General features: G+C 71.1%; 44 protein-coding genes and 1 pseudogene (2 of these 45 only partly in view). 23 read left to right on the forward strand and 22 right to left on the reverse strand.

Annotation, left to right across the window (positions count from 1 at the left end):
• From G401_RS55515 to G401_RS0101065, 4 genes and pseudogenes are all read right to left on the reverse strand, one after another.
• A protein-coding gene (locus tag G401_RS55515) for a LamG-like jellyroll fold domain-containing protein (protein WP_157545167.1) crosses the window boundary here: on the reverse strand, nucleotides 1-9063 show its 5' portion. It extends 1908 nt beyond the left edge of the window; the window shows 9063 of its 10971 coding nt (coding positions 1-9063); its start codon is at nucleotides 9061-9063; its stop codon lies off the left edge, out of view.
• A 163-nt stretch (nucleotides 9064-9226) separates the two neighbouring features.
• Nucleotides 9227-10531: pseudogene (locus G401_RS0101055) on the reverse strand (M14 family metallopeptidase); the annotation flags it as partial.
• A 227-nt stretch (nucleotides 10532-10758) separates the two neighbouring features.
• On the reverse strand, nucleotides 10759-13581 hold the full coding sequence (locus tag G401_RS42640) for a cellulose binding domain-containing protein (RefSeq protein WP_051365977.1): 2823 nt from the start codon (nucleotides 13579-13581) through the stop codon (nucleotides 10759-10761).
• Nucleotides 13582-13724: 143 nt separating this feature from the next.
• Nucleotides 13725-14471 carry a tyrosine-protein phosphatase gene (locus G401_RS0101065; protein ID WP_027341039.1) on the reverse strand — a complete coding sequence of 249 codons (747 nt, stop codon included), beginning with the start codon at nucleotides 14469-14471 and terminating at the stop codon, nucleotides 13725-13727.
• 55 nt (nucleotides 14472-14526) lie between these two features.
• On the opposite strand from G401_RS0101065, the gene G401_RS0101070 reads away from it, so the two are divergent.
• Entirely contained in the window at nucleotides 14527-15249 is a 723-nt protein-coding gene (locus G401_RS0101070) for a GNAT family N-acetyltransferase (RefSeq protein WP_027341040.1), read from the forward strand.
• Here the strand turns inward: G401_RS0101070 and G401_RS0101075 are convergent.
• On the reverse strand, nucleotides 15236-15862 hold the full coding sequence (locus tag G401_RS0101075; protein ID WP_027341041.1) for a GTP cyclohydrolase II: 627 nt from the start codon (nucleotides 15860-15862) through the stop codon (nucleotides 15236-15238). The genes G401_RS0101070 and G401_RS0101075 overlap by 14 nt on opposite strands.
• 58 nt (nucleotides 15863-15920) lie before the next feature.
• Between G401_RS0101075 and G401_RS0101080 the strand changes: the two genes are divergently transcribed.
• Both G401_RS0101080 and G401_RS0101085 read left to right on the forward strand, forming a co-directional pair.
• Nucleotides 15921-16448 carry a MarR family winged helix-turn-helix transcriptional regulator gene (locus tag G401_RS0101080; protein ID WP_084556671.1) on the forward strand — a complete coding sequence of 176 codons (528 nt, stop codon included), beginning with the start codon at nucleotides 15921-15923 and terminating at the stop codon, nucleotides 16446-16448.
• A gap of 113 nt (nucleotides 16449-16561) precedes the next feature.
• The gene (locus tag G401_RS0101085) at nucleotides 16562-17989 is read left to right on the forward strand and encodes an SDR family NAD(P)-dependent oxidoreductase (RefSeq protein WP_051366037.1); all 1428 of its coding nucleotides are present in this window, start codon (nucleotides 16562-16564) and stop codon (nucleotides 17987-17989) included.
• A 135-nt stretch (nucleotides 17990-18124) separates the two neighbouring features.
• Here G401_RS0101085 and G401_RS0101090 read toward each other — a convergent pair whose 3' ends face one another.
• Together G401_RS0101090 and G401_RS0101095 are read right to left on the reverse strand one after the other, a co-directional pair.
• Entirely contained in the window at nucleotides 18125-18940 is an 816-nt protein-coding gene (locus tag G401_RS0101090; RefSeq protein ID WP_027341044.1) for a bifunctional 5,10-methylenetetrahydrofolate dehydrogenase/5,10-methenyltetrahydrofolate cyclohydrolase, read from the reverse strand.
• Nucleotides 18937-19542, reverse strand: coding sequence for a cyclodeaminase/cyclohydrolase family protein (locus tag G401_RS0101095; protein WP_034590375.1), 606 nt, complete (start codon nucleotides 19540-19542; stop codon nucleotides 18937-18939). The genes G401_RS0101090 and G401_RS0101095 overlap by 4 nt, the downstream gene beginning before the upstream one ends.
• 75 nt (nucleotides 19543-19617) lie before the next feature.
• Between G401_RS0101095 and G401_RS0101100 the strand changes: the two genes are divergently transcribed.
• The 3 genes from G401_RS0101100 (at nucleotide 19618) to G401_RS0101110 (ending at nucleotide 23325) form a co-directional block, all read left to right on the forward strand.
• Nucleotides 19618-20601: an asparaginase gene (locus G401_RS0101100; protein WP_027341045.1), complete on the forward strand. Its 984-nt coding sequence runs from the start codon at nucleotides 19618-19620 to the stop codon at nucleotides 20599-20601.
• The gene (locus G401_RS0101105; RefSeq protein ID WP_027341046.1) at nucleotides 20601-21761 is read left to right on the forward strand and encodes a threonine synthase; all 1161 of its coding nucleotides are present in this window, start codon (nucleotides 20601-20603) and stop codon (nucleotides 21759-21761) included. Before G401_RS0101100 ends, G401_RS0101105 begins: the two co-directional genes overlap by 1 nt.
• 595 nt (nucleotides 21762-22356) lie before the next feature.
• Nucleotides 22357-23325, forward strand: a complete 969-nt coding sequence (locus G401_RS0101110; protein WP_027341047.1) for a pirin family protein — start codon at nucleotides 22357-22359, stop codon at nucleotides 23323-23325.
• Here the strand turns inward: G401_RS0101110 and G401_RS42645 are convergent.
• Nucleotides 23253-23663, reverse strand: coding sequence for a ribosomal maturation YjgA family protein (locus G401_RS42645; protein ID WP_064741648.1), 411 nt, complete (start codon nucleotides 23661-23663; stop codon nucleotides 23253-23255). The two genes, G401_RS0101110 and G401_RS42645, sit on opposite strands and share 73 nt — an antisense overlap.
• A gap of 120 nt (nucleotides 23664-23783) precedes the next feature.
• Between G401_RS42645 and G401_RS42650 the strand changes: the two genes are divergently transcribed.
• Entirely contained in the window at nucleotides 23784-24770 is a 987-nt protein-coding gene (locus tag G401_RS42650; protein WP_051365979.1) for a phosphotransferase enzyme family protein, read from the forward strand.
• A gap of 26 nt (nucleotides 24771-24796) precedes the next feature.
• On the opposite strand, the gene G401_RS0101125 is transcribed toward G401_RS42650, so the two are convergent.
• The 3 genes from G401_RS0101125 to G401_RS0101135 all read right to left on the reverse strand — a co-directional run bounded on the left by G401_RS0101125 (nucleotide 24797) and on the right by G401_RS0101135 (nucleotide 27237).
• Complete coding sequence (locus tag G401_RS0101125) at nucleotides 24797-25612, reverse strand: hypothetical protein (RefSeq protein ID WP_157545170.1); 816 nt, start codon at nucleotides 25610-25612, stop codon at nucleotides 24797-24799.
• The gene (locus G401_RS0101130) at nucleotides 25609-26130 is read right to left on the reverse strand and encodes a SigE family RNA polymerase sigma factor (RefSeq protein WP_027341049.1); all 522 of its coding nucleotides are present in this window, start codon (nucleotides 26128-26130) and stop codon (nucleotides 25609-25611) included. Before G401_RS0101130 ends, G401_RS0101125 begins: the two co-directional genes overlap by 4 nt.
• Nucleotides 26131-26253: 123 nt before the next feature.
• Nucleotides 26254-27237, reverse strand: a complete 984-nt coding sequence (locus G401_RS0101135; RefSeq protein ID WP_027341050.1) for a response regulator transcription factor — start codon at nucleotides 27235-27237, stop codon at nucleotides 26254-26256.
• 408 nt (nucleotides 27238-27645) lie between these two features.
• Here G401_RS0101135 and G401_RS0101140 point away from each other — a divergent pair, with 408 nt between their 5' ends.
• Nucleotides 27646-28365 (forward strand): PP2C family protein-serine/threonine phosphatase, encoded by a 720-nt coding sequence (locus G401_RS0101140; protein ID WP_027341051.1) that lies wholly within the window; start codon nucleotides 27646-27648, stop codon nucleotides 28363-28365.
• A 66-nt stretch (nucleotides 28366-28431) separates the two neighbouring features.
• On the opposite strand, the gene G401_RS0101145 is transcribed toward G401_RS0101140, so the two are convergent.
• Nucleotides 28432-29061, reverse strand: coding sequence for a maleylpyruvate isomerase N-terminal domain-containing protein (locus G401_RS0101145; protein WP_027341052.1), 630 nt, complete (start codon nucleotides 29059-29061; stop codon nucleotides 28432-28434).
• Between the two features lie 305 nt (nucleotides 29062-29366).
• Between G401_RS0101145 and G401_RS0101150 the strand changes: the two genes are divergently transcribed.
• Nucleotides 29367-30791: a DHA2 family efflux MFS transporter permease subunit gene (locus G401_RS0101150; protein ID WP_084556733.1), complete on the forward strand. Its 1425-nt coding sequence runs from the start codon at nucleotides 29367-29369 to the stop codon at nucleotides 30789-30791.
• A gap of 120 nt (nucleotides 30792-30911) precedes the next feature.
• Here the strand turns inward: G401_RS0101150 and G401_RS0101155 are convergent, their stop codons facing one another.
• The 3 genes from G401_RS0101155 to G401_RS0101165 are packed head-to-tail and all read right to left on the reverse strand — an operon-like array spanning nucleotide 30912 to nucleotide 33090.
• Nucleotides 30912-32051: an S-adenosylmethionine:tRNA ribosyltransferase-isomerase gene (locus G401_RS0101155; RefSeq protein WP_027341054.1), complete on the reverse strand. Its 1140-nt coding sequence runs from the start codon at nucleotides 32049-32051 to the stop codon at nucleotides 30912-30914.
• Complete coding sequence (locus G401_RS0101160) at nucleotides 32048-32395, reverse strand: VOC family protein (protein ID WP_027341055.1); 348 nt, start codon at nucleotides 32393-32395, stop codon at nucleotides 32048-32050. The genes G401_RS0101155 and G401_RS0101160 overlap by 4 nt, the downstream gene beginning before the upstream one ends.
• Nucleotides 32392-33090 carry an SDR family NAD(P)-dependent oxidoreductase gene (locus G401_RS0101165; RefSeq protein ID WP_027341056.1) on the reverse strand — a complete coding sequence of 233 codons (699 nt, stop codon included), beginning with the start codon at nucleotides 33088-33090 and terminating at the stop codon, nucleotides 32392-32394. Before G401_RS0101165 ends, G401_RS0101160 begins: the two co-directional genes overlap by 4 nt.
• 122 nt (nucleotides 33091-33212) lie before the next feature.
• On the opposite strand from G401_RS0101165, the gene G401_RS0101170 reads away from it, so the two are divergent.
• Together G401_RS0101170 and G401_RS0101175 are read left to right on the forward strand one after the other, a co-directional pair.
• Nucleotides 33213-34316 carry a GAF domain-containing sensor histidine kinase gene (locus tag G401_RS0101170; protein ID WP_027341057.1) on the forward strand — a complete coding sequence of 368 codons (1104 nt, stop codon included), beginning with the start codon at nucleotides 33213-33215 and terminating at the stop codon, nucleotides 34314-34316.
• A complete protein-coding gene (locus G401_RS0101175; RefSeq protein ID WP_027341058.1) occupies nucleotides 34313-34930 on the forward strand; it encodes a response regulator in 618 nt (205 codons plus the stop codon). Before G401_RS0101170 ends, G401_RS0101175 begins: the two co-directional genes overlap by 4 nt.
• 623 nt (nucleotides 34931-35553) lie before the next feature.
• Here G401_RS0101175 and G401_RS0101180 read toward each other — a convergent pair.
• Nucleotides 35554-36579 carry a hypothetical protein gene (locus G401_RS0101180; protein ID WP_027341059.1) on the reverse strand — a complete coding sequence of 342 codons (1026 nt, stop codon included), beginning with the start codon at nucleotides 36577-36579 and terminating at the stop codon, nucleotides 35554-35556.
• Nucleotides 36580-36667: 88 nt separating this feature from the next.
• Nucleotides 36668-37120: a MarR family winged helix-turn-helix transcriptional regulator gene (locus G401_RS0101185; RefSeq protein ID WP_027341060.1), complete on the reverse strand. Its 453-nt coding sequence runs from the start codon at nucleotides 37118-37120 to the stop codon at nucleotides 36668-36670.
• A gap of 64 nt (nucleotides 37121-37184) precedes the next feature.
• On the opposite strand from G401_RS0101185, the gene G401_RS0101190 reads away from it, so the two are divergent.
• On the forward strand, nucleotides 37185-38423 hold the full coding sequence (locus G401_RS0101190) for an MFS transporter (protein ID WP_027341061.1): 1239 nt from the start codon (nucleotides 37185-37187) through the stop codon (nucleotides 38421-38423).
• Between the two features lie 35 nt (nucleotides 38424-38458).
• Here G401_RS0101190 and G401_RS0101195 read toward each other — a convergent pair whose 3' ends face one another.
• Together G401_RS0101195 and G401_RS0101200 are read right to left on the reverse strand one after the other, a co-directional pair.
• Entirely contained in the window at nucleotides 38459-39076 is a 618-nt protein-coding gene (locus G401_RS0101195; protein ID WP_084556675.1) for a DUF4232 domain-containing protein, read from the reverse strand.
• A 48-nt stretch (nucleotides 39077-39124) separates the two neighbouring features.
• Complete coding sequence (locus tag G401_RS0101200) at nucleotides 39125-41092, reverse strand: beta-galactosidase (RefSeq protein ID WP_027341063.1); 1968 nt, start codon at nucleotides 41090-41092, stop codon at nucleotides 39125-39127.
• Nucleotides 41093-41228: 136 nt separating this feature from the next.
• Between G401_RS0101200 and G401_RS0101205 the strand changes: the two genes are divergently transcribed.
• Nucleotides 41229-41897 carry a FadR/GntR family transcriptional regulator gene (locus G401_RS0101205; RefSeq protein WP_034590489.1) on the forward strand — a complete coding sequence of 223 codons (669 nt, stop codon included), beginning with the start codon at nucleotides 41229-41231 and terminating at the stop codon, nucleotides 41895-41897.
• 93 nt (nucleotides 41898-41990) lie between these two features.
• Here G401_RS0101205 and G401_RS0101210 read toward each other — a convergent pair whose 3' ends face one another.
• Nucleotides 41991-43844: a sialidase family protein gene (locus G401_RS0101210; RefSeq protein ID WP_027341065.1), complete on the reverse strand. Its 1854-nt coding sequence runs from the start codon at nucleotides 43842-43844 to the stop codon at nucleotides 41991-41993.
• 121 nt (nucleotides 43845-43965) lie between these two features.
• Here G401_RS0101210 and G401_RS0101215 point away from each other — a divergent pair, with 121 nt between their 5' ends.
• Nucleotides 43966-45174, forward strand: coding sequence for a sialidase family protein (locus G401_RS0101215; RefSeq protein WP_027341066.1), 1209 nt, complete (start codon nucleotides 43966-43968; stop codon nucleotides 45172-45174).
• A gap of 294 nt (nucleotides 45175-45468) precedes the next feature.
• Here G401_RS0101215 and G401_RS0101220 read toward each other — a convergent pair whose 3' ends face one another.
• Nucleotides 45469-46212, reverse strand: a complete 744-nt coding sequence (locus G401_RS0101220; protein ID WP_169734123.1) for a FadR/GntR family transcriptional regulator — start codon at nucleotides 46210-46212, stop codon at nucleotides 45469-45471.
• A 159-nt stretch (nucleotides 46213-46371) separates the two neighbouring features.
• On the opposite strand from G401_RS0101220, the gene G401_RS0101225 reads away from it, so the two are divergent.
• From G401_RS0101225 to G401_RS0101245, 5 genes are read left to right on the forward strand one after another with little or no spacing between them, the layout of a single operon-like run.
• A complete protein-coding gene (locus G401_RS0101225) occupies nucleotides 46372-47988 on the forward strand; it encodes an ABC transporter substrate-binding protein (protein WP_051365980.1) in 1617 nt (538 codons plus the stop codon).
• Nucleotides 47989-48031: 43 nt separating this feature from the next.
• On the forward strand, nucleotides 48032-48991 hold the full coding sequence (locus tag G401_RS0101230; RefSeq protein ID WP_027341069.1) for an ABC transporter permease: 960 nt from the start codon (nucleotides 48032-48034) through the stop codon (nucleotides 48989-48991).
• The gene (locus G401_RS0101235) at nucleotides 48988-50925 is read left to right on the forward strand and encodes a dipeptide/oligopeptide/nickel ABC transporter permease/ATP-binding protein (protein ID WP_027341070.1); all 1938 of its coding nucleotides are present in this window, start codon (nucleotides 48988-48990) and stop codon (nucleotides 50923-50925) included. Before G401_RS0101230 ends, G401_RS0101235 begins: the two co-directional genes overlap by 4 nt.
• The gene (locus G401_RS0101240) at nucleotides 50922-51947 is read left to right on the forward strand and encodes an ABC transporter ATP-binding protein (protein WP_027341071.1); all 1026 of its coding nucleotides are present in this window, start codon (nucleotides 50922-50924) and stop codon (nucleotides 51945-51947) included. The genes G401_RS0101235 and G401_RS0101240 overlap by 4 nt, the downstream gene beginning before the upstream one ends.
• Nucleotides 51944-52870, forward strand: coding sequence for a dihydrodipicolinate synthase family protein (locus G401_RS0101245; RefSeq protein ID WP_027341072.1), 927 nt, complete (start codon nucleotides 51944-51946; stop codon nucleotides 52868-52870). Before G401_RS0101240 ends, G401_RS0101245 begins: the two co-directional genes overlap by 4 nt.
• Nucleotides 52871-53051: 181 nt before the next feature.
• On the opposite strand, the gene G401_RS0101250 is transcribed toward G401_RS0101245, so the two are convergent.
• Entirely contained in the window at nucleotides 53052-53663 is a 612-nt protein-coding gene (locus tag G401_RS0101250) for a TetR/AcrR family transcriptional regulator (protein ID WP_027341073.1), read from the reverse strand.
• Nucleotides 53664-53733: 70 nt separating this feature from the next.
• Here G401_RS0101250 and G401_RS42655 point away from each other — a divergent pair, with 70 nt between their 5' ends.
• From G401_RS42655 to G401_RS42660, 4 genes are all read left to right on the forward strand, one after another.
• Nucleotides 53734-54354, forward strand: coding sequence for a peroxiredoxin-like family protein (locus G401_RS42655; RefSeq protein WP_051365981.1), 621 nt, complete (start codon nucleotides 53734-53736; stop codon nucleotides 54352-54354).
• A gap of 94 nt (nucleotides 54355-54448) precedes the next feature.
• A complete protein-coding gene (locus tag G401_RS0101260; RefSeq protein ID WP_027341074.1) occupies nucleotides 54449-55690 on the forward strand; it encodes an FAD-binding protein in 1242 nt (413 codons plus the stop codon).
• 42 nt (nucleotides 55691-55732) lie between these two features.
• The gene (locus tag G401_RS0101265) at nucleotides 55733-56959 is read left to right on the forward strand and encodes a serine/threonine-protein kinase (protein WP_027341075.1); all 1227 of its coding nucleotides are present in this window, start codon (nucleotides 55733-55735) and stop codon (nucleotides 56957-56959) included.
• Between the two features lie 217 nt (nucleotides 56960-57176).
• Nucleotides 57177-57671 carry the 5' portion of an ATP-binding cassette domain-containing protein gene (locus G401_RS42660; RefSeq protein WP_051365982.1) on the forward strand. Its footprint extends 477 nt past the window's final position, so 495 of the gene's 972 nt are visible here — the first part of the coding sequence; its start codon is at nucleotides 57177-57179; its stop codon lies beyond the right edge, outside the window.

Here is a 57671-nt window from a genome sequence, read left to right on the forward strand (position 1 = left end):
GAGCATCCCGGTGGTGGCGGTGACCCGGCCGAGCGGGTCGTAGGTGGTGGACGCGTCCAGCGCGGTCGAGGACGCGGTGAACTGGCCGACCACGTCGTCGTGCAGGTCGGTCCAGGCCAGCCGGGTGACGCCGCCGGACTGCTCGCCGAGGACGCCGCCGCCGGGGTCGCGTACGTAGGTGGCGGTGGAGTCGGCGGCGAGGTCGTTGTCCAGGCCGGTGTACGCGAATCCGGTCCGCAGGCCTCGGCCGAGGGCGTCGTACGCGTACGTCTGGGTGCCGCCGGCGTACTGCTGCGCGGTCACCTGGTCGAACGCGTCGTCGGTGCTCGTGAGGACGGTGGTTCCGGTCTGCGTCGAGGCGAGGGTGCCCCGGGCCGTGTACGCGTACGTCGTCGCGCCGTCGCCGACGAGCCGGTTCTGGTCGTCGTAGACGAAGGTCCGGTTGCCGTTGACCGTGCGGTTGCCGGCCTTGTCGTACGCGTACGGGGTGGTGACCGTGCCCGCCGTCCACGACGTGAGCCGGTTCGCCAGGTCGTAGGTGTAGGTGTTGGCGGTCGTGGTCCCGTTGAAGTTGGTGGTCTTCTTCGAGATCTCGTTGCCGCCGGCGTCCCAGCCGTAGTCGATCTTGGCGATCGAGGTGCCGTCGGACTTCGTCAGGTTCTCCGACAGCACCTGATGCAGATCGTCGTAGGCGAAGACCCGCCGGTTCTGCGTACCCCCGTAGGTGATCTGGGAGAGCGCGGACCGGGAGTTGTACGCGAAGCTCGCGTCGACGGCGGTGCCGTTCTTGGCGGTGGCGAGGCGGCCGGCGCTGTCGTAGGTGAAGTCGGTCGTGCCCGCCGCGTCGACGCGGTGGACGAGCCGGCCGTCCTTGTCGTAGGCGAAGGTCGCGTCGCCGGACGGGCCCGTGATGCTGGTGGGCAGGCCGCGGTCGTCGTAGGCGACGGTGTTGGTGCCCGTCGGCGCGCTGAACGAGGTCATCCGGCCGGCGAGGTCGTAGCCGAAGGTGCGGCCGGTCGTGGCCGCCTCGGCGCCGCTGCCGTTCTGGCCGGTGAGCCGGCCCGCGGCGTCGTAGGTGTAGGTCTGCGAGACGCCGCCCGGCTCGTTCTTGGCGGCGACGCGGCCGGCGGCGTCGTAGACGGTGGTGTAGGTGCGGTCGGCGAGTGCCGTGTACGCGGAGCCCGCCGGCTCGATCGTGGACTCGGGCTGGTTCCAGGGGGTGAACGTCGTCCAGAAGTCGACGTTGCGGCCGTTGGTGAACCGGGTCCGGTTGCCGGCGAGGTCGTAGCCGAACGACGTGCTGACCGAGGTGGTGGCGTCGATCGGCTGGTTCTCGGTGAGGACCATGCCGGTCGGGTCGTAGGTGAGCGTGGTGGTCGTGCCGCGGGCGTCCTTCGCCCACGACAGGTTGCCGTTGGCGTCGAAGCCGGCGGAGGTCGTCCGCAGCGTCGTGCCGGTGCTGGACAGGTCCGCCGTGCCGACCGGGCGGCCGAGCATGTCGTACGCGGTCGTCGACGACGTGTTGTCCGGGCTCTTCGTGGACACCGGCCGGCCGAGGCCGTCGTAGGTGACCGTGGTCGTCTGGCCCGCGCCGTCGGTGCTGGTGAGGGTCTCCCCCGCGGCGTTGTAGGTGTACGACTGCGTCACGTTGCCGGGTGACTTGACCGACTGGAGGCGCCCGTCCGCGTCGTACGCGTACGTGGTGACGTACGGGCCGTCGGCGGCCTGGCGTACCTCCTGGGTGCTGGTGATCTTGCGACCGAGGTAGTCGTAGGTGGAGCGGCTCACCGCACCGGTCGCGTCGGTCGCCGAGAGCAGCTGGCCGGCCATGTCGTAGGCGGCCCGGGTGACCGCGCCCGTCGGGCCGGTGACCTTCGTGACCCGGCCGAGCTGGTCATAGGTGTACGCGGTGGTGTGGTTCAGCGCGTCCGTCGTCGAGACCGGCTGGCCGAGCGTGTCGAAGACGGACGAGGTGACCGGCGTGATCGGCGTGGCCGAGCCCGGCGGCGTGTACGCCGGCAGGTGCGTCTCGTACTCGCGGCCGGCCCGGTCGAAGACGTGCGTGGTGATGTTGCCGTTGCCGTCCTGCGTCTCGGTCCGGTCGCCGAACGTGTCGTAGCCGACGAACGTGGCCGGCCGCGCCGAACCCGACGACCCGTACTTCTGCCAGTTGACGGCGGGGCCGGTGGAGACGGTGGGGCGGCCGGCGGCGTCGTACTCGATGTTGGTGACGTTGCCGAGCGCGTCGGCGCTCGCCGTCGTCAGGCCTTCCTCGTCGGCCTGGCTGTAGGTCCGCGTGACGCTCGCGGCAGCGACCGGTGCGGTACCGCCCTTGACCGCCGCCACCTGCGGATCGGTCAGCGCCGACTGGTACGCCTGGACGTCCTTGATGGTGCCGGCGAAGAACTCGCCCTGGCCGTACTGCCCGATGTAGAAGGTGCCGCGGACGTCCTGCCGGTTCACCACGCCGGTCACCGTGCCGTCGAGCACGCCGTTGACGTACAGCTTGAACGTGTGCGCGGCGGCGTCGTACACGGCCGCGAGGTGGGTCGCCACACCGGTCTGGGCGGCGGCCGACGAGCGTACCGCCTTCCAGGTCGGGCTCCACGAGAAGGTCGCGGTCGTGATCGTCCACCGGTCGCTGGACTTCTCGTAGTACATCTCGAACGGTGTCGAGGCGAACGACTTCCACACCACGGGGTGGTTGGCGTTCTTGTCCGCGAGCGTCACCCACGCCGACACCGTGTACGACTGCGAAGTGTCGATCACGGGGTTCGGCGCGGCCAGCCAGCCGGAGGTGCCGTTGAAGACCGCGCCGTTCGCGGTCGGCGTCACCGCCCCGCTCGCCGTCGCCGGCGCGAGACCGCCGGACGTGTCGGCCGCCGTCGTGCCCGAGGTCTCGTTGAGCCGCCAGCGGGCGACCGGCGTCGTCTGCGGATCGCTGTTGTACGCGGTGGTCAGCATCGGCCCGCCGGACGGCGCGTACGCGGTCCGGCCGGCGGACAGGACCGTGCCTGCGGTGCCGACGCGGGACACGACCGAGGTGCTCTGCCCGTCGGCGGCCAGGCCGACCTGCGTGACACGGTTGAGCCCGGCCGGGTCCAGTGTGGACTGGATCATCCGGCCCGCCGCGTCGTAGGCGAAGTCGGACGTGGTGTCGCCGTTGGCGGTCACCTTGCGCGTGACGTTGCCGGCCTTGTCGTAGGTGTTCTGCTCCGTGACGAACTGGGCACCCGCGCCGTCCTCCCGGACGACCTTCGCGGTCAGGCCGTTGTCGGTGTAGGTGTAGCGCGTCGTCCAGCCCATGGCGTCGGTCGAGGTCGCGAGCCGCCCGGCCGGGTCGTACTGCGCCGAGCTGAGCAGCTTGTCGGTCGGCGTACCGGGGTTGTCCGGGTCGCCGACGAAACCGACCATCCAGGTCTTGAGGATGTGGCCCTCGGCGTCGACGTCGTACCGGGTGGCGCCGCCGTCCGGGTCGGTCTCGCGGATCACGTGCCCGTAGACGTCGTACGCGAACGAACGGGTCTTGCCCAACGCGTCCGTCTGGGAGTCCTTCTGCCCCAGCGCGTTGAACGTCACCGACTCGGTACGCGCCACGTCCCCGCCGGTGAGGTCGGCGGTCGTCTGCGTCGTCATGTTGCCGTCGGCGTCGTACACGTTGGTCGTCCGGGCGGTGTGCGTGGCGCCGCTGACCCGGTTGACCGTCGCCGGGTTGGTCTGGGTCAGGACCCGGCCGAGCCCGTCGTAGGTGAAGGTCTCCGTCCGGCCGGCCGGGAACGTCGACGTCACCGTGGTGTCGCTCAGTTTGCGGCCGAGCTTGTCGTAGGTGAACGTCGTCGTGGCCCCGCCCGCCGTGGTCACCTTCGCGATGTCGCCGTTGGCGTAGTAGACGATCTTCTGCTGGTTGCCGTTCTGGTCCGTGACGACCGACGGCAGGCCGGGCGGGGCGTACCCGGCGTCGAAGGCGGCGACCGTCGTCCCGTCCGTGTACGCCGTCGAGGTCGTGTTGCCCAGCGGATCGGTGACCGTCGTCGGATTGCCGAAGGCGTCGTACGCGTTCGTCGTCTTGAACAGGTCCCAGGTGCTGTCGCCGGCCTTCCCCGACCGCGGATCGCGGGTGGTGACCAGCAGGTCGTTACGCGGATCGGTCGCGCTCGCCGTGTTCAGGTAGTACTCGTAGTACGTGCTCGAACAGTCCTGCGCGGCCTGGTCCTGGCAGGTGATCTGCTGGATCGAGTTGCCCCGGGCGTCCTGGACGGTCTGCGTCAGGCTGCCGTTGGGGTCGTAGACGAGGTTCGTGAAACCGCCGGTGTCGTAGCCGAACCGGGTGACGTTGCCGAGCGCGTCGGACTGGGCCACGACCCGGTTGCCGTTCACCATGTCGTAGCTGTAGGACAGCGTGTTGCCGCCCGGGTCGGTCACGGTGACGACCTTCACCGGCATCGGGATGGTCTTCACCGTGGTGTCCACAGTGGTCAGCACGACCGGCAGCGTCTGCTTGCTCGCCGCGTACTGGGCCTGGACGTCGGCCGTGCTCAGCTGGCCGCCGTAGAACGCCGCCTCGGCGATGCTCCCGTTGAAGTACGCCGTGGTGTTCGCGGCCAGGTGCGACCAGCCCGTCCCGGTGAACCCGGCGCCGAGGTACGCGTACGGCTGGGCGCCCGGGGCGAACGTGACGGCACCCGTGCTGGACCCGACGGCGTTGCCGTCCAGGTAGAGCGTCTGGGTGTTGTTCGACGCCGCGATCACCGCGTGGTGCCACTTGCCGTCGGTGACCGCCGCCGGGCTCAGCAGCTCCTGCGTCCAGGCCTGCGCGGCCGTGTTGTTGCAGACGTAGATCTGCAGTTGCGTGCCGTTGGTCGTGCTGCTGCTCGGGTCGTCGATGCACTTGCCCGAGTTCGGATTGCGCAGGCCGTTGCCGAACGGCTCCCACCGCTGGGCCACACCGGCGTTGCAGTCGTAGAGCTGCAGCTTCGTCCCGCTGGCCGTGGCGCCGCCGGGCACGTCGAGGCACTTGCCGACCGCGCGCAGCGTGCCGTCGGCCATGAACGTCCAGTTCTGCGGGGCCGTGCCGTTGCAGGTGTAGAGCTGGATGTGCGTACCGTTGGCCGTGCCGCCCTGTTCGACGTCCACGCACTTGCCGGCGATGCCGTCGGAGGTCAGCGGACCCGTGGGGGTGCTCGACGGGGCGAGGCCGCGCAGCTTGCCGTCCGTGCCGATCCACAGGCTCGGCTCGCAGGGGCACATCGTGTCGCCGAGCGCGCCGGCCTGGCCGGTGGCCAGGATCCCGCCGCCGTGCGTGGTGTTGAACCAGAGGTCGACCGAGTTGCCCGCGGCCGGGCTGAGGCCGGCCGGCAGGGCGACCGACGACGTGGTGCCGTTGAAGGCCCCCGCGGTCGCGTCGCTGAACGGGCCGGTCGCGCCGAGCGTCACGTCGGTGTACGTGGCCACGTCGCCGTTGACCTCGTTCACCGCGTCGGTCGTCCCGGTCTCCGCGAGCCGCCAGTAGCCCAGCGGCTTGCCGCCGAGCACGGACGCCTCGTAGACGTCGCTGTCGCCGACGATGCTCGGCGGGTTCAGCGTCCAGCTGCCGCCGTCGTCGTCGACCACCTTGGTCACGTTCGCGGTCGCGCTGTCGTAGGTGACCGCGGCGGACACCCGGCCCGACGGCCGCGTGATCTTGCTGAGCTCGGTCGAGGACCAGCGCCCGGCGTCCCACATCGCCTGCACCTCGGCCGAGGTCACGGCCTTCGTGAAGTACGCGACGTCCGAGATCTGCCCGGTGAAGTAGGTGGCGACGGCCGGCGAGGCACCGGTACGCGCGTGGTCGGGCCAGCCGTGGCCGACGAAGCCGGCGCCGATCACGTCGTTCATGGAGCCGGTCGCGTCGACCATGGCGATCGTGCCGGCGAGCGAGCCCTGCGCGACGCCGTCGACGTAGAGCGTCTGGGTGCTGCCCGCTCCGGCCAGGACCGCGTAGTGCCAGGTGCCGTCCGTGACGGTACTGCCCGACTTGATCGGCGTGGGCGTACCGGTCCACAGCTCGCCGCGCAGGAAGCCGTTCTGGTCGATGTAGAGCGCCGGCGTGTAGTTGCCCGCCGTGGTCCCGCTCGTCACCGGGTCGTGGTTGTAGCTGAACAGCACGCCGCCGGCGGTCGTGGTCTTGAACCACAGGCCGATCGACTGGTACGCGCCGTCCGTGACCAGCTTGCCGGGCAGCTGGACGAAGGACGAGGTGCCGTTGAAGCCGGACGACGCCGAGGTGGTCCCGTACAGCGACGGGCCGCCGAGGCCGACGTTCTTGTAGAGCGCGTTGTCCACGCCGGCGTTCGCCAGCACGCCGCTGCGGGCGATGTCGCCGGACGCCTCGTTCAGCCGCCAGAACGCGTACGGGCCGGTGTTGAGGACGGCGTTGGCGCCCTGCGAGTACCACTGGTACTCGTAGTTCGTGCAACCCCCGCCCGCGGCCGGTCCGCAGACGCCCATGAGCTGGACGTAGTTCATGTTGTAGGTCCAGCTGAGCGCGGTCGAGGAGTCGCCCGCGACGGCCGGGTCGGTCGTGATCTTCGAGACGTACTTCCGGTTCGCCCCGGCCGGCGTCGACCATTCGACGTGCAGCGCCCGGCCCGAAGCGCCGGTGACGGTGGTCAGCAGGTTGCTCGCGTCATACGTGAACGTCTCGGTACGCCCGTTCGCGTCGGTCACCGAGGTGACCTTCCACGCGGTCCCGGTGCCGTCCGGCTGGCCGAACTTGTAGACCGTGGCGTCCTTGTCCGTCAGCGTGTACCCGATGACGGTCGTCCCCGACAGCAGGGGCGAGAACAGCGCGTACCGGCCGCTGGGCGGGGTGAAGGTGCCGTCGGAGTTGCGGCCGAAGGCCACCTCCTGGCCGGACGGATAGCGTACCGAGACGGTCTTGACGGCCCCCGAGACGTCGAGGTTCTGCCGGGCGCGCATGTCCAACATGGACGACCAGCCCATGCCGAACGCGGTGTCGGTGGCCCGGCTGAGGCTGTTGTAGGAGCGGGTGACGTCCAGCGCCGGGCCGGGGCCGGGCAGCGAGGCGTCGGTCGCCGTCGTGGTGTAGTTGCCGCTGCCCGGGTCGTAGCCCTTGCCCGGGTTCTGGGCGAGCGTCGAGGTCAGCACCGGTTGCGGGACCGGTGTCGTGAACGCCATGTACGGCGTCCACGTCCCCATCGTCACGTAGTCGCTGGGCACGACCCGCCAGACGTACGTGCCGTTCCACTTGAGCTTGCCGGCGGGCACCGTCCAGGTGGTCGAGTTGACCCAGCCCGAGGTCGCGACGGCGGTGGTCAGGTTGTCCGGCGTGTAGACCGCGAAGCTGTAGGCGAGCGGCTTGTTCGGGTACTTGTCCGGGTCGTGCGCGCGGACGACGAGCTGCGGCGTGAGCGATTCCATGATCGTGTTGTTGGCCGGGTAGGTGGTGTCCACCTGCGGCGCCACGTTCGTCGTATAGGTCATGTCGAGCGTCGCCTTGTACGCCCCGGCCGAGTAGTTCGCGGCGGTGAACCGCTTCCAGCCGTTGGAGTCCGTCTCCGAGGCGGTCAGGCCGATGCCGTAGTTCGGGCCGCCCGACTGCCAGTCGATCAGCGGCGCGATGTTCGTGATCGGGACGTGGATCCACGGCCCGACGCTGCGGTCGGCACCGGTGTTGGTGCACGCCAGACCCGGGTCGGTGACGGTGTAGCTCGCCATCTGCGCGCCCTGCGCCGGGCCGTACAGGCCGCTGGTGCTGAGGTTCGCCACGCTCCACGAGGCGGCGTTGGCCCAGACGGTGAAGGCCCGGTCGACCGTGCAGGAGTAGGTCCAGGTCAGATGCAGGTTCAGGGTCGCGGCGGTGATGCGCTTGCCGGTGACGTCGCCGCCGAAGTCGCCCAGCGCGATGAAGGACCGGGCCTTGACCGTGCCGCCGTTGTAGGTGCCGACCGGCAGGTTGTCGCCGTTCTGGTCGCTCGCGTCGGTGCCGGAGTCGTTGTCGACGTACACGTCACCGGTGGTGCCGGTGGTCACCGTCGGGTCGACCCGGACGGGGTAGACGCGCGCGGGATCGGCGAGCCACGCGGCGTCCGCGGTCACGCGTACCGCCGTGCCGCCGTCCACCAGCTCGTAGACCACGTCCGGCGAGTGGGTCATGTCGCCCGACTCCCGGTCGAAGTGCGAGTCGCGCATGCTGCCCTTCGGCAGCTGCCCCGCGACCTTCCCGCTCGCGTCGACCAGCTCGATCGAGCCGTCCGCCGCCATCCGGGCCGTCAGCCCGCGCAGCGCCAGCGGGAACACCCACGAGTTGCCCGCGGCCGGCGAATCCAGGACCAGAGTCTCCTGTACGCCGTCGGCCGACCCCTCCAGCTCCAGGTTCGTGTGCGGGAACACCGCGGCGTACGTGGCCTTCGCGCCGGCGACGGACGGCGTACCGAGCTTCGCGTCCTTCAGGTCGTACGCGAACACCTCGCCGGACGGCAGCGTCATCGAGACCAGATGGCCGGCCGCCGCATCGGCTGTCGTTCCGGCCGTCGCTTCGGTTGTCGTTCCGGTGAAGGACACCCGCAGCGAGTTCGCCTTGGTGGCCCAGCGGCCGTTCACGCGTACCAGATCGGTGGAGATGGGCTGCCAGGTGCCGTCGGCGGCCCGGTAGTTGACCGGCCCGCCGTAGACGCGGCGGGTGACCGAGCCGTCGGCGTTGGTGAACTGGTCCATGGTGGACCGTGAGTTGCGGGCGTCCCGCCTGCTCGTCTTGGCGTCGAAACCGCGCACCGACGGCGCGGCCGTCGCGGGCGGGCTCGTGTAGGGCTGGTAGCCGTCGAGGCCGCCGGCCGCCTTGTGCTGCGGGTTCTTGTGGCCGCCCCCGGCGCGCGTGGCCGACGCGGGCACCTGGCCGGCGAGGCCGAGGTTGCGCCCGGTGGGCTGAGCCGGGGCCGGGCCGCCGGAGAAGGCGGCCCAGGCCCGGCCATTCGTGATCCATGATGCCGCCCAGCCGAGCGGGAAATGCCCGCCGGCTGGGATCGCGTCCGTCGGTACGCCGACCGACAGACCCAAGAATGCCACCGCCGCTACCGCGATTCGGCGCGCAGAAACGGACACAGCCGTCACCCCCGTGATTCGACCGATGCTAGTGGTGTGGAGTCTCGGGGTCCGGGAACGCTTACAGCAATCGTCCAGGGAGCGTCGACAAATCCATACGTTCAGATCTGGACACAGCTGCGATTCAGCAGTATGTGGCCTGCTTGCCGATGATCCGGTATGGACAGTCGGCGTACGACATCAGCAGCAGCACCGCGCTCTTGTTGATGCTGGTCTGTGCCGTGATCACCGATGCCGGCGGGTAGAAGCCGCCGCCGCTGCCGGACGCCCCCGGGTACATCTCGAACGTGTACGAGAAGATGTGATGGGCGTTCCACAGCCAGTCGATGATGATGCCGTCGGCGATGTACAGGTCGCTCGCCTGCTCGGGGGTGTAGCCGTTGGAGGCGGCCATCTGCTGGCCGAGGGTGGCGAAGGTGTTGCGGACGTCCGCCGTGACGGTGTTGGCCGTGTCGGCGGTCGTGTAGCCGTAGGGCCACAGCACCAGCTTCGAGTAGGTGTGGAAGTCGATGTTCACCTTGATCTGCTGTACGCCGCCGACGACCCGGCTGTTGACGAAGTTGCGCAGGTTCGCGGTCTCCGGCGCGGAGAAGGCCGACGCGCCGCGGTAGGTCTCGGAGGACTTGGTGCCCGACGAACCGCCGCAGCAGCCCCACTGGTAGGCCCAGTTGCGGTTGAGGTCGGTGCCGACCGCCGAGGAGCCGCTGTTGGGCTGGCGGTTCTTGCGCCAGGACCGGTAGGAGCCGGTCGCGATGTCGTACTCGCCGCCGTCGGGGTTCATGTCCGGCACGATCCAGATCTCACGGTTGTTCACCAGGTCGGTGATCGTCGTGTCGGTGCCGTAGTTGTCGAGGAACAGGTGCAGCAGGTACAGCGCCATCTCGACGGTGAGGTGCTCACGCGCGTGCTGGTGGGCGTCGAAGAGCACCTCGGGCTCGTTCTCGTCGGTCGCCACGTTGTCGCTGATCTTGATGATCGGCATGTCGCGGCCCTCGTACGAGGTGCCGATGCTGCTCTTCAGCGCGATCGCGGGATGCGCCGCGACCAGCGAGTTGACCTCCGAGACCATCTCGGAATAGTTGTGGTACGCGGAGTCCGACGACGGGAAGTCGTCGACCGTCGCGTCCGTGCCGGTGCCGGGCGTGGCCACGAGTTCGGCGGTGACCGTGAAGCCGAGTGCCCGGGCCGCGGCGGCCTCGGAGCGGGTGGCCGTGATGTAGACCTTCCCGTCCTCGACGCCGTTGATCGCCGCGCCGGTGGCCGCGATCTTGTTGACGTCCTCGAACGTACGCGGTCCGACGACGCGGTACTCGGCGCTCTCCCGGGCCGCCGCGCCTGGTGACGGGACGGCGGGCGCGGGTGCCGGCAGCGCCAGTACGCCGACGGCGACCGCCGTGGACGCGGCGAGCAGCCGGAGAAGCCTGCGGCTCATCTCTTCCTCCTGGGATTGTGGGTAGGGAGGCTCAACGAAGGGATGGCCATCACTTATGCAGTCGGGGAACGTCAAGTCAATAGAAGACGATCACTCTATGACTTTCCGTAGGCGTTACGGCACACGAAAAGCGGGCAGCCGGCCGGGGTGCTCCCACCACCCCGGCCAACTGCCCGCCGTCTCATCGGGTTGCGCGGACGGCCCGCGCTACCTCATCGGAATGTGTCTCAGCTCGCCGTGCACGTGGGCGTCGGCGCCGTGTTCGCGGTCGACCAGGATCCGTTGAACCCGAAGTTCGTGGTCTGCCCGGCCGTCAGCGCGCCGTTGTAGCTCATGTTCGTCACCGTCACGTTCGCGCCGGACTGGGTCAGGTTGCCGCTCCACAGCGAGGTGACCGTCTGGCCGTTGGCGAACGTCCACTTCACCGTCCAGCCCGTGATGGCGCCCGTACCGGTGTTCTTGACGTCGACGCTCGCGCCGAAGCCGCCCGGCCACTGGTTGGTGATGGTGTAGGTCGCCGAACAGGACTTCGCGCCGCCGGAACTGGCCGAGGGCGAGACCGACGGGGAGGCCGACGCCGACCGCGAGGCGGACGGAGAGGCCGACGGGGACGCCGAAGCGGACGCCGACGGCGACGCCGAGGCGGACCGCGACACCGACGGCGACGGCGAGGCGCTGGCCGAGGCGGACGCCGACGGTCCCACCGACGGCGAGGCCGTGCTCACCCGGTCCGCGACGATGATGCCGCGGCCGTTGGTGCCGATGTAGACCCGGCCGAACACCCGCGGGTCGCCGGTGAGCGCGCCGCCGATGTTGCCGTACTGGTGCTGGTCGTCGTTGATGCGCAGCCACGTGGTACCCGCGTCGTACGAGGCGAAGACGCCCCGGACGTTGTCGATCTTCGCCACGGTGAACAGCGTCGGGTAGCCCGTCGCCGTCGACGCCTTGCCGAAGCCGACGTTGTCCGCCTCCTGCACGTTGCTCAGCTTGGTGAAGCTGGCGCCGGAGTTGGTCGAGTGCCACAGCCCGTACGCGCCGGTCGCGTCGCCGCCGGCCAGCCAGATGTCGCCCTCGCGGCCGAAGACGGCCTTGACCGCCGGGGTGCCGGTGGTCGGCAGTCCACTGGTGACGGTCGCCGTGAACGAGGCGCCGCCGTTGGTGGAGACGTAGAAGGTGCCGCCGGAGAACGCGTAGAACTTGTTGGAGTTCACCCGGTCCGCGGCCACCCGCGCGCCCGAGGGCACGCCGCCGGTCGACGACGTCCAGGAGCTGCCGCCGCCGTAGCTGACCGCCGCGCCCTGCGGCGCCCACACGATCTTGCTGCCGTCCGCGGCCACCGCCACCGTGCCGCCGCCGGTCACGCCGGACGGCTCCTGGCCCTGGTACCAGTTCGCGCCGTTGTCGTTGGAGATGCCGATCCGGTTCGTGTTCGGGTTGGCCGTCTTGTCGACGTTGCCGACGCGTACGACGTAGTTGGGGTTGCTCTCGGCGAAGTCGATCGAGGTCGTCGAGCTGAAGTTCGGCGTCGTGAACATCATCGAGGGCACGGCGTCGAGGTTCGTGTGCCGGAAGCCGGTCACGTCACCGAGCGCGCTCAGCAGGTTCGCCCCGCTGGGCGGGCTGATCAGGTCGAGGACGGCGGTCTCCTCCAGGCCCTTGGCCATCACCTTGATCGTGATCTGGTTGCCGGCGTCCCAGTTCGTGAGGTTCTCGGTGCCGTAGAGCGTGGCGCCGGTGCCGTACATCATCCGGTTGCTGTTGAACGGGTCGATCTCGACGGACTCGTTCATCCAGCCGAGCTTCGGGGTCACCTCGGGAGCCTGGGGGCTGGTGCCGAAGGTGAGCCACGGTGCCGCGCTGATGTCCTGGGTGTAGCGGAAGGTCCGGCTCGGGTACCCGTTCCAGTCCCAGATCCGCGACCAGGTGGCGCCCGCGTCCGTGCTGCGCCACAGGATCATGTCCGGCCACCACGAGATCTGTGTGGCGACCATGATCGTGTTCGGGTGCAGGCGGTCGATCGTCAGGCCGCTGTAGCCGAAGTAGTCGTCGCTGGAGCTGGCCAGCACCGGGCTGATGTTCGTCCACACGCCGGTGGTGATGTTGTACTTCCACACCTCGCCCTTGGCGCCGTCGTACGGGCCGCCGGTGTCGCTCGTCGAGATGTAGAGCACGTGGTTCACCGGGTCCAGGACGCCCTTGTGGGCCAGGTATCCCGTCGGCTGGCCGGCGATGCGCGACCAGGTCGTGCCACCGTCGGTGCTGCGGTAGACGGTGTTGTCCTTGTCGTTGACGCCGACGTAGATGCCCTGCGTGGTGCTGCCGGCGGTGCCGGTGCTCTTGTCGAAGGTCACCCAGGCGATGCCCTGGTTGTCACCCAGGTACGCGTCCCCGGCCGACTGCACGTAGTTGCCGACGTTCGGGAAGGCGGTCACCTTCGCCCAGGTCACGCCGGAGTCGGTGCTGCGCCACAGGCCGTTGCCGCTGGGCGCGCCGAAGTACAGGATGCTGTTCTTGTTCGGGTCGATCGCGAGCTTCTCGCCCTGGCCGCGGCCGGGCATGTTGCCGCCGAGCTTGAACGGCAGCTGCGTGACCGCCCAGGTGGCGCCCTTGTCGGACGAGCGCAGGATCGCGCCGTTGTTGGGGTCCCAGCTGTTGGTGTACATGCCGGCCGCCACGTAGACCCTGTTCGGGTCCACGGCGTCGGTCGCGAGGCTGTACGCGCCGTTCAGTCCCCAGTTCGCGAACCCGACCCAGTCCAGCAGCGGAATCCACTTGGAGTTCGTCTGGTCCCACCGGTACGCGCCGCCGATGTCGGTACGCGCGTAGATCAGGTTGGCCTGGGACTGGTTGAAGATGATGCCCGGGACGAAGCCGCCCCCGACGATCTGCGCGTTCTTGAACGAGTAGGGGTCGGAGCCGGCGGCGTTGGCCGGCGTCGTCGGCAGGACCTGGGTCACGACCGCCGCGGTGGCCGCCACGAGGGCGGCCGTCAGCGCGGTGGCCAGACTTCGCCGTTGGGCGACGGCGGTTCCGGAGTGTCTGCGGAACATGGCTGTCCTTTCTGGATGAACCCGGGGCACGTCCGTGGAGTGGTGTGCCGCGGGGGCCGTGTCGTTCCGCGGAAGTCACGGCACGGTTATCCAGATTTCACAGCCGACCGGCACGCCTGTCAATAGTTTGGCGTGCCAACGAACTAGTTCGCCGGTTCTTCCAGGTAGATCGAGCGCAGTGCCGCGATGTCCTCTTCCGTGAGCCCATTGCCCATCAGGTACGCGGTCACCGACCCGTGCCGCGCCCGCAGCTGTCCGAGGAAGGTGAGGATCACCTCGGCGGGCGTGACGTCCAGATAGGGCACCAGGTCGGGCGTTTCCGGATGCCCCTCGCGGTACCACGCCATGAACCGCCGGGTCGCCCGCTCGGTGAAGTGGTAGTCGGCGGCGATGTCCTCATCGGACACGCCGAGCAGGTCCAGCAGGAAGGCGACGACCATGCCGGTCCGGTCGCGGCCGCCGAGGCAGTGCACGACGGCCGGGCCGGCCTCGGCGTCGGCCAGCAGCCGCAGGGCGGTCACCAGGTGCGGGCCGGCCGCCCCCTCGACCGCCTCGTGGTACCGCGCGACGAGGTAGGCCACCGGCCCCTCGGCGGGCGAGTAGTCCTCCTCGCGCCAGGCGGGGTTGTGCAGCGGCACGTTGTGGTACGCCGAGCACGCCCACGCGGGCGCGCGGCCGCCCTGCCGGACGATCTCCGCCGGCTGCCGGAGGTCGATCACGGTCTTGATGCCGAGCCCGGAGTACCGGGTCGCGTCGGCCTCCTGGAGGCTGCCCAGGTTGTCCGACCGGTACAGCAGGCCGGTGCGTACGCGCGCGCCGTCGGCGGTCACGAGGCCGCCCACGTCACGGAAGTTGAAGACGCGCTCGAAGTCGATGAAGGCTCGATCCACCCGCCGACCCTACCGGGGAGCCGGTTCCGCGAACCCCACCGGTACCGTGGCCGTCATGATCACCCCCACCTTGCACAGCCGGGGCGAGCTGCTCGAACGCACCGCCGGCCACCCCCATGCCCAGCTCACGTCCAGCGACGACGACTGTGTCGGCTACGAACGCGACGGCGCGCTCGTCTGGCTCTCGCACGGCAACGCCACCTCCGTCGGCGAGCGCCACGCGATCCTGTCGCTCCTGGTGGATCTGGCGGCCGACGGCGTACTGGACGGGCGCCGGTGGCTGGACCTGCCGCGTACGGGGGCGGATGTGATCGCGCGTTACTTCACCGTGCGGGCCCAGGACGACTGGGATCTGCTGTTCGCCACCGAACCCCCGGCGCCCATGGCCGGCGAGGACCGCGTGATCCGGCTCACCGCGGCCGACGAGGCCGAGATCCTCGCCGTGCAGACCGCCGCGCTGCCGCACACCACCAGCCGGCCCGGCGACCCCCGCATCCGCGCCTGGTACGGCATCCGGTCCGAGGGCCGGCTCGTCGCCGTCGCCGGGGACCGCTCCCCCGGCAACGGCGTGGGCTTTCTCGCCGCCATCGCGGTCCACCCCGACGCTCAGGGCAACGGCCTCGGCGGCTGCCTCACGGCCGCGCTCACCCGCCTCCTCCTTCAGGAGTACGCGACCGTCGCGTTGGGCGTCATGTCCGACAACACCGGTGCCCGGCGGCTGTACGAGCGGCTCGGCTTCACCGGCTCCGCCGCGCGTACGAGTGTCAGTCCAGGGTGAGCGTGTGCCCGGTGTGGGCGACCTTCGCGCGCAGGTAGCGGGCGTTGGCCGCGGACAGGTGGACGGCGGTGGGCCGGGTCTCGTCGATGGTGATGCCGAGGCGCTCCAGCTGGGCACCCTTGTCGGGGTTGTTCGTGAGCAGCGTCACCTTGTCCGCGCCGAGCGCGTGCAGCATCTGCGCGGCGGCGGTGTAGTCGCGCTCGTCGTCGGCGTGGCCGAGGGCGCGGTTGGCCGCGTAGGTGTCGAGCCCCTGGTCCTGCAGCGCGTACGCGTCGAGCTTGGCGTACAGGCCGATGCCGCGGCCCTCCTGGCGCAGGTAGAGCAGGAAGCCGCCCGCCCCGGCGATGCGCTCGACGGCCTCGCGCAGCTGCGGACCGCAGTCGCAGCGCTCGGAGCCGAAGACGTCGCCGGTGAGGCACTCCGAGTGCGGCCGGACGAGCGGGATCGGGTTGTCCCGGTAGTCCCCCAGGCCCAGGGCCAGGTGTTCCTTGCCGTCGGCCAGCCCGGTGAAGGTGAACACGTCCGCCACGGTCTCGTAGCCGTCGGCGAACCGCAGCGGCACGGTGACCCGGGTACGGACGTCCGCGGCGGGTAGTTGCACCTTCACAGTCATGTCGATCACCGTACGCCCCAGTCCTTTAACTTTCAATCATCTGCGGTATGCTCCATTTATGAGCATCACCACAATGGCTCCCAGCGCCGCGGCCCACCCGGCCGTCCCCACCGAACCGAGGTGGCTGAACGCGGACGAGGACCGCGCATGGCGCGCGTACCTCCAGGCGTCCGCCCTCCTCGCGGACCATCTGGATCAACAACTCCAGCGGGACTCCGGTATTCCCCACACCTACTACGCCCTGCTGGCCTGGCTGTCCGAAGCGCCCGGACGCGCGATGCGGATGACCGAGCTCGCCGAGCAGTCGAAGATCACTCGGAGCCGCCTCTCCCACGCCGTCGCCCGTCTCGAGGAGAACGGCTGGGTCGTCCGCAGCTCGTGCCCGTCCGACAAACGCGGTCAGATCGCGACGCTGACGGACGCGGGGTACGCCTTCCTCGCCCGTTCGGCCCCCGGACACGTGGAAGCGGTGCGTAGCGGAATTTTCGACGTGCTCACACCGGAACAGGTGACCGCCTTCGGGGACGCCTGTTCGGCGATCGCCGCCCGGCTGCACGACAGCACCGCCGTGCCCTGGCACCGGTGAGCGCACCGGCCGGCGGTCCCTGAACCGCTTGTATCCTTCTCCCGGTGACGACCGGCTCTGACCTCCCCACCGCGACCACCACCGCGACCCTCGCCGCGGACGCCGTCCCCGGGATCGACCCCGACCGCCTCGCGGTGTGTCTCAGCGTCCTCGCGGAGCTGGACGACCTGCCGCTCGAACACCCGGACATCGAGCGCGTACGCCGGGCGACCGCGCGCCTCTACAAGGGCGTCAAGCAGCGCCGGCGCAGCGAACGGCGGGCCGCCGTGACCGCCGCCGACCGGGTGGTGACCGAGGCCACCGCGACCGGCGCGCCGACCCGGATCGACGACGAGACGGCCGGTGTGTTCGGGCTCACCTCGCCGACGGCCGACGCCGCGATCGCCGGGCACCTGCGCCGGGCACGCTCTTGCTACACCTGCAAGACCCGCTACACCCAGGTCGACGCGTTCTACCACCAGCTGTGCCCGAACTGCGCGGCGCTCAACTGGAGCCGCCGGGAGGCCCACGCCGACCTGACCGGCAAGCGGGCCCTGCTCACCGGCGGCCGAGCCAAGATCGGCATGTACATCGCCCTGCGGCTGCTGCGCGACGGGGCGCACACGACCATCACGACGCGCTTCCCCGCCGACGCCGTACGCCGCTTCTCGGCCCAGCCGGACAGCGCGGACTGGCTGCACCGGCTGCGTATCGTCGGCATCGACCTGCGCGACCCGGCGCAGGTCATCGCGCTCGCCGACGCGGTGGCCGCGGCCGGACCGCTCGACATCCTCATCAACAACGCCGCCCAGACCGTACGCCGGTCCGCCGGTTCGTACGCGCAGCTCGTGGCGGCCGAGGCCGAACCGCTGCCGGCCGGCCCGCTGCCGGAGCTGATCACCTTCGGCCACGCGGGCGGTACGAACCCGGCGGCCGCGCTGACGGCCGGCGTACACGTGCAGGTGCCGGCGCAGCCGCTGCCCGTCGCCGAACTGGCCCTGATCGGCGGCTCGGCGTCGCCGGCCCGGATCGCCGACGGCACCGCGATCGACGCGGGCGGCCTCGTACCCGACCTGGCCCGGGAGAACAGCTGGTCGCAGCACGTGCAGGACATCGGCGAGGTCGAGCTGCTCGAAGTCACGCTGTGCAACATGACCGCGCCGTTCATCCTGGTCAGCCGGTTGCGTACGGCCATGGCGGCGTCCCCGGCCCGGCGCAAGTACGTCGTGAACGTCTCCGCGATGGAGGGCAAGTTCACCCGCGGCTACAAGGGCGCCGGGCACCCGCACACCAACATGGCGAAGGCCGCGCTCAACATGCTGACGCGTACCAGCGCCGCCGAGATGTACTCCGACGGCATCCTCATGACCAGCGTGGACACCGGCTGGATCACCGATGAGCGGCCGCACCCGCAGAAGATGCGGATGGCCGAGGAGGGGTTCCACGCGCCGCTGGACCTCGTCGACGGTGCGGCCCGGGTGTACGACCCGATCGTGCGCGGCGAGCAGGGCGAGGACCTCTACGGCTGCTTCCTCAAGGACTACTCCCCCACCGACTGGTAGCCGACCGCTGCCCGGCCCGGCCCCAAGATCTCGTTTGGATCAGGGAAATCACCCGAATCATGGGCCAAGATTCGGGTGATGACCGTGATCCCAACAGGGCATGGGGCGAGACGGAGGGAGCCGTGCGGATCCGGGTCACCCGCGGGCGGCGTCCACCACGTGGCGCAGGAGCAGCGCCGTCGTGACCGGGCCGACCCCGCCGGGGACCGGCGTGAGCGCGGCCGCCTGAACGGCCGGGTCGACGTCGCCGACGAGTCCCCCGTCCTCGGTCGGGTTCGTGCCGACGTCGATCACCACGGCGTCCGGCCCGACGTGGCCCGGCCCGAGCAGGTGCGGGCGGCCGACGGCGGCCACCACGATGTCGGCGGTGCGGCACACGGCCGCGAGGTCGCGCGTACGCGAATGGGCGACAGTCACCGTGGCGTGCTCGGCCAGCAGGAGCAGCGCGGCCGGCTTGCCGACGACGGTCGACCGGCCGACGACGACCGCCGAGGCGCCCACCATCGGTACGCCTTCCCGGCGCAGGATCTCCAGCACGGCATGGGCGGTCGCGGGCGCGTACGCCGGCAGTCCCGCGGCGAGGCGGCCGAGGCTCTCCGGGTTCGCCCCGTCGACGTCCTTGGCGACCGCGATGTGCAGGCCGACCTCGTCGAGCGTGACGCCGTCGGGCAGCGGGGTCTGGCAGATGATCCCGTGCACGGCCGGGTCGCCGCTCAGCCGGTCGAGCTCGGCCGAGATCTCCGGGCCGGTCGGCTTGTCCAGCGTGAACACCCGACAGTCCACGCCCGCCTTCGCCGCCGCGCGCGCGATCGACCGCACGTACCAGGCGGTCGCCTCGTCGTCGGTCGGCACCACCACGGCCAGCACCGGCGCGGTGGGCAGCGCGGCGATGTCCGCGACGACCCCCTCGGTGATCGCCGCCGCGATCGCCCGTCCGTCGATGAGTCTCATGCGGCGATCTTCCCCCGTACTCGTGCGGACACCCGGTCGGCGATCTCGACCGCGGCCAGATGGCCGGCCAGCTCCGCGCTCAGCGCGGCGATCACCGCCGGGTCCCTCAACGCGGCAAGGTTGATCTCCACGTTCACCCGCGCCGAGGTCAGCGCGGCCCGAGCCGCGTCGGCGGCCACCGCGACATCGGAGATCACGTTCGGGTTCGCATCGTCCACAATCGACTCCGCGAGCGCGATCACCCGGGCCGCCGATCCCGCCAGTTCCAGGGGTACGCGAGCCGCGCCGCTCAGGGCCGTCTGGATGGCCGCCGTCCGCTCGTCCCCCTTGGGCAGCTTGTACGCGGCGATCACCGCGCCGAACGCCGTTTCGTCGGCGGCGGCCAGCCCGAGGGCGCGCGTACGCAGTTCGGCCGCTTCGTCGCGAACGCGGATCATGAGCGGCTCGGCCGACGCGTACCTCGGATTGCCGATCGTGAGGTTGGTGACCATCCCGACGAGGGCCGCCCCGGTCGCCGCCAGCAGCGCCGCGGCCGCGCCGCCGCCCGGTGTCGGGGACGAGGAGGCCAGGTCGTCGAGCCATGCTTCGAGCGTCTGTGGCACGGGGATCAGCGTAGTCCCCGGCCGGACCCGCCCGTTCGGGGTGGCGAGTCGATCATTCTTCCGTACGATCGGCCCATGCAGCCCCGCACACCGGTCGCGGTCTTCTCGCTCGGCGGCACGATCTCGATGAGCTCCCTGGCAGGCGGGGAGGTGGTGCCCTCGCTCGGCCCGGCGGAGCTGGTCTCCGCGATTCCGGGCCTCGACCGGCTGCCCGTCGCCCTGACCCTGGACGCGTTCCGCCTGCTGCCGGCGGGAACCCTCGCCTTCGCCAACGTGCTCGACCTGGCGGCCGCGATCGAGGCGGCCTTCCACGCGGGCAAGCAGGGCGTCGTGGTCACCCAGGGCACCAACACGATCGAGGAGACGGCCTTCCTGCTCGACCTGCTGCACGACCGGCCGGAACCGGTCGTCGTCACCGGCGCGATGCGCAATCCGACCATGGCCGGCCACGACGGCCCGGCCAACCTCCTCGCGGCGATCCAGACGGCGGCCTCGCCGGACAGCCGCGACCGGGGCGTCCTGGTGGCCTTCAACGACGAGGTCCACGCCGCCCGCTGGGTACGCAAGACGCACACCACCAATCCGGCCGCGTTCTCGTCACCGGAGACGGGACCCGTGGGCGTCGTCGTCGAGAGCCGCGTCCGGTTCACGGGCGGCCCGTCGGCGCGACTGCGGGCACCGCGGCCGACGCGTACCGATGTGAAGGTCGGGCTGGCCACCGCCACCCTCGGCGACGAGGGCGACTGGCTTCCGGCGTACGCCGACCGGCTCGACGGGCTCGTCGTGGCCGGCTTCGGCTGCGGGCACGTGCACGGCGCCTGGCCGCCCATCCTCGAACGGATCGGCGAGCGCATCCCCGTCGTCTTCACCTCCCGCATCGGCGTCGGCCCGGTCCTCGCCAACACCTACGGATTCGACGGCTCGGAGGCGGACCTGATCCGCCGCAGACTCGTCGGGGCGGGCCGCCTCGACCCCTTCAAGGCCAGGATTCTGCTGTGGACACTCCTCGCCGCGGGCGCGGACCACGACGCGATCCGGGCCGCGTACGCGGAGGCATGATGTTCCTGACCCACCTGGAGTGCCCGCGCTGCCGCGCGACGCACCCCGCCGACCGCCAGCAGAACCTGTGCCCGTGCGGTTCTCCCCTGCTCGCCCGCTACGACCTCGCGGCCGTCGCCGCCGCCGTCACCCCCGACACCATCCGTACGCGACCGGCCAACCTCTGGCGCTACGGCGAACTGCTGCCCGTCGAGGACCCCGCCAACGCGCCCACCCTCGGCGAAGGCTGGACGCCGCTCACTGCCGCGACGCGCTACGGGCGCAGGATCGGCGTACGCCGGCTGATGGTGAAGGACGAGGGCCTGCTGCCGACGGGATCGTTCAAGGCGCGCGGCGCGGCCGTGGGCGTGGCGCGGGCCCGGGAGCTCGGCGTGACCCACGTGGCGATGCCGACGAACGGCAACGCCGGTGCTGCCTGGGCCACGTACGCCGCCCGCGCCGGCCTGCGCTCGACGATCGCGATGCCGCTCGGCGCACCCCTGATCACGCGCCAGGAGTGTCTCGCGGCAGGGGCCGACCTGCGCCTGGTCGACGGGCTGATCAGTGACGCCGGCAAGCAGATCGCGGCCCTGCTGGCCGAGGACGCCACGATCTTCGACGCCTCCACCCTCAAGGAGCCCTACCGCGTCGAGGGCAAGAAGACGATGGGCCTGGAGATCGTCGAGCAGCTCGGCTGGCGCGTACCGGATGTGATCATCTATCCGACGGGCGGCGGCGTGGGGCTGATCGGCATCGCCAAGGCCATCGCGGAACTGCGCGCGCTCGGCTGGATCGGCGAGAAGCACCCGCGCCTCGTGGCCGTGCAGTCGTCGGGCTGCGCCCCGATCGTGCGGGCGTTCGCGGCCGGCGAGAGCCGCGCCCAGCCCTGGATCGACGCGCACACGGTCGCCTTCGGCATCACCGTGCCCTCCCCGATCGGCGACGAGCTCATCCTCGACGCCGTACGCGCCAGCGGCGGCACGGCGCTCGCGGTCGACGACGACGAGCTGCTGCGGGATCTCCGGGACTTCGCGCACGACGAGGGTCTCCTGCTCTGCCCGGAGGGGGCCGCGGGCCTGACCGCCGCGCGCAAGCTCCACACCACGGGCTGGCTGTCCGCCGAGGACGAAGTGGTCGTCCTCAACACCGGCGCCGGCCTCAAATACCCCGACCTCCTCTAGCCGCTTCCCTCTACACGGCCCCACCTTTGTCCCGACTGTCCACCTCCACCCGCAGCCACCCGTTCCACCCGCGGGCCGCCCGGCGATCTTGCGCGAATGTCCGGAATTTCGTCCGGAGTGCCCGAAATGCCCGGACATTCGCGCAAGATCGTCGCTAGCCTGGCGGGTCAGGCGCCGGTTCGGATGGGCCCTCCGATGCCTTGATCGTTTACGGCTGAGGTGTAAATCCGGCCCGATCTGCATGATCAATTACGCGTCAGATGCAGCAGAACCCGGTCGGCGCGCCCCAGAACCGTAAACGATCATGCATCCGGCGGCCGTATCCACACCTCAGCCGTAAACGATCACCCCGCCGGCCATCCACTGAGCGCGCATTTCGGACAGTCGCGACAAAGGCCGAACGGGGTGAGACCGTGACCGGGCGACGGTGGACGATGCTTCGCCCCACTCACCTGGCAGTGGAGTCCCCGGAGCGCAGCGATAGGGGCGCAACGGTCTCCCGCGGGAGGAGCGGAGGCGAGATCGACGGACCCGGGACGAATCTTTAAAAAAGGATCTTGGTTTTTCATCACAGAAGGCCCTCTAGAGTGGGGCCATGAGCAATCTCGACCGGACTCCGGACATGACGGCTTGCGGCGGCCGGGCGGGTGTCGCCGGTGAACCCGTACGCGAGCTCATCCCCGGCCGCGTCGTCCAGCTCGGCGAGAGCACGAAGGTCCGCCGCCTCCTGCCCACGCTGGGCCGCAGGATGGTCGGCGCCTGGTGCTTCATCGACCACTACGGACCGGACGACATCGCGAGCGAACCCGGTATGCAGGTTCCGCCGCATCCGCACATGGGCCTGCAGACGGTGAGCTGGCTGCACGACGGCGAGGTGCTGCACCGCGACAGCCTCGGCAGCCTGCAGCTGCTGCAGCCGGGACAGCTCGGGATCATGACGTCGGGGCGGGCGATCGCGCATTCGGAGGAGTCGCCCCGCGAGCACCGCGACATCCTGCACGGCGCGCAGCTGTGGGTCGCCCTGCCGGATCACGCGCGGCACACCGCCCCCGCCTTCGAGTTCCACGGCGAGCTGCCCGTCGTCACCGGCGGCGGCCTGCGGGCCACGGTCATGCTCGGCGAGGTCGACGGCGCGCGCTCGCCGGGAACGGCGTACACGCCGATCGTGGGGGCGGACCTCGCCGTCGGCAAGGGGGCGTCCGCGCGTCTTCCGCTCGAACCCGATTTCGAGTACGCGATGCTGACCATGACCGGCGGCGCCACTGTGGACGGTGTGCTGCTGGAACCGGGGTCGCTGCTGTATCTGGGCACCAACCGGTCGGACGTGCACATCGAGTCCGATGTGGACACCCGGGTGCTCCTGCTCGGCGGGGAGCCGTTCGACGAGCAGATCGTGATGTGGTGGAACTTCGTGGCGCGTACCGGCGAGGAGGTCGCGGCGGCCCGCGCGGAGTGGAACGCCGGCGCGGGCTCGTTCGGCGAGGTGCACGGCTACGACGGGGAGCGGCTGCTCGCACCCCCGATGCCGGCCGGCCCGCTCAAGCCGCGCGGCCGGGTCAGGTAGTCCAGCGCTCCCAGGAGCGCTATGCCGACGGCGTACCAGAAGAGGTCGGGCGGGTTGAACGTGCTGCCCAGCACCAGTCGGGCCAGGAGGCTGTGCTCCGACAGCTCGGCCGGATAGACGGTGAGCTGGAAGAACTCCACGACCCAGCAGAACGCCAGCGCGATCGCGCCGGACCGCACCGGCCGCCAGTGGGGTCCGGAGAAGACGACGAGCGCGTAGATGTCGGCGGCGTACAGGGCGTCGCCGGCGTACTTGGCGAAGGCGCCCGAGAACACCGCCCGGACCGCCAGCCCGGCCACCGTGACGACCACCATCGCCACCACGGCCCGCGTACGCATCCGGCGAGCATACGGCACCGCCGAGACAGTGGATTCCGCCTATGCATTCACAGTGATCTGAGACGCGTATTGGCGGGATTCCGCTTTCGCGCAAGGCGTTCGCCCTGTCAAGGTAGATCCGTGACGGACTTGTTCACCTGGGTTCACCAAGACTTCGGCATCGAACTGGCCGGGGCGGAGGAACTCGACGAAGGGGCCGACCCCCGGGCCACGCTCTGGCGGGCGACGGCCGTCGGCGGTGAACGGTACGCGATCAAGCTCACCAGCGGTGGTACGCCGGCCGCGCTCGTGCTCGCCGCCCATCTCCGCGCGCGGGGTGTGGCCGGCGTACCGGCGCCGGTGGCGGCGCGCGACGGGAAGCTGTTCACGATGCGCGAGGGGCGGCGGCTGTCCGTCGTCCCCTGGGTGGGCACGGGACGTGCCGTCACCACCGGTCTCGACGCCGGGCAGTGGCGGGCGCTGGGCGTCCTGTTCCGGCGGGTGCACGCCGCGCCGCCGCTGGACGGCCTGCCCTGCGAGCGGCACGATCCCGCCCCGCTGCTGGAGACCTTCCAGCGGATGGACGAGCACATCCGCGGCTGCACGTCGGCCGATCCGCTGGCCCGGTCCCTGCGCCACCTCTGGTACGCGTACGCGGCGGATCTCGAAACGCTCGTCACGCGGACCGCGCGCCTGGGCGCGGCGCTCGGCCGGCGGGAGGCGCCCGCGGTCGTCTGCCACAACGACGCGCACCTGGGCAACATCCTGACGGCACCCGGCCGGGTGTGGCTGATCGACTGGGACGACGCCGTGCTCGCGCCGCCGGAGCGGGACCTGCTGTTCGTCGTCGACGGCATCTTCTCCTCCGCCCCGGTGACCGCCGCGCAGCAGGCCGCCTTCTTCGCCGGCTACGGCGAGATCTCCGTGGATCCCGAGCGGCTCACCTACTACCGCTGTACGCGTGCCCTGGAGGATCTCGACTGGGCGCTGAACGTGCTGGACGTGGAGGGCCGCCGGCCGGACGACCGCACCGAGGCGCTGGAGATCATCGAGGGGCTGCTGTCCCCCACCGGTCTCGTCGCGCTCGCCCTGCGGCCGCCCGTCCTTACGGCGACCCGTCACGGATAGGGCGCCGCGTCACGGATGGCGCCCCGTCACGGATAGAGGGTCAGTGCCGGGTCGAGGGCGATCGCCTTCACCTGCTCGACCGTCAGCGGCGGCAGCCCACCGGTGTACGCCGACGTCTCGATGCCGAAGGACGTCTCGCTGCTCGGCGAGTCGATCCGCGTCGCGTTGTCCGCCGTCACCGTCACGAACGACTTGTCCAGCCGCTGTACGCGTACCACGGTGGCACGGTCGTGCCGGCCGTGATCCGAGCCGTCGCCGGTGGCGGCCAGCACGACGACCTTCTCGCCGTGCGGCCCGACCTCGTCGCGGCAGCCGGCCCCGGGAGCGGCCTGCTCCGCGCACGTGTTCGGCTGGGGACCCGTCGGCGTCTCGATGGTGATCCAGACGGTTCCCTGCCGCCCGGCGGCCCTGACGAGCCGGACCATCGCGTAGCCGGCGTCTCCGCCTGTGTCGGTGTGCTGGAACACGAGTTCCCCGCGGAACTGGACCGACGGAGCGGCCGCCCGGATCGCCGCCGCGTACGCCGCCCGCAACCGGGGGGTGGCGTCGATCTCCGGTTCGCTGGGGTGCCCCGTCGTCGCCCGGCTGGCCGACGGCACCACCACGCGGGGCGCGGCCGACGAGGCGAGCGGCGGCTGCACCGGCGCCATCCGTCCACCATCGACGGTCAGGAAGACCCCGGCGAGCACCGCGATCGCCGCTACCCCGGCGGTGGTCGTCCCCGCCGCGGTGCGTACGCGCCGACGGCGTACGCGGCGCCCGACGGCGGCCAGCCGGTCGGCCGGTGCCGGCAGCTCCGGAACCACGTCCACCAGCACCCGGCGGATCTCGTGTTCGGTCATGACCATGCCCCCTCAACCATCGTCAGCCCCAGCCGCGGGTCCTCGCGCAACTTGGCGAGTGCGCGCGACGCCTGCACCTTCACCGTCCCCTCGGAGATCCCGAGCAGGTCGGCCACCTCGGCGACCGGGCGGTCCTCGACATAGCGCAGCACCACGATCGCCCGCGACTGCCGGGACAGCAGCGACAGCGCCTGCAGGACCACCGCCCTGGTCGCCGCGATGTCGGCCGGATCGACGCCGCCGGCCGTCACCGGGAGGCTCTCCGTCGGGATCTCGGCCCGCCAGGCGCGCCGCCACCAGCTCGCGTACGTGGTGAAGATGATCCGGCGCACGTACGCCTCCGGGCTGTCCGCGCGCTCGATCGTCGACCACCGGCTCCACGCCTTCGCCAGGGCCGTCTGCAGCAGGTCCTCGGCCCGCCGGGCGTCACCGGTCAGCAGCCACGCCGAGCGCAGCAGCCGGTCGGAGCGGGCGCGGACGAACTCGGCGAAGCCGGCGTCCTCCTCGGGGCGTCTCATGCCCTCTCAGACGCCCTGGCCGTCGCGGAGGTAACACCCGCACGGGGAAATCCGCTCACCCGGCGGCGGTAGCGCGCTGGACGTCCACCTGGGACCGACGATCGCGCTGCCCCGCCGACCCGCTCAGGACCGCCGGACCGCCCACAGCGCCGCCTCGGTACGCGACGACGACCCCGTCTTGCGCAGCAGGCTGGAGACGTGGACGGCGACCGTGCGGATGGAGATCTCCAGCGACTTCGCCACCTGCTTGTTGGACATCCCCGCCGCGAGGCATTCGAGCACTTCCAGCTCCCGGGCCGTGAGGTCGACCTCGGGCAGGGCCGACAACGGCAGGTACCCCGGCAGCGGCTCGCTGACGAGGGCGTCGAGGCTCTGCCCGGCCGTGGTGGCGAGCAGTTCCGACAGCCAGTAGGGATTGCCCTGCGTACGCTCCCAGATCGAGGCGCTGACCGGGCCCGGGTCGGGATAGAGCTCGGCGAGGATCTGGCCGACGTCCTCCTGGCTCAGCGGGCCGAGGTGCTGGCGGATCGCCCCGGGCGCCCCCGACAGCCGGGCGAGCGTACGCGCCACCAGCTGCGGTGACACGGCCGCGTCCGGCGGACGGCTCGTGATCATGATGAGGGCCGGCAGGCGGGGGGCGCCGGCCAGTTCACCGATCAGGTTCAGGCTGGCCGGATCCAGGGCGTGCAGGTCCTCCACCACGAGCACGGCCGGCCCGTCCCCGATCAGTCCCCGCACCGTACGCACGGCCAGCCGCAGCAGGGCGTCCGGCGCGTACCGCTCGGAGGGGGCGTGCGGATCCTGGGCGAGCCAGGCCAGGCCGTCGGCGGGCACCGTGAGACGGGTCGTGTCGTGGTCGCTGAGGACCGCGGCCAGCCAGTCGTAGGGCGCCGGGCTGTGCAGCCGGGCCGCGCCCGCGAGCACCGTCCGCGCCTGCGGATGCAGTCCGGCGAGGGCGGCACCGACCAGCCGGCTCTTGCCCATGCCGGCGTTCCCCGTGATCACCACCGTGCTCGGGCCGGACCTCGGCCGCTTCGCGACGTGCGCCCAGCGCCGGACGATCTCGCCCAGTTCCCGGGCTCGCCCCACCATCGGCACCGCGTTCACGGCCCAAAGGATACGTTTCCCCGGCCTTGTCCGCGTGTCCGCCCGCCGGTCACAATCTGCCCCGCTGACCACGCCGCCGCACAAGATCAGAACATGGGGAAGTCGCACGGTCACATTCGTGCCCAGACGTGCAGATCCTACCTACGCGCCTCGCCCAGCCACCGTTCCGGCGGAGCCAGATCGCTCTATATAGGACGGTCAGTACGACACCGGAGGATTGAGGGGCGAGACCGCGGAGGTGAGATCGGCGAACCCGGGAAATAGTGATCTTAATCTTGAAGATCTTCCCGGAGAGGGCTCAAAATCCAGGACTTCTATGCCCTTCTGCGTAGTTTGACCCTGGCGGGGCGCCAAGTACGTACTATTGCCTAGAGACATCTGCCCGGTGTTGGCGGCAGTCTTGACGGTATGAGCCTCACCCTGCACCCCGCGCTCGTCACGGATCTCGGCCTGATTCGGACGAACAACGAGGACTCGGCGCACGCCGGGGCCCGTCTCGTCGTCGTCGCCGACGGGATCGGTGGCGCGCCCGCGGGTGAGGACGCGAGCGACATCGTCATCCGCGCTCTGAACGATCTTGACACGGCCGATCTCGGCGGCGACCCGACGGGCGCCGTCCTCGACCGGCTGCGCATCGCCAACCGCGAGATCCGCCAGTCGTCCATCGACGACCCGAGCAAGGAGGGCATGGGCACGACGGTCACCGCCCTCCTGCTCTCCGGCCCGGCCATCACCGTGGTGCACGTGGGCGACTCGCGGGCCTACCTGATGCGGGGCAACGAGTTCCGCCGGCTCACCCGGGACGACACCTACGTGCAGTCGCTGGTCGACCAGGGCCTGCTCTCCGAGGAGGACGCCCGGCACCACCCGCAGAAGTCGATCATCACGCAGTCGGTGCAGGGCCTCGACTTCACGGCGGCCTGCTCCACCGTGCCGGTCCAGGCCGGCGACCGGCTGCTGGTGTGCAGCGACGGGCTGTCCGACATCGTGACCGACCACAGCCTCGCGCGCTGCCTGATCGCCAACCCCGACCCCCAGCAGGCGGCGGAGCAGCTGGTCAAGCTTGCCCTCCAGGCCGGTGCCCCCGACAACGTGACCGTGATCATCGCGACCGTCGTCGACGAGTGAGCCGCCGGCGCCGGCTTGCCGCCGCCGACCGTTGATCGCCCGAGTCGGATCGCGTGACCGCCCGAGTCAGATCGCGGCGATGGAGACCGGGGCGCGTTCCGCCCTGGCCAGCCCGCGCAGCACCGGAACGGCTCCGTGCCGCTGCACCGACAGCCGGGCCAGCAGCGTGACGACCACGTCGACCGCGTCCGCCCCGAACTCCGGCGTCGGCAGGCCCACGCTCGCCGCCAGGTCGTCGGTGTGCACGACGATCTCCAGCGTGCGGGTCGCCAGGAAGTCCGCGGTACGCAGCGACCACCCCGTCCACGGCAGGTAGACGATCCCGCGGTCATCGGCGTCGAGCACGTCCGGGATGGCCGTCAGCGCGAGGTTGGCGTCGATGGCGATCGCGGCCGGGCCCGGGGCGGCCAGGTCCTCGGCGCTGCCGCGGATCTGCTGGTTGGTCTCGTTGTCCAGCGGCTGCCCCCGCCAGCGCACCCGGGTGTAGTGGCCGAGCAGCGACACGATCGGGGCGTCCGGCTCGACCGGGCCCTCGACCAGCTCCGGGACCATGGTGATCTGGCGGGACAGGTGCGCGGCGAGGCCGCCGACGCTCATCATCTCCAGCGCGCTCGGCTTCGCCCAGGCACCGGCGACGGCCGGCGCGCTCAGGAAGTCGGCGGCGACGGCGGCGGCTCGCAGGTAGGTCTCCTTCACCCCGCGATCCTCCCACCTCCGTCCGACAAGAACCGGTCCGGCGCGAAGCGGCCCGGTGCCGATCTCCACTATGGAAGATCGCGGCGGAAGATCGTGGCGCGGACGTGACGATCATCTCAGTCACTTAGCCCCACGCTAAACATTCTCGTACGGTGTTCGGTGGGAACGAAACGGTTTCGTACCGACGCTTCCCTCGCCGTGCCGACACCGATGAAAGAGGAACCGCTGTGACAACCGCAGTCGCGGAGCGGGCGACGGGCAACCCGTCGGCCGAAGCCCCCTATCCGAAGCGGTGGCTGGCCCTCATGGTGCTGGCGATCGCCCAGCTCATGGTCGTGCTGGACGCCACCATCGTCAACATCGCGCTGCCCAAGGCGCAGGTCGACCTCGGCATCACCGACGCCAACCGGCAGTGGGTCATGACGGCGTACACGCTGGCGTTCGGCGGTCTGCTGCTGCTCGGCGGGCGCATCGCCGACTACTGGGGGCGCAAGCGTACGTTCCTGGTGGGCGCGGTCGGTTTCGCCCTCGCCTCGGCCCTCGGCGGTCTGGCCACCAACGGCGGCCTGCTGTTCGCCGCCCGGGCCCTGCAGGGCGGCTTCGGCGCGCTGCTCGCCCCGGCCGGCCTGGCCCTGCTGACGGTGCTGTTCACCGACGCCAAGGAGCGCGCCAAGGCGTTCGGCGTCTACGGCGGCATCTCGGCCGGCGGCGCGGCGGTCGGCCTGGTGCTCGGCGGCGTGCTGACCGAGTACACCAACTGGCGCTGGTGCCTGCTCGTGAACATCCCGGTGGCGCTCATCGCGCTGATCCTGGCGCTGCGGATCGTGCCGGAGAGCCGGGCCCACGGCAACACCAAGTACGACATCCCGGGCGCGATCACCGCGACCCTCGGCCTGGTCTCCCTGGTGTACGGCTTCACCAAGGCCGCCGAGGACGGCTGGGACGCGGCCGCGACGCTGGCCTTCATCGGCGCCGGGCTCGTGCTGCTCTTCGCCTTCGTGGTCATCGAGCTGCGGTCGAAGAACCCGCTGCTGCCGATGCGCATCGTGCTCGACCGCAACCGGGGCGGCTCGTACCTCGCCTCGATGCTGGTGGGCGCGGGCATGATGGGCGCCTTCTTCTTCCTGACGTTCTACTTCCAGATCGTGCTCGGCTACACGCCGATCAAGGCCGGCCTCGCCTCGCTGCCCGTCAGCCTCGGCGTCTTCATCTCGGCCGGTCTGGCCAGCCGGTTCGTGCCGAAGATCGGCCCGAAGCCGCTCATGGTCCTCGGCTCGCTCCTGGCCGCCGCCGGCATGGCGTACCTGACGCAGATCTCGGTCACCAGCGCGTACGCGAGCCACGTCCTGCCGGCCCAGCTGATCCTGGGTCTCGGCATGGGCTTCGTCTTCGTGCCGCTGTCCAGCCTGGCGCTGCTCGGCGTGCCGAACCACGACGCCGGTGCCGCGAGCGCCACGCTCAACGCGACCCAGCAGGTCGGCGGCTCGCTCGGCGCGGCCCTGCTGAACACGTTCGCGACGACGGCGCTGACCGCGTACCTGACCAGCCACCAGGCCACCTCGCCGGAGCAGGGCAAGCTGATCGCCCTGGAGGCGATGGTGCACAGCTACAAGATCGCCTTCGCGTGGGGCGCCGGGCTGCTGCTGCTCTCCGGCATCGTCACCCTGATCGTGGTCAAGGCGAGCAAGAAGGACCTCCCGGCGGAATCGTCCGTCGTCCACATGGGATAATCGAAGTCCGGCCAGAGAGGGGGCGCCGCGGCCAGCGGCGTCCCCTCTTTTCGTCCCCATCTTTTCGTCCATGCCGTCCGTCCATGTTGGCCGTCCATGGTGGTCGTCCATGATGGATGGTCAGCGCAGCAGCAGGTTCAGATCGCCGAACTCGTGCCACAGGTAGCCGGCCTCGATCGCCTCGGTGTAGCAGGCCGCCAGCAGTTCCTCCCCGGCGATCGCGGCCAGCATCAGCAGGTGCGACGCCCGCGGCTCGTGGAAGCCCGTGAGCAGGCCGTCCACGACGCGTACGCCGGTCTCCGGGGTGATGACGAGTTCCGTCCAGCCGGCGGCGGCGCGTACGCCGTCCGGGCCGGTCGCGCTCTCCAGCGCGCGTACGGCGGTGGTGCCGACGGCGATGATCCGGCCACCCGCCGCGCGCGCCTCGTTGACCAGCCGAGCGGTGGTCGCGCCGACCGTGAAGTGCTCGGCGTAGGGCTTCTCGTCGGCCTCGTGCGAGGCGACGCCGGTGTGCAGGGTGATCGGCGCGACGACCACGCCGCGGCTGGCGAGGCGGGTGACGAGCGCCTCGGTGAAGGGCCGGCTGGCGCTCGGCATCTCCGCGCTGCCTTCGCGATCCCCTGTCTCCGCGAAGACGCTGTGGTACGCCGACAGCGGCCACTCCTTCTCCACATAGGAGTACCGGATCGGCCGCCCGTTCCGCCGCAGGTACGCCGGAACGTCGGCGAACGAGGGCTCGGCGATCCAGAGCCGCTCGGTGTAGGGGGCCAGGAGGGTGATGTTCGCGCCGCCGCGCAGCGTGACGTTCTGGCCCACGTAGCCGGAACGGAACCGCTGCGTCGTGCGGCCGACCGGCTCCCGCAGTTCCACGACCCACGTGGCTGACTGCACTTCTGGCGGCTCGCGCAAGCGCTCCCCGGCTGGCTGCACTTCTGGCGGCTCGCGCAAGCGCTCCCCGGCTGGCTGCACTTCTGGCGGCTCGCGCAAGCGCTCCCCGGCTGGCTGCCGGGTGGAGAAGTGCACGACGAGCGTCCCGTCCCAGGACGGGACCGCGGCGGCCATGGTCGCCGACGTGTTGACCACGAGGACGTCGCCCGGGCGCAGCAGGTCCGGCAGGTCCGTGAACCGATGGTGGGCCACCTGGTTCGGGCGCTTGCCGACGAGCAGGCGTACCTCGTCGCGGGACAGGCCCCGGGCCTCGGGCGGCTCGTGCGCCTCGAGTTCGGGGGCGAGGGTGAAGTCGAGGGTGGCGGTCGTCATGGCTTCTCACTCCAGATCAGCATTCGGTGTCCTTCGGGGTCCACGGCCACGAATCCGTAGTGGCCGCGGGGGAAGATCTCGGGCGCGCCCTCGGCCTTCGGTACGCGGGCGTACGCGGCATCGACGTCGGCCCACGTCGCGAACTGCAGGGCGCGGGGCGGGGGGAAGCTGCGCCGGGCGGGCCGGACGATCTCGACCAGTCCCCCGTCGCCGCCGGAGTAGACGGCGCCCCGCTCGCCGTCGCGCTCCCAGGTGTCCACTGTGGTGAGACCGAGCACGCCCCCGTAGAACGCGTCGGCCGCGCCGAAGTCGACCACCTCCAGCGGCGCCCAGAGCGTGCTCACCGCTCCGCCACGGCATCAGCGGGGATCCAGTCCGCCAGCCGGTGGCGGCCCGAGGGCGGCCGGTGGGCCAGCAGTCCGAGGACGCCCGGCGCGACCGTCTCCGGCAGCGGCCGGTCGCTGATGTCCTCGCCGGGGAAGGCGTCCTGGTGCATCCGCGTACGCAGGTCGCCCGGGTCGATCCGCCAGGCGCGGATGGCCGGCTCCTCCTGCGCCAGCACCCGGTTCAGCTGTTCGAGGGCCGCTTTGGTGCTGCCGTAGCCACCCCAGCCCGCGTACGCCTCGGCGGCCGCGTCGGAGGTGATGTCGGCGACCGCGCCCCGGGCGTCCCGCAGCAGCGGCAGGGCCAGCTGGGTCAGCGCGAGCGGGGCGAACACGTTGGTCTCGAACAGGTCCCGCAGGGCGTCGACCGGTATCGCGGCGACCGACGGCAGCGGCGACGGTCCGAGCGCCCCCGCGTTGTTGACGAGCAGGTCCAGCCCGCCCGTACGCTCCGCGGCGTCGACGAGGGCGGCCCGGTGCCGGGGATCGGTGACGTCGCCCGCCACCGCCCGTACGCCGGCCAGCCCTTCGGTCGCCGCGGACAGGGATGCGGCGTCGCGGCCGTCGACGACGACGGTCCAGCCGGCCGTGCTGAGGGTGCGGGTCAGGGCGAGGCCGAGGCCCCGGGAGGCGCCGGTGATGATCGCGGTAGGCATGCCTCGACGCTATGCAGCCCGGCGCGCGCCCGAATCGGTCCACGGCCGCCCAGGTCCTGGGACCTTGGTCCTAGGACTCCCGTCCGACGACGCACCCGCCCCGTCCGGGATAGCGTTCAGGCGTGGACGATCGCAGCACGCTGGACGAACTGAGCGCGGCCGTGCTCGCGGTCAACCGGCACCTGTCCGTCCGGGAGGTGCTCCAGACGATCGTGTCGGCCGCGCAGACCCTCCTCGGCGCCCGGTACGCGGCTCTCGGCGTACCGGACGACCAAGGTGGTTTCGCGGAGTTCGTCGTCGCGGGAGTCAGCGACGAGCAGCGGGAGAAGATCGGGCCGCTGCCGCGCCAGCACGGCATCCTCGCGGCGATGCTGACCGAGGCGGGCCCGCAGCGGCTCGCGGACATCCGGCGCGACCCGCGGTTCGGCTGGTGGCCGGCCGCGCACCCGGTGCTCAAGGGGTTCCTGGGGCGGCAGATCACCGACGGCCGCTCGGTGCTGGGCGCGCTGTTCCTGGCGAACAAGATCGGCGGCGAGTTCACCGACGCGGATGAGCGGCTGCTGGGCGTGCTCGCCGCGCACGCGGCGATCGCCCTGACCAACGCGCGCCTCTACGAGCAGAGCCGCGAGCTGACCCTGCTGGAGGAGCGCCAGCGGGTGGCCCGCGAGCTGCACGACGCGGTGGCGCAGAAGCTGTTCAGCCTGCGCCTGACCACGGAGGCCGCGACCGCCTGGGTACGCCGTGATCCGGCCCGCGCCGAGACCGAACTGCAGGAGATCCGCTGGCTCGCCGCGCAGGCGACCGAGGAGCTGGGCCAGATCGTCGCCGAGCTGCGCCCGCGCGAGCTGGTGGACACGGGCCTCGCCGAGACCCTCCGCCGCCGGGTGGCGCTCCTCGACCGCGTCCACGACGCCGCCGTGAGCTTCTCGACCACGCTCGCGGGCCGCCCGGCACCCGCCGTCGAGGAGGCCGTGCTGCGCATCGTCGAGGAGGCCCTGCACAACGCGCTGCGCCACGCGAACGCCGGCAAGGTCGCGGTCACCCTCGCCGGGCCCCCGCTGACCTGCGTCGTCGCCGACGACGGCACCGGCTTCGACACCGCCGCGGCCGATTCCGCCTCGCTCGGCCTCGCCTCCATGCGCGAGCGCGCCCGCCGGCTCGGCGGCACCCTCGCCGTCGACTCCGGCCAAGGTGGCACCGTGGTCACCCTGACGGTGCCGTCATGATCCGCGTGCTGCTCGCCGACGACCACGCCGTCGTACGCCGGGGCCTGCGCGTCTTTCTCGAACTGCACGACGACATCACGGTGGTCGGCGAGGCGGCCGACGGGGACTCGTGTGTCGCGGAGGCGCTCGTCTCCTCGCCGGACGTCATCCTCATGGATCTGCGCATGCCGGGCTCCGACGGGCTGACCGCTCTACGCCGGCTGAAGGCGGCGGGGTCCGCGGCGCGCGTACTGATCGTCACGAGTTTCACGGACGCGACGCAGATCGTCCCCGCGATCCAGGCCGGCGCGGCGGGCTGCGTCTACAAGGACGTGGACCCGGCGGCACTGGCCAACGCCATCCGCACCGTCCACGCTGGACACATCGTCCTGCCGCCCGCGGTCGCGACCGCCCTCGCGGCCGGCCCGTCCGGCGGCGACCGCATCGACCACCTCACCGCCCGCGAACGGGAAGTCCTGGCGGAGATCGCGCTCGGCCGCTCCAACCGCGAGATCGCCCGCGCCCTGCACCTGGCGGAGAAGACGGTCAAGACGCACGTCTCCAGCATCCTCATGAAGCTCGGGGTGGACGACCGCACCCAAGCAGCCCTGTACGCGGTCCGCCACACCCCATGACCCGCCGCACTTGGGCTCTCCAGTCGTTGGTGTGGGCGGCTGTCGCCTGCGCCGTCGAGATTCCTCTCCTTCCGGGCGTACGCGTCGCAGGGCTCGCCGGGAGGCGACGGTGGGTTCGAGATTGGCGTGATCAAATACCGCCATTACGGCACCGGGACACCGATTCCCTTGATCAAATACCGCTATTACGGCACGGGAGCCCCTTTTTGCCGTATAGGCGGTATTTGATCAAGGGAATCGGGCACGGTCTGCCGTTATGGCGGTACTTGATCACTGGTCGCCGGGGCGAGCCGGGAAGGACGCAGCCCATCAAGATCCTGAAGACCAAGAGCCTTGGTCATGTCACTCGTATATGTCGAAATCCGGCCGCCGCAACATATACGAGTGACACGATCACGGCCAGGCGATCCACTTCGACATATATGCGCGACATGATCAAGGCCGGCACGGCGATCGGCCGACCTACCCAGGGAACTGCGCGGACCGCCAGGCCGACGCGACCCACACAGGCGGCCGGAGAGCCCAAGATCAGGGTGATTTCCCTGATCCAAACCGGATCTCCGGGCCACGCCCTACGGCGGCGCCGATGCGGTGGCCGGCGGGACCCGCGGCGGGGTCGACGGTCAGGCGGAGACCAGGCCGGGAATCGGGCGCGGTGCCGGGGACTCGGCGTGGTTGAGCAGGGCGTCCGCCCGGGCGAGCGGGATGCCGGTCGCGATGAGCAGGTTGAGGACGGCCGCGTCCGCGTCGGCCGCGACCGCCGCGCTGGCCAGCCCGAGCCGCTCTCCGCGCATCACGTCGATCCAGCGGGCCGCCGAGATGAGCTGCGGCTGGGCCGCCTTGGGCCGGTCGCCCTGGCCGATCTCGTCGCGCATCAGGCTGATCCCGTCGGCGAGCGCTTCCAGCATCGGCGGTAGCGCCCTCGGCACCTGCTCGCCGCCGTGCAGGACGCCCCACCAGGCGTGGCGGGCCAGCACCCGGGTGTTGCGGACGGCGTACCCGATCTCGCGGGCGGTCGTGCTGTACGCCTCCAGGTCCTGCCCGGTCGTCCACAGGGTGATGACGGCCGAACGGCGTACGGAGAGCAGGACCTCGCGCAGGCGGCGCAGGTCGTCGTCGGTGTCGGCGAGCGCGTAGACGGCGGCCTTGGCGGCTTCGGCGTCACCGGTACGCAGCGCGCCCGCGATCGAGCGGATGTTGATCGTCATGCTGTTGAGCAGCGGTACCAGCGTCTCGTTGACCTTGGCGGCCCCGTTGCGGGAGTTGGCGGCGAAGGCGACCAGCATGGCCACGGCGACGCCCACCAGCAGGTCGATGAAGATCCGGTCGAGCGTGCGGTAGCCGGACGCGACGGCCGCGATGGCGAGCCCGGCGCCGAGGCCGAAGAAGAAGGTGGCGATCGAGCGGCGGTGGCGGGCGCAGACGAACTCGATGGTCGTCACCGCGAACAGCGGCGCGCCGATCGGTTTGTCGAGGCCGAGCAGGAGGGCGACGAGGATCGCCAGCGCGGCGGCGGCCACGATCTGTACGGCGGTCGGCAGGCTTCGGCGAACGGCGGCGGTCGTGCTGCGCCACCAGTTCCGTCCGGCGTCGATCCGGTCCGGTACGGGCGGGCCGCCCGGAGCGGGAAAAGTGCTGTCCGTTCGCATGCGCCCAGTGTTCTGGAGTGACTACTCGCTGTACAGGCGTCATCACTAAATGTGGCGCAGTCCGCATCCGATGATCCGGACACCCCGCTCAGGTACGCCGTACCGCCTCGTCCAGTGACGCGTTGAGCCTGGTCAAGAGCTCGGCGAGGGTCGCGCGGTCGGCCTGCGGCCAGTCGGCGAGGATGCGCTCATAGAGCTCGACCCGGGCCGCCCGCACGGCGCGTACGCGTTCCCGCCCGGCCGGGGTCGGCGTCACCAGGATGGCCCGGCCGTCGCTGTCGCTGCGTCCCCGGGTGACCAGGCCGTCCCGTTCGAGGGCGGTGACCTGCCGGGTGACCGTCGAGCCGTCGAGCCCGAGCGCCTCGGCCAGCCCGTTGATCTGAGCCGGCCCGTGCTCGTCGAGCCGCCGCAGCAGCAGGTACGCCGCCCGGTCGAGGGCCCGGTGCGGCGCCTCGCCCCCGGCCCGGCGGGTGGCCTCGGAGCGCCGCATGAGCAACGCCACTTCCGTCTCGACTACTTCGACTACCTGCTCGTCCCGCATAGCTGTACGATACAGGGAGAGTTAGCTGCATGATACAGGTAAGTTCTGATCCGGAGGACCCCTCGTGAGCGCCACGCGCAACGAACCCAACAAGAGCGCGATCTACGCGACCGCCCTCGCCGCGTACCTGGCCATCGCCGGGATCGCGGTCGTCGACCCGATCCTGCCGGCCATCGGCTCGGCCATCGGCGTCTCGCCCTGGCAGGTCGAGCTGCTGTTCACGGCGTACATCGCGGTGATGGGGCTGGGCATGATCCCGGCGGTCCTGTCGACCAGCCGGTTCGGGTTCAAGAAGGTGCTCATCGCGGGCGTGGCGACGGTCGGCGTCGCGGCCATCCTCGCCTCGTTCAGCAAGAACATCGAGCAACTGGCCGTGCTGCGCGGCGTGTGGGGCTTCGGCAACGCGATGTTCTTCGCGACCGCCCTGGTCATCATGATCGCCCTGGCGAGGAGCCGGGAGTGGGTCGTCGGCCTCTTCGAGACGGCGATGGGCCTCGGCTTCGCGACCGGCCCGCTGATCGGCGGCCTGCTCGGCCGGTCCTCCTGGCGGCTGCCGTTCTTCGCCTGCGGCGTGTTCATGCTGATCGCCCTGGCCGTGGCCGGCACCAAGCTCCGCGAACCCACCACCAAGCAGCCCCCGGTACGCCTCGCCGAGATCGGGCGCACGTTCCAGCGGCCGGCGTTCCTGGCCCTGTGCGCGGTGACCGGCACCTACAACTTCGCGTTCTTCATCGTGCTCGGCTTCACGCCGCTGTTCCTGCACCTCGCCGTCGTCCCGCTGGGCCTGGCCTTCACCGGCTGGGGCCTCGGCCTGGCCGCCGGCATCCTCGGCGTCGGGCACCGGCTGGCGCACCGGATCGGCGCGGTGCAGACGGTCGGCGTCGCGATCACCGGCATCCTGGTCTGCCTGGTGCTGTTCGCGGTCTCGCCCGGCACCGCCTTCTCGATCACCGTCCTGGTGGTCTGCGGCCTGTTCATGGGCCTGGCCAACGCCAACCTGACGGACCTCGCCCTCGGCCTCGGCTCGGCCGACCGCCGGGTCGCCACCGGCGCGTTCAACCTGGTCCGCTGGGGCTGCGCCGCGCCCGCGCCGGTCGTGGCCGGCCTGCTGGTCGAGCACTCGACGCTGGAGTCGCCGTTCTGGGTCGGCGCGGCCGTCCTCGCCGTCGGCGTCGTCTCGTTCGTCCTCTTCGGACACGTCATGGCCCGCGGCGTCGGCGAGAAGGTCTTCTGGGCCCGCCTCGACAAGGGCGCCCGGTCGGCCGAGCGTACGCCCGAGGAAGCGCTCGGCGAGGCCTACTGAGGGATCTCATCGTGAGGGCACGGGCGACCGTGCCCTCATTTGCGTCCGGAGGTGCCCGCGACGAACGGGTGCACCTGGAGGCCGGCGCAGCCGTCGCTGTTCCAGCCGAGGCCGACCTGGGCACCGCCCACCCTGAACAGCAGCTTCGCGTAGCGGTGGGCCGAACACGACGCCCCGGTGTCCGTCGCGGCGGTGGCCTCGACGACCACCGAGACCGAGTCCCCGTTGCGGACGAGCAGCCGGGCGACCGGCGCCCCGCCCATGAAACCGGTGGGCGTCTGCCGGGCCGACGCGATCGCCTGGCCGCCCGCGCCCGCCGCCGTGACGGCCGGGTAGCCGGAGACCGTGCACGCCGGGCCCTGATTGAGGAAGACGACCACGACACTCCGATGGCCGGCCGCCGCGTCCTGCGCCCCGGCCGTGACCCGCATCCGGTCGATCGTGCACGCGGCCCCGGCGACGGCCGCGGTCGGCGAGGCCGGGGGCGACCCGGCCGCGGACGAGGGCGCGGGCCCCGACGCCGATGCGGATGCGGCGGCGGAAGCCGAAGCGACCGGCGGCGGAGCAGAGGTGCCACCGGCGTCCACCCCCGTGCTCCCGCACGCGGCCAGCCCGGACAGCAGGACCGGCAACAGACCCAGACGAAGCCTCATCCACCCATCACAGCACGCCGGAAGCCGGACGGCACCGGTTCGGACGTGTCACGCGGGCAGGCGTACGAGGGCGACGTCCCGGGCGGCCAGCTCGACCCCGTCCACGGGGCCACCGCCGAGAACGTCCACACCGGACACTGCGATCCGGGCGGTCGCCGAACCGTGGTTCAGCAGGAACAGGTAGTCCGATCCGTGACCGTGCCGCACGATCGCCTGGACATCGGCCGGCAGGTCCGGCAGCACCGGCGCCACCCCCGCGTCGGCCCGCGCGAGGTCGAGGACCGCCCGCATCGCCGCCGGCTCCGGCCGCGTACCGAGATACCAGGCCACGCCCTCGCCGTACTCGTGCCGGGTCACGGCCGGGCGGCCGGCCAGCTCGCCGTCGGCGTACGTGGCGATCGGGCGGGCGCCCTCGGTCTCGATCCACTCCGACCACACCGTGCCGGTCCGCCGCACCCCCGCGAGGTCGAGGCCCACCGGCTCCGCCAGCGGCCAGAACTCGTCCACCCGCAGGCCCAGCACCGCGCGCAGCGGCGCCGGATAGCCCCCGAGATGCACCCGCTCGTGCTCGTCGACGATCCCCGTGAAGAACGACACCACGAGCACACCGCCCCCGGCCACGTAGTCGGTCAGGCGCCGCGCCACGTCCAGGTCCATCAGATAGAGGTTCGGGACCACCACCATCCTGTACGCGGAGAGCTCGGCGGTCGCCGGCACCACGTCACACGTCACGTGCGCGTCGAACAGGGCGTCGTAGTGCGCCTGCTGGGTTTCGAGCACGTTCAGGTCCGCCGGGTGGGCCGGCATCTCGACCGCCCGCCAGCTGTCCCAGTCGAACAGGAGCGCCACGTCCGCGCGTACACGGGAGTCCGCCACCTCGGCCGCGGCGGCGAGTTCGCGGCCCAGGGCCTGGATGTCGCGGTGCTGGCGGGTTTCGGGGCCGCCGTGCGGGACCATCGCGGAGTGGAACTTCTCGGCGCCGCCGCGGGCCTGGCGCCACTGGAAGAACAGCACGGCGTCGGCGCCCTGGGCGACGGCCTGCCAGCTCCACAGCCGCAGGACGCCGGGGGCCTTGGGGGCGTTGTGCTCGCGCCAGTTCACGGCGCCGGGAGCGGCCTCCATCAGCAGCCAGGGCTGACCGCCCCGGGCCGACCGGATGAGGTCGTAGCCGAACGCGGCCTCGGCGTGCGCCCGCGGGTCGGCCGGATCGGGGTAGCTGTCGAGGCTGACGACGTCCTGCTCGGCGGCCCACTTGTAGGAGTCGATCGGCTTGTGCACGAGCCCGGTGAAGTTGGTCGTCACCGGCTTGTCCGAGTACGCCTTCACGATGTCGCGTTCGAGCTTGTAGCACTCGAGGATCGCGTCGTCGGAGAACCGGGCGAAATCGAGATGGTGGGCGGGATTGCCGAACGTGGGCGCCTGCCGGGGCGGCAGGATCTCGGCGAAGTCCGCGTACCGCTGGGACCAGAAGGTCGTCGACCAGGCCTCGTTCAGCGCCTCGATCGTCCCGTGCCGCGTACGCAGCCACCGGCGGAAGTCCTCGGCCGACACGTCGCAGAAGCACTGCCGGGTGTGGCAGCCGTACTCGTTGCCGACATGCCAGATCCGCAGGGCGGGGTGGTCCGCGTACCGCTGGGCCAGCCGGTCGACGAGGCGGGCGGCGTGTTCGCGGTAGACCGGGCTCGACGGGCAGTAGTGCTGGCGGGCGCCGGGCCAGACGCGGCTGCCGTCGGCGCGTACCGGGAGGATCTCCGGGTGCCGGTGCGACAGCCACGGCGGCGGTGAGGCCGTCATCGTGGCCAGGCTCGCGCCCACGCCCGCCCCGGCCAGGTTGTCCATGACCTGGTCGAACCAGCCGAAGTCGTACGCGCCCGGCCGCGGCTCGACGCTCGCCCACGAGAAGATGCCGACGGAGACCAGCGAGACCCCGGCCGCCGGCATGAGCCTCATGTCCTCGGCCCAGACCTCGGGGGACCACTGCTCCGGGTTGTAGTCGCCGCCGAAGTCGATAGGCATTTCAACTCCTTTTCGGACATGGGACGTCCCTCGTCCGCCAGGTACCCTACGGACCCGGCCGGACGGCGGTCAAGGGTAGATTCAGTGGTGGGATGTCATGATCCAGTAATCGCGTGATCGCATGGAGGAGCCGTCGATGGCGAAGCGCAACGGGGACACGGTCCAGGACCGGATCGTCGCCCTGATCCACGAGCGCAAGCTGGCCACGGGCGCCCCGATGCCCACCGAGCCGCAGCTCATGGACCTGCTGGGCGCGAGCCGCAACAGCGTACGCGAGGCGGTCCGCGCGTTGCAGGCGCTCGGGATCGTCGAGATCCGCCACGGCTTCGGCACCTTCGTCGGCAGGGCGTCGCTCGACGTGCTCTCGCCGTCCCTGGAGTTCCGGGTGCGCTCGAATCCGCTGAGCGCCCTGCACGACCTCGTCGAGGTACGCGAACTGCTGGAGACCGGGCTCATCGGCCGGGTCGCCGCCGACGCCACCTCGACCAAGCTCGCGGCGCTCGACGCGCTGGTCACGGCGATGGCCAACGACCTGCAGGCGGACCGGGCCTTCCACACGCTGCTCTACGAGTCGCTCGGCAACGAGCTCGTGCTGCAGCTCATCGACCTGTTCTGGCAGGTCTACCACCAGGTCGAACCGATCCTCGGCGACTGGCCCCAGGTGCACAAGTCGGAGATCGTCGCCAACCACCGACGGATAGTGGAGGCGTTGCGGTCCAAGGACGCCCACGCCGCCCGCGAGGCCATGAGCCGCCACTTCACCGAGGTCAAGACCCGCATAGCCAAAGCGGAGTCGGCGTCCTGACCACCCCCAAGATCCCGTTTGGATCAGGGAAATCACCCGAATCTTGGGCCAAGATTACGTGCGAAAACCTGATCCAAACGGGATCTTGGCCCCTCAGGACGTGACGTTGTCCATGGGGAGGCGGAGGCCGAGTTGGCCGCCGATGGGCAGGTTGCGGTCGCGGATCAGGCCGAGCTCCGTGTCGTTGAGCGCGCGGCGGTAGACGCGTACCTCGTCGAGGTCGCCGTGGAAGCGGTCCCCGCCGTCGAGCTTCTGTCCGATGTGGATGCCATCGACGCCGAACTCCTTGCCGGCCGTCACCGAACCGGGCGGCACCGCGGCCGAGGCGACCACCGCGCCGTCGACCCGCAGCGAGAACTGCCCGTTCGCCCGCTGCAGCACGATGTGGTGCCAGGCCCCGTCGTTGTACGCCTGCGCGGACTGCACGCTGACGTTGAACCGGTCGACCATGATCAGCGCCCGGATCCGGTGGGACGCCGGTTCGGCCCGCAACCAGATCTGCGGCGTCGTCCCGCTGCCCACCCGGTACGCCCACAGCAGTGTGTGCGCGCCGGCGGTGTCGGCGTACCGGAACCAGGTCATCATCGTGAAGTCGCCGCCGCCGACGTCGATCGAGCAGTCGTACGGCACCTCGACCCGGTCGTCGACGCCGTCCAGGTGCAGCCCGCCGCCGAACACGCCGTCACCGGTCGTGGCGCCGCCGCGTACGAAGGCTTGGTTGTGCCGGGTGGCGTCGGGAGTGACCGGGCCGGGTGCCGGCGGCGCGGGAATGCCGGGTGGTGTGCCGTTGGGCGTGGCCAGGTACGCGTCGTCGAAGCGCGCCCACCGGATGCTCTCGTAGGGTGACGCGACCCCGGCCTCGTACGCGAGCCCGATGAGCCCGTCGCCGAGCAGCGACATGTCGGAGTATCCCGACTGCCCCCACCAGAAGACCTTGCCGTCCTCCCAGTCCTGCCAGGTACGCCCTTCGGTGTAGGAGGAGCGGACGGTCATCGCCTCGCGGGCGACGGGGTGCGCCGGAGACGAGAGCAGGATGCGGCCGGGCCGTTCCCGCAGCGTGGACGCCTGGACGTCGGCGATGTCGAGATCGATGATCTGGAACGGCTTGTCGAAGGACTCGCCCCCGTCGCTGCTGACCGCGTACGCGCGGTGGCCCGGATCGGTGCCGCGCTCACGGGCCAGGGCGTAGACGCCGCCGTTGTCGAGCTCGACGACGGTCACCTCCTGCGCGATGATCGACCCGTCGTCGACGGCGCTGGTCGCGCCGATGTGCCAGGTCACGCCGCTGTCGTCGCTGTAGAGCAGGTGCGTGCCGTAGACGTGCGGGCCCACGCCGTCATAGGTCTCGTAGCTCGCGCCGAGAACCAGCCGTCCCGCGTGGACGCCGTGGGTCAGCTGGATGCCGTGCATGGGGCCGGTGGCGTACCAGAAGTTCCACTCGGGGCGCTTCCCCTCGGTCATCTCCCGCTCCGGCGACCAGGTCGCCCCGTCGTCGTCGCTGTAGGTGACGTAGGGATCGCGGTCGCAGCCGTTGGGGCAGGGTGCGGCGCCGTTGTGCGTACTGACCAGGACGATCCGGCCCGTCCGGCGGTCGACGATCGGCACCGGGTTGCCGTGGGTCTCGCCGTTGCCCTTGGACACGACCTGAATCGGGCCCCAGGTGGCGCCGTTGTCGAAGGATCGGCGTACGACGAGGTCGATGTCGCCGTCGTCGCCGCAGTCGGCCACCCGTCCTTCGGCGAAGGCGAGCAGGGTCCCGTCGGCCGCCTGCACGACCGCGGGGATGCGGAAGCACGCGTACCCCTCGGTCTTCTGCTGGTAGACGACCTGTTCGTCGAAGCGCGGGCTCGCGGTCGCGGCGCCGCCGGATGCGTGGGCCGCGGGTGTCCCGGCGGCCGTGAGGACGAGCGCCGCGAGGACGGCGAGCGCTCGGGGGTGTAGACGCATGCCGGACATCCTATGTCCGACGTGGGACGTCCGCCAGATGTTGCGCTCTTGACGCCGTCCGGCGAGCAGGAATACCTTCCCAGCTGACATAGGACATCCCATGTCCAATTCTGGAGGCAGAATGAAATCCCCGTTCCCCCGCTCCCACCTGGCCGCCGGCGGTGCCGCCGTGGTCCTTGCCGCCGGCCTCGCGGGCTCCGCCGCCCTGTCCGCGCCCGAGGCCTGGGCGGGCCACTCCCCCTGCACCTCCGCCATCGCGTACGCCGCGGGCACCGACGGATACAGCGCGTTCCGCATCCCGGCGGTGATCACGACGAAGGGCGGCGACCTGCTCGCCTTCGCCGAGGGCCGGCACGACGGACTCGGCGACGCCGGCAACATCGACACGGTCGTCAAGCGCAGCACCGACGGCGGCTGCACCTGGGGACCGCTCACCGTCGTGCAGGACTCGGGCGACAACACCTCGGGCAACCCGGCGCCGGTGGTGACCGCCGACGGCCGGATCGTCCTGCTGACGACCTACAACGCGGGTACGGCCACCGAGGCGATGATCCTGCGCGGCCAGGTCACGCCCGACCAGAGCCGTCGCGTCTTCGCCCAGTACAGCGACGACGACGGCACGACCTGGACGGCCCCGACGGAGATCACCGCCGACGCCAAGCTCCCGAACTGGCGCTGGTACGCCACGGGCCCCGGGCACGCCACCCGGCTGACCGTCGGCGAGCACAAGGGCCGGCTCGTCGTACCGGCGAACCACTCGATCGCCCCGCCGGACGGTTCGGCGGACACCGGCGCCGAGGCAAAGTACTACGGCGGGCACTCGCTGTACAGCGACGACGACGGGCAGACCTGGCACATCGGGTACGTCGACGACAACCCGGACAACTACGTCAATGTCAACGAGACGGCCGCAACGCAGCTGCCGGACGGCCGCGTCTACTTCAACACCCGCGACCACAACGGGACGGCGCCGGGCAACCGGGCGGACGCGTACTCGGCCGACGGCGGGGCCACGCTGGTCAAACCGTTCCGGCCGCAGGACACGATCGCGGGTCCCGTCGTGGAGGGCAGCGTCCTGCAGCTCGACAACGGCCCCCTCGTGTACGCCGGCCCCGCCGACCCGGCCGCGCGGGCGACCATGACGTTGCGGGTCAGCCACGACTCCGGCGCGACCTGGATCGCCGGGCCGGCCCTGTCGGGGCTGCCGGCGGCGTACTCGGACCTCGTCCAGCTCGACAAGAAGACGGTCGGCGTCCTCTACGAGACGGGTGACTTCGGCGCCAACGAAACGATCACCTTCCGCCGGGTGGCCGTCTCCGACCTCCCCTAAATTCAAGATCCTTTAGAAGATATTGTCCCGGGTTCGTCGATCTCACCTCCGCTCCTCCCGCGGGAGACCGTTCCGCCCCTGTCGCTGCGCTCCGGGGACTCCACTGCCAGGTGAGTGGGGCGACGCATCATCCGCCGTCGCCCCCTCCCGCAGCCCCGGCGGCGAGCCCTGCCCCCAAGATCTGGTTTGGATCAGGGAATCGCACGTAATCATGGCCCAAGATTCGGGTGATTTCCCTGATCCAAGCGGGATCTTGGCGATCCAAGCGGGATCTTGGCGCGAGCCTGCGACGGGTTACGAGAGGCGGGCCAGGCGGGCTCGGACGCCGGCGAAGTGGGCGATCATGGCCGCCTCGATGCCCATCGCGTCCCCGGTCACGACCGCCGTGTAGATGTCCCGGTGCGTACGCGCCACGTCGGCCGGGGTCTCGTCCGGCGTACCGATCTCGTCGCGCAGCTGGTGGTAGACCTGCCAGAAGGCGCCGAGCAGCTGGCCGAGCAGCGGGTTGCCGAGCGGGACGTAGAGCAGGTCGTGGAAGCGCCGGTCGGTCTCCGGGGAGATCGCCCCGATCAGCGCCTCCGCCTCCATCTGTTCGAGCATCGCGTGGACGCCCGCATGGTCCGCCCCCGCGTGCCGCTCGATGAGCCGCCGGGCGAGACCGGTCTCCAGCACCTCCCGGATCTCGATCAGGTGGCCGAGCTGGTTGCGTTCCTCCTGCAACGTGATCCGGCTGTGGAAGGCCAGCTCGTCGACCAGGCCGGCCAGCGACATCCGGCCGACGAACATCCCGAACCCGTGCCGGATGTCGACGATGCCGACGGCCTGCAGGACCTTGAGGGCCTCCCGGACGGAGTTGCGGCCGATGCCGAGCTCCGCCATGAGTTCGGACTCCGTCGGCAGCGGATCGCCGGCCGTCAGTCCCCGCTGCACGATGATCTCCTTGACCGCCTCCTGGACCTCAACGGCCCTGCTCAGCCGCCGAGTACGCGTCGGCTGGCCGGGTACCTTGGGGCGCTGACCTGGATCACGAAACACCACGGACATCTCCTGGCCATCAGCTCTTGACCGGGGACGGGCTCGGCCCCTAGCCTGCACCTTACCGGACATGGGATGTGGGACGTCCAATGTCCGACCCCGAATATTTCCGACGATCAAGTTCGAGCCCCGACACAGACACCCCTACCTAGGAGGCTTCTCGTGCGCAGAGCTGATGGCATAGGCGTCGACTTCAACCGCCGCGACTTCCTGCGGCTCGGCGGGACGGTGAGCGCCGCGGCGGCGATCTCCGCCGCCCTCTCCGCCTGTGGCGGCCCCGCCTCGACCGGCTCGGCCGGTGCGGGTGGCGACAAGGACCTCGTCACGGCCGTGATCGGCTACGGCAACAACCAGAGCTGGGACCCGTCGATGAGCGCGTCGGCGTTCACGATGGCCGCCAACAGCCACATCTACGAAGGCCTGGTCGACACCGACCCGGTCACCCGCGACCCGTTCCCGGCGCTCGCGACCGCGCTGCCGGCTGACGTGAACGCCACTTCGTGGAAGTTCACCCTCCGGTCGGGCGCCAAGTTCCACGACGGCCAGCCGGTGACGGTCGACGACGTGCTCTTCTCGTTCGAGCGCGCGCTCGACAAGAGCACCCTGATCTCGTCCTTCTTCGCCTCCTGGCTGCAGGAGGTCAAGAAGGTCGACGACACCGGCGTCGAGCTCGTCTTCAAGTTCCCGTTCCCGGACGCACTGCGGCGGCTCACGATCGCCAAGATCATGCCCAAGCACATCTTCGGCGCGCCCGGCGGCTGGGACCAGGCCAAGGCGGGCAAGGCGGTCGGGTCGGGCCCGTACAAGCTCACCGCGCACAACCCCTCGTCGAACTCGACGATGGAGGCGTTCGCGGACTACAACGGCCCGCGCAAGGCCAACGTCAAGAAGATGAACTGGCTGTCCATCGTGGACGCTTCGGCCCGGGTCGCGAAGATCTCCGGCGGCAGCGCCGAGGCCCAGATCGCCGACAACATCCCGTACGCGAACATCGACCAGCTCACCAAGGCCGGCCTGACGGTCCAGGGCGGCAAGGGCATGAACCACATGTTCCTGATGTTCAACACCGCCCTGAAGCCGTTCGACGACGTACGCGTACGCCAGGCGCTGTTCTACGCGATCGACACGCAGAAGATGATCGAGGTGGCGCTCAAGGGCCACGGCACCCCGGCGAGCAGCTTCCTGAACAAGGAGAACCCGTCGTTCACGGCCGCCCGCACGGTCTACTCCTACGACCCGGACAAGGCGAAATCGCTGCTGGCCGCGGCGGGTGTCGCCGGCCTGACGATCAACCTGATGGCCGTCAACGTCTCGTGGATCGCCGACTGCCTGCCGACGATCGCCAACTCGTGGGAGGCGATCGGGGTCAAGACGACGCTGGCGCCGCAGGACACCGCCGCGCTGTTCACGAAGATGGACCAGTCGCAGGACTACCAGGTGGTCGCGGCCGCCTCCAACCCCAACCAGTTCGGCCTCGACGCCGACCTGATCCTGCGCTACAACTACACGTCCGGCGGCACGTGGATGAAGTACACCAAATGGGACAAGTCCACCGAGGCCAAGGCGCTCTTCGCCGCCATGGACGCGGCGACCGCCGAGCCGGACGCGACCAAGAAGCTCGACCTCACGCACAAGTACCTCGACACCATCGCCGAGCAGGCCGTCCTCTACCCGGTGCTGCACACCGAGCTGATGACCGCGTGGGACGCCAAGAAGCTCTCCGGCGTCCGCGCCCAGCCGTACCCGGGCATCAACCTGCTCCAGGCCCAGCGAGCCTGACGCAGCCCCGCCGACACCGCCCCTTCGAGAGGAGACACCCCCGGTGGCAGTGATCGCCCGCATGCTCGTGCGCCGCGTCTTGATCCTCGTCCCCCTGCTGCTGGGGGTCATCCTGTTCGTCTTCACCGTGATGCGCTTCTCCGACAGCAAGCCGGAGTACGCGTACTTCCAGGGGGCGAACCCGACGCCGGAGCAGATCCATCAGTTCCAAGTGGACAACGGTCTGCTGGACCCGTTGCCGGTACGCTATTTCCACTTCGTCGGCCAGCTGCTGCACGGCGACATGGGTACGAGCGTGCTCACCAAGGCGCCCGTGCTCCACTCGGTGACGACGGCCCTGCCGCTGACGCTCCAGCTCACCTTCCTCGGGCTGGCGATCGCGGTCGTGCTGTCCCTGATCTTCGGCGTGACCGGCGCGATCTTCCGCGACCGCTGGCCGGATCAGGCGATCCGGTTCGTGTCGCTGGTCGGCGTGGCCGCGCCCGGGTTCTGGCTGGCCCTGCTGATGATCCAGTACCTCGCGGTCGACCAGGGCTGGTTCCCGACCAGCGGCTACATCAACCCGGCCGACTCGCTCTCGGGCTGGCTGCGCTGCATGGCCTTGCCCGCACTCTCGTTGTCCTTGCCGGTGGCCGCCCAGCTGACCCGGATCATCCGTACCTCGATGGTCGAGGAGTTGGACAAGGACTATGTGCGTACGGCGATCGGGAGCGGGCTGCCGATGATCGTCGTGGTCGGCCGCAACGTGCTGCGCAACGCGCTCATCAATCCGCTGACCGTGCTCGGCCTGCGGGTCGGCTACCTGCTCGGCGGCGCGGTGGTGATCGAGACGATCTACTCCCTGCCCGGCATGGGCCAGCTGATGATCAACGCGGTACGCGACGGCGACCCCGCGGTGGTCCAGGGCGTCGTCCTCACCATCGCGGTCGGCTTCGTCGTCGTGAACCTCGTCGTCGACGTCCTCTACCTGCTGGTCAACCCCCGACTGAGGAGCGCCGCATGATGCGCAGTGGTCTCGCGAAGCGGCTGTCCCGCCCCGGAATCACCTTTCGCCGGTTGAACTGGGCCTCCTGGGCCTCGCTCGCCCTGATCCTGATCATCGTGATCGCGGCGGTCCTGGCCCCGGTGATCGCCCCGCACTCGCCCTACGTGCAGGAGGCCACCGGCGGCGGTCCCCGGCCCGGCTTCTGGATGGGCCTGGACAGCGGCAACCGCGACATCTTCAGCCGCGTGCTCTACGGCGCCCGCTGGTCGCTCATCATCGGCCTCGGCGCCACCGCGATCGCGCTCGTCACCGGTGCCCTGATCGGCGCGGTCGCCGCCACCTCGCGCAAGGCCGCCGACGAGACCCTGATGCGTACGCTGGACGTGATCATGGCGTTCCCGGGCATCGCGCTCGCGGCGGTGCTCGTGGCCGTCTTCGGCGGCGGCATCCCGGTTCTCGTGCTGGCGATCGCCTTCCTCTACATGCCGAGCGTCGCCCGGGTGGTACGCGCGAACGTGCTCGCCCAGTACGGCGAGGACTACGTGGCCGCGGAGCGGGTGATCGGGGCGCGTACCTGGCACATCCTGATCAAGCACGTGGCGATCAACTGTGCCGCGCCGGTCCTCGTCTTCTGCACGGTCATGGTCGCCGACGCCATCGTCTTCGAGGCCTCGCTGTCGTTCATCGGGGCCGGCGTACGCCCGCCGAACCCGTCGTGGGGCAGCGTCATCGCCGACGGCCGGACGATGGTGCTGCTCGGCGGCTGGTGGGCGACCGTGTTCCCGGGTGCGCTGATCCTGCTGACCGTGCTGGCCCTCAACATCCTGGCCGAGGGGGTCTCCGACGCCTGGGCGGCCCCCGCCGCGCGGCCGGTGCTTCCGGGTCAGCGCAAGGATTCCGCCGAGGCGCCGGCGAGCAGCGGCGGCGAGGTCGTCGAGCTGCCGGGCCTCGCGCAGGCCGCGCGGCGCCTGGCCGAACGCGCCCGGCCCCGGCCGACCGGCGATCCCGTGCTCGTCGTGGAGGACCTCCGCATCGGCTTCGAAGGCCGGCACAACGGCGTGGACATCGTCGACGGCGTCTCGTTCGGCGTACGCCCGGGCGAGGTGCTCGGGCTGGTCGGCGAGTCCGGTTGCGGCAAGTCCCTGACCGCGTTGACCGTGATGGGACTGCAGCCCCGGGGCGCCCGGATCGGCGGCCGGATCATGTTCGCCGGGCGGGACCTGCTGCGACTGTCCACGAAGGAGCGGCGCAAGCTGCTCGGCCACGAGATGGCCATGATCTACCAGGACGCGCTGTCCTCGCTGAACCCGGCGATGACCATCAAGGCCCAGCTCAAGCAGGTCGTACGCCGCGGCGGCAAACGCTCGCCGGCCGAGCTGCTGACGCTCGTGGGGCTCGACCCGGCCCGGACGCTCTCGGCGTACCCCCATGAACTGTCCGGGGGACAACGGCAGCGGGTGCTGATCGCGCTGGCGCTGTCGCGCGATCCGCGGTTGATCGTCGCGGACGAGCCGACGACGGCGCTGGACGTGACCGTGCAGGCGCAGGTGATCCAGTTGCTGCTGCGGCTGCGCGCGGAGCTGGGCTTCGCGCTGATCCTGGTCTCGCACGACCTGGCGCTGGTCGCGGACGTGACCGACCGGGTGGCCGTGATGTACGGCGGGCAGATCGTGGAGACCGGCGTGACCGCCGAGCTGGTCGGCGCGCCCGCCCATCACTACGCGCGGGGCCTGCTCGGATCGGTGCTCTCGCTGGAGGCCGGCGCCGAGCGGCTCACGCAGATCCGCGGCGTGGTCCCCGCCCCCGCCGACTTCCCGGCCGGCTGCCGGTTCGCCGACCGCTGCCCGCGGGCGACGGCCGTCTGCACCACCGAGCGCCCGGTCCTCGAAGGCGCCGAGAGCCATGAGATCGCCTGCTTCCACCCCGCGAAGATCCTGGAGGAGGCCCGATGAGCGCGGTTGCCCGGCCAAGCCTCGTGACGCTCGGCGACGTCCACGTCGTGCACAAGGCCCGCTCCGGCGGCTTCTTTCAGCGCGACAAGGTGTACGCGCTCACCGGCGCCGACCTGTCCGTCGCGCCCGGCGAGACCGTGGGCGTCGTCGGCGAGTCCGGCTGCGGCAAGTCCACCCTCGCCCGGGTCCTCGTCGGCCTGCAGAAGCCGACGGCCGGATCGGTCACGGTGGACGGTGAAGACCTGTGGCGGATGGCGGCCGGGCGTCGGCGTACGGCGATCGGGCGGCATGTCGGCATGGTCTTCCAGGACCCGTCGACCGCCCTCAACCGGCGGCTGCCCGTCCGGCAGATCCTCCGCGACCCCCTCGACGTCCACCGCATCGGCACCGTACGCGAACGCGACGAGCGCGTACGCGAACTGCTGGACCTGGTCGGCCTGCCCGCGAGCGTGGCGGACGTGCTACCGGGCCAGGTCTCGGGCGGTCAGCGGCAACGGATCGCCATCGCCCGGGCGCTCGCGTTGCGGCCCCGGCTGCTGGTCGCGGACGAGCCGACGTCGGCCCTCGACGTGTCGGTCCGGGCGCAGATCCTGAACCTGCTGCTGGATCTGCGTACGCAGCTGGGACTGGCCATGGTCTTCGTCTCGCACGACATCCAGACCGTACGCCGGATGAGCGACCGCGTCGTGACGATGTACCTCGGCCGGATCGTGGAGACGGCACCGGCGGCCGACGTGCCGGCCGGTGCCCGTCATCCCTACACGCGGGCGCTGTTCTCGGCCACACCCGGCCTGCTCTCGCCGATCGACCCGATCCCGCTGGCGGGTCCGGTGCCCTCGGCGACCCGCCCGCCGACCGGCTGCCCCTTCCGTACGCGCTGCTGGAAGGCGTCCGACGAGTGCGCCGCCGAGCTGCCGCCCGTGACCGAGGCCGGCCCCGGCCACCTCTTCCGCTGCCACCATCCGGTTCCCAACGACGCGACCGACCGCGAACTGATCAGTCAAGCCCAGGAGCGTTCATGACCACCGCAACAGCCCTGTCCGGCGTCATCCCTCCGGTGTGTACGCCGCTCACCCCCGACTTCGAGGTCGACACCGCCTCGCTGACCCGCCTGGTCGACCATCTGCTCGACGGCGGCGTCGACGGGCTGTTCGTGCTCGGCTCGACGTCCGAGGTGGCGTTCCTGCCGGACGGGCACCGCCGGACCGTGCTGGAGACCGTCGTCGGCCACGTCGGCGGCGCGGTGCCGGTCCTCGCCGGGGTCATCGACATGACCTCGCTGCGCGTCCTCGACCACGTCCGCACGGCGGTCGAGGCCGGCGTCTCCGGGATCGTCGTGACCGCACCGTTCTACACGCGTACGCATCCGGCGGAGATCGCCCGGCACTTCCGGGCCGTGCACGCCCGCTCGACCGTCCCCGTGTACGCGTACGACCTGCCGGTCTCGGTGCACTCGAAGCTCGGCGCGGAGCTGCTGCTGGAGCTGGCGGCGGAAGGCGTACTGGCCGGGGTCAAGGACTCGTCCGGCGACGAGGGCGGCTTCCGCGAGGTGCTGCTCGGCCGGCGCGACCGCGACCTGACCGGGTTCTCGGTGCTCACCGGCTCGGAGCTGACCGTCGACGCCGCGCTGTGGATGGGCGCCGACGGCGTGGTCCCCGGCCTCGGCAATGTGGACCCCCACGGCTACGTACGCCTCTTCGCGGCCGCGCGGAACGGGGACTGGGCCGCGGCGCGTACCGAGCAGGAGCGGCTGTTCAAGCTCTTCGGGCTGGTCCACGTGGGCGGCCCGCACATGGGGCGCAGCTCGTCGGCGCTCGGCGCGTTCAAGGCAGCCCTGCACCTGCGCGGGATCATCGACTCGCCGACGACGGCGCTCCCCCAGATCCCGCTCAGCCCCGAGGAGATCTCCCGCGTCGCCAAGTTCCTCACCGACGCCGGCCTCTAGCCCCACCCTCACCCGCCCCGCCCCGCTCCGCCCCAAGATCCCGTTTGGATCAGGGAAATCACCCGAATCATGGCCCATGATTACGTGCGAAAACCTGATCCAAGCGGGATCTTGGCGCGACCGCGCGGGATCTTGGGGCGGCCGCGCGGGATCTTGGCGCGGCCGCGCGAGGGCTTGGCGGCTACTCCAGGTAGGTGGCGATGCCGCGGAGGACCAGGTCGAGGCCGGTCGCGAACTCGCGCTCGGCCGGCACGGTCCGCGCCACCCGCGCCGTCTCCGCCAGCCGCGGATAGTCGTCCTGCTCCGCCAGCGCCGCGGTGCCCGCGCCCGCCAGCGACCCCAGCCCCTCGGTGGCCAGCGCCCCGGTCAGCCAGCTCAGCAGCGCCCGGAACGCCAGCACCCGGCGCTCACCGTCGAGGCCCGCCCCCGCCAGGATCTCCAGCAGGGCCTCACCACTCGCGCGTACGCCTCGCGAGGCCTGCCGGTGCACGAGCAGCAGCGGGATCACGTGCGGATGCGCGGCGACCCCGAGCCGGATGCGTTCGCAGATCACGGCGATCCGCTCCCGCCACGCCCCGTCCGGCGACGTGAAGTCGATCCCGCCCATGACGTGGTCGACGACGAGCAGTTCGAGCTGTCCCCGGTCGGGCACGTACCGGTAGATCGACATGGTCCCCATGCCCAGCTCGTCGGCGACGGTACGCATCGTCAGCCCGCCGAGCCCGTCCCGGTCGATGACGGCCAGGGCGGCGACGGCGAGTTGGCCGGGTGTGAGCGAACGAGGCCGGGGCACGGGTTGACAGCGTACAAGATACGCCTATAGCTTCGTAGGCGTACACCGTACTCTTACGAAGGATGTCGCGATGACCCGCCTGCTCCCCGGCGATCGGGCGCCGGAGCTCGACCTGCGTACCATCACCGGCGCGCCCGCGCCGCTGCCCGATCCGGCCGGGCGGCTCGTGCACGTGCAGTTCCGGCGGTTCGCGGGCTGTCCCGTGTGCAACCTGCACCTGCGCTCGTTCGTGCTGGGCGCCGACCGGCTGGCGGCGATCGGCGTACAGGAGATGGTGTTCTTCCATTCCAGTGTGGACGAGCTGCTGGAGCATGCCGCGGACCTGCCGCTGCCGATCGTCGCGGACCCGGAGAAGCGCTGGTACCGGCGGTTCGGCGTGGAGCAGGGCAAACGCGCGATGCTCGACCCACGGTCGTGGCCGGCGATCCTCGCGGGCAGCGCGCGCAGCCTCGCCCGCCTGGTGACCGGCCGGGGCCGGGCGCCGAAGCTGTTCCCCGACGGCGGCCGCTGGGGCCTGCCCGCGGACTTCCTCGTCGGGCCGGACGGGACGGTCCTGGCCGCCCACTACGGCGAGCACGCCGACGACCAGTGGAGCCTCGCCGAGGTCGTCACCCTGGCCACCGCCGCCGCCCCCGCCACCCCCACCCCCGAGACCTCCAAGATCGGGTTTGGATCAGGGATCCGCACGTAATCTTGGCCCAAGATTCGGGTGATTTCCCTGATCCAAACGGGATCTTGGCGGCAAACCCGATCATGCCGGCGGGCGGGGCGGGTAACCTTCGGACGTGCTGAACTGGGCCGGAAACGTCACCTTCGCCGCCGCGCGCGTCCACCGACCGTCCACTCTCGACGAGCTGCGGCACACCCTCGCCGGAGCCGCCAAAGTACGCGTCCTCGGCAGCGCCCACTCCTTCAACCGCCTCGCCGACACCACGGGTGACCTGGTGAGCCTGGCCGGCCTGCCGCCCGCGGTGGACATCGACACCGCGGCGTCGACGGTCCGGGTGTCGGGCGGCCTGCGCTACGGCGAGGTCGCCGAGGCCCTGCACGCCGCCGGGTACGCGCTGCCCAACCTGGCCTCCCTGCCGCACATCTCGATCGCGGGCGCGGTCGCGACCGGGACGCACGGGTCGGGCGTCCGCAACGGCAACCTGGCGACGTCGGTACGCGCGATCGAACTGGTCACGGCGGCCGGGGACGTGATCGGGCTGGACCGGTCGGACCCGCGTTTCCCGGGCTCGGTGGTGGCGCTCGGCGCCCTCGGCGCGGTCACCGCCCTCACCCTCGACCTCGTGCCCACCTTCCAGGTACGCCAGGACGTCTACACGGGACTGCCGTTCGACGCGCCGATCACCGAGGTGCTCGCCGACGGGTACAGCGTCAGCCTGTTCACCGATTTCGCCTTCTCCGGTCCCGCAGCCCCGCGTTTCACGCAGGTGTGGCGCAAGGCGCTGCCGGACGACCCCGGCCCCGCCGAGTTCTTCGGCGCCCGGCCGGCCACCGGCAGGAAGCACCCCATCGAGGGCGTCGACCCGGCCGCCTGCACCGAGCAGGGCGGCGTACCGGGGGCGTGGCACGAGCGGCTCCCGCATTTCCGGCTCGCCTTCACCCCCAGCAGCGGCGACGAGCTGCAGACGGAGTACTTCGTGCCGCTCGCGGACGGCCCGGCGGCCCTCGCCGCGCTCGCCCCGCTCGCCGCGCGGATCGCGCCGCTCCTGCTGGTCTCCGAGATCCGCACGGTCGCCGCCGACGACCTCTGGCTCAGCCCCGCCTCCGGTCGCGCCACGATGGCCTTCCACTTCACCTGGCGTCCGCTCACCGAACAGGTCACCGCGCTGCTGCCGGCGATCGAGGCCGCGCTGTCCCCGTTCGGCGTACGCGCACACTGGGGAAAGCTCTTCACTCTCGCAACCGACGTCGTCCGCTCGGGTTATCCGCACATGTCAGAGTTCGTGGCGTTGGCACATCATCTCGACCCAGCCGGTAAGTTTCGTAACGATTTCATGGAGACCTACCTGACGGACTGACGGCGTGTGTGAACGCCGGGCCCGCCGGGGTAAGGAGGTCGGATGCTCACCCCCGGACAGCGCATCTCCGGCCGCTACCGCCTGGGTACGCCCCTGGGCAGCGGCGGCATGTCCGACGTCTGGGCGGCCACCGACGAGGTGCTCGCCCGGCCCGTGGCGGTCAAGGTGATCAGGCCGGTGCTCCTCGCCCAGGGCGGCTTCGCCCAGCGCTTCGCGACCGAGGCCCGCATCCTCGCCGGACTGCGCCACCCCGGCATCGTGGCCGTCTACGACTACGGCGAGGACGGCGAACTCGCGTACCTGGTGATGGAGCTGGTCGCGGGGCAGTCGCTGGCGAACATCCTGGCCGACCGCGGCACCCTCGGACCGCAGTCGACCATGCGGGTGGTCGCCGAGGCGGCCGCCGCCCTCGCCGCGGCGCACGCGGTCGGCGTCGTGCACCGCGACGTGAAGCCCGGCAACCTGCTGCTGCGTGCGGACGACGGCTCGGCCGTCCTCGTCGACTTCGGCATCGCGACCTCGGCCGGCTCGGCCGGGCTCACCGAACCCGGCACCGTCCTCGGCACCGCGTTGTACATGGCGCCCGAGCAGGCGACCCGGGGCACGATCACGTCCGCCGTCGACGTGTACGCGCTGGGCGCACTCGCGTACCACTGCCTGGCCGGGGCGCCTCCGTTCACCGGGGACAACCCCGTGGCCCTGGCGTACCGGCACGCGTACGAGGATCCGCCGGCGCTGCCCGCTTCCGTCCCGCCCGGCGTACGCGAGGTCGTCGAACGGGCGCTCGCCAAGGACCCCGACGACCGCTACCCCGACGCCATGGCACTGGCCGAGGCCGCCCGCAACGCGACCACCGCGGCGGTCAGCGGGACGACAGCGGTGCTCCCCGCCGTGCCCCGCCGCCCCCGCAAGAAGCACGTCGTCGCGGCGGGCAGCGCCGTCGCGGCCGTGGCCGTCGGCGCGATCCTCCTGGCAGCGAGCCCCATGGGCACGTCGAGTCCGGGCGGCACGACGCCGTCGGCCCCGACGACGCACACACCCGGCACCGGCAAACCTGTCCTGGTCCGGACGACCGAACGCCCGACCGGCCACGCCACCACGAGCGCCACACCGTCCGCGGGCGCCTCGACCTCCGCTCAGGCGTCGCAGGCGCCCTCGCAGGCTCCCGCCAGCCCGTCGGCCGCACCCGCGCCGAGCCTCAGCACCCAGCCGGCCGAGCCGCCCAGCAGCGACCCGTCCCCCGCGGCAGCCGGATCCACGGCGCCCTGACCGAACCGCGGCGAAGGATGCCTCGCCCCACTGTGCTGGCAGTGGAGGCGCCCCGCGCCGGAACGGTCTCCCGCGCGAGGAGCGGAGGTGAGATCGACGAGTCCGGGACATGCATGTGCCCTTGAATTTGATCTTGACATCACGGTGTCAGCGGCGTGTGCGGGGTTTGTCAGCGCCATCCCGCAGACTTCATCGCGAAACCTGAAGGGGGAACGCGATGACCTACGCTTTCCAGGCCGAGGGCCTGGTCAAGCGATTCGGCGCGACCACGGCCCTGGCCGGCATCGATCTCGCCGCTCGGGCGGGCACGGTGCTCGGCGTCCTCGGGCCGAACGGCGCCGGCAAGACGACCGCGGTACGCATCCTCGCCACGCTCCTGCGCGCGGACGAGGGCCGGGCGACCGTGGGCGGTTACGACGTGGTCCGGGACGCGGCCAAGGTACGCCGTCTCATCGGACTCACCGGCCAGTACGCGTCGGTGGACGAGGACCTGACCGGCCAGCAGAATCTCGAGCTCATCGGCAGCCTGCTCGACCTGCGCCGCAAGGACTCGCGGAGCCGGGCGAAGGAGCTGCTGGAGCAGTTCGGGCTGGCGGAGGCGGGTGGCCGGGCCGCCAAGACCTACTCCGGCGGCATGCGGCGGCGGCTGGACCTGGCCGCGAGCCTGGTCGGCCGGCCGAGCGTGATCTACCTGGACGAGCCGACGACCGGG

Source organism: Hamadaea tsunoensis DSM 44101 (assembly GCF_000428945.1).
In the GTDB taxonomy this organism is placed as follows: Bacteria; Actinomycetota; Actinomycetes; order Mycobacteriales; family Micromonosporaceae; genus Hamadaea; species Hamadaea tsunoensis.

What these genes read in the sequence shown, in the direction of transcription:
- G401_RS42655 (WP_051365981.1), top strand. Translation starts at nt 53,734, where the DNA reads ATGACCCGCCTGCTCCCCGGCGATCGGGCGCCGGAGCTCGACCTGCGT.
- G401_RS0101110 (WP_027341047.1), top strand. Translation starts at nt 22,357, where the DNA reads ATGAGCAATCTCGACCGGACTCCGGACATGACGGCTTGCGGCGGCCGG.
- G401_RS0101240 (WP_027341071.1), top strand. Translation starts at nt 50,922, where the DNA reads ATGAGCGCGGTTGCCCGGCCAAGCCTCGTGACGCTCGGCGACGTCCAC.
- G401_RS0101150 (WP_084556733.1), top strand. Translation starts at nt 29,367, where the DNA reads ATGGTGCTGGCGATCGCCCAGCTCATGGTCGTGCTGGACGCCACCATC.
- G401_RS0101105 (WP_027341046.1), top strand. Translation starts at nt 20,601, where the DNA reads ATGTTCCTGACCCACCTGGAGTGCCCGCGCTGCCGCGCGACGCACCCC.
- G401_RS0101210 (WP_027341065.1), bottom strand. Translation starts at nt 43,844, where the DNA reads ATGCGTCTACACCCCCGAGCGCTCGCCGTCCTCGCGGCGCTCGTCCTC.
- G401_RS0101070 (WP_027341040.1), top strand. Translation starts at nt 14,527, where the DNA reads ATGATCACCCCCACCTTGCACAGCCGGGGCGAGCTGCTCGAACGCACC.
- G401_RS0101165 (WP_027341056.1), bottom strand. Translation starts at nt 33,090, where the DNA reads ATGCCTACCGCGATCATCACCGGCGCCTCCCGGGGCCTCGGCCTCGCC.
- G401_RS42640 (WP_051365977.1), bottom strand. Translation starts at nt 13,581, where the DNA reads ATGTTCCGCAGACACTCCGGAACCGCCGTCGCCCAACGGCGAAGTCTG.
- G401_RS0101265 (WP_027341075.1), top strand. Translation starts at nt 55,733, where the DNA reads ATGCTCACCCCCGGACAGCGCATCTCCGGCCGCTACCGCCTGGGTACG.
- G401_RS0101200 (WP_027341063.1), bottom strand. Translation starts at nt 41,092, where the DNA reads ATGCCTATCGACTTCGGCGGCGACTACAACCCGGAGCAGTGGTCCCCC.
- G401_RS0101075 (WP_027341041.1), bottom strand. Translation starts at nt 15,862, where the DNA reads ATGACTGTGAAGGTGCAACTACCCGCCGCGGACGTCCGTACCCGGGTC.
- G401_RS0101090 (WP_027341044.1), bottom strand. Translation starts at nt 18,940, where the DNA reads ATGAGACTCATCGACGGACGGGCGATCGCGGCGGCGATCACCGAGGGG.
- G401_RS0101185 (WP_027341060.1), bottom strand. Translation starts at nt 37,120, where the DNA reads ATGCGGGACGAGCAGGTAGTCGAAGTAGTCGAGACGGAAGTGGCGTTG.
- G401_RS0101205 (WP_034590489.1), top strand. Translation starts at nt 41,229, where the DNA reads ATGGCGAAGCGCAACGGGGACACGGTCCAGGACCGGATCGTCGCCCTG.
- G401_RS0101195 (WP_084556675.1), bottom strand. Translation starts at nt 39,076, where the DNA reads ATGAGGCTTCGTCTGGGTCTGTTGCCGGTCCTGCTGTCCGGGCTGGCC.
- G401_RS0101080 (WP_084556671.1), top strand. Translation starts at nt 15,921, where the DNA reads ATGAGCATCACCACAATGGCTCCCAGCGCCGCGGCCCACCCGGCCGTC.
- G401_RS0101155 (WP_027341054.1), bottom strand. Translation starts at nt 32,051, where the DNA reads ATGACGACCGCCACCCTCGACTTCACCCTCGCCCCCGAACTCGAGGCG.
- G401_RS42645 (WP_064741648.1), bottom strand. Translation starts at nt 23,663, where the DNA reads ATGCGTACGCGGGCCGTGGTGGCGATGGTGGTCGTCACGGTGGCCGGG.
- G401_RS0101130 (WP_027341049.1), bottom strand. Translation starts at nt 26,130, where the DNA reads ATGAGACGCCCCGAGGAGGACGCCGGCTTCGCCGAGTTCGTCCGCGCC.
- G401_RS0101180 (WP_027341059.1), bottom strand. Translation starts at nt 36,579, where the DNA reads ATGCGAACGGACAGCACTTTTCCCGCTCCGGGCGGCCCGCCCGTACCG.
- G401_RS0101245 (WP_027341072.1), top strand. Translation starts at nt 51,944, where the DNA reads ATGACCACCGCAACAGCCCTGTCCGGCGTCATCCCTCCGGTGTGTACG.
- G401_RS0101100 (WP_027341045.1), top strand. Translation starts at nt 19,618, where the DNA reads ATGCAGCCCCGCACACCGGTCGCGGTCTTCTCGCTCGGCGGCACGATC.
- G401_RS0101235 (WP_027341070.1), top strand. Translation starts at nt 48,988, where the DNA reads ATGATGCGCAGTGGTCTCGCGAAGCGGCTGTCCCGCCCCGGAATCACC.
- G401_RS0101125 (WP_157545170.1), bottom strand. Translation starts at nt 25,612, where the DNA reads ATGACCGAACACGAGATCCGCCGGGTGCTGGTGGACGTGGTTCCGGAG.
- G401_RS0101215 (WP_027341066.1), top strand. Translation starts at nt 43,966, where the DNA reads ATGAAATCCCCGTTCCCCCGCTCCCACCTGGCCGCCGGCGGTGCCGCC.
- G401_RS0101140 (WP_027341051.1), top strand. Translation starts at nt 27,646, where the DNA reads ATGAGCCTCACCCTGCACCCCGCGCTCGTCACGGATCTCGGCCTGATT.
- G401_RS0101175 (WP_027341058.1), top strand. Translation starts at nt 34,313, where the DNA reads ATGATCCGCGTGCTGCTCGCCGACGACCACGCCGTCGTACGCCGGGGC.